General features: G+C 68.6%; 69 protein-coding genes (1 of these 69 only partly in view). 64 read left to right on the top strand and 5 right to left on the bottom strand.

Annotation, left to right across the window (positions count from 1 at the left end; genetic code table 11):
- The 11 genes from E6R18_RS25185 to E6R18_RS25135 all read left to right on the top strand — a co-directional run.
- Positions 1 to 140 carry the final stretch of a hypothetical protein gene (locus E6R18_RS25185; RefSeq protein ID WP_206308422.1) on the top strand. It extends 247 nt beyond the left edge of the window, so 140 of the gene's 387 nt are visible here — the last part of the coding sequence; its start codon lies beyond the left edge, outside the window; it ends in the stop codon at positions 138 to 140.
- A gap of 98 nt (positions 141 to 238) precedes the next feature.
- Complete coding sequence (locus tag E6R18_RS25180; protein WP_136319196.1) at positions 239 to 472, top strand: hypothetical protein; 234 nt, start codon at positions 239 to 241, stop codon at positions 470 to 472.
- Between the two features lie 24 nt (positions 473 to 496).
- The gene (locus E6R18_RS25175) at positions 497 to 1,399 is read left to right on the top strand and encodes a GIY-YIG nuclease family protein (RefSeq protein WP_136319195.1); all 903 of its coding nucleotides are present in this window, start codon (positions 497 to 499) and stop codon (positions 1,397 to 1,399) included.
- On the top strand, positions 1,396 to 2,301 hold the full coding sequence (locus tag E6R18_RS25170) for a hypothetical protein (protein ID WP_136319194.1): 906 nt from the start codon (positions 1,396 to 1,398) through the stop codon (positions 2,299 to 2,301). Before E6R18_RS25175 ends, E6R18_RS25170 begins: the two co-directional genes overlap by 4 nt.
- Entirely contained in the window at positions 2,298 to 2,573 is a 276-nt protein-coding gene (locus tag E6R18_RS25165; RefSeq protein WP_136319193.1) for a hypothetical protein, read from the top strand. The genes E6R18_RS25170 and E6R18_RS25165 overlap by 4 nt, the downstream gene beginning before the upstream one ends.
- Positions 2,574 to 2,697: 124 nt before the next feature.
- Positions 2,698 to 4,620 carry a hypothetical protein gene (locus tag E6R18_RS25160; protein ID WP_136319192.1) on the top strand — a complete coding sequence of 641 codons (1,923 nt, stop codon included), beginning with the start codon at positions 2,698 to 2,700 and terminating at the stop codon, positions 4,618 to 4,620.
- 95 nt (positions 4,621 to 4,715) lie between these two features.
- Positions 4,716 to 6,857, top strand: coding sequence for a hypothetical protein (locus E6R18_RS25155; RefSeq protein ID WP_136319191.1), 2,142 nt, complete (start codon positions 4,716 to 4,718; stop codon positions 6,855 to 6,857).
- A 51-nt stretch (positions 6,858 to 6,908) separates the two neighbouring features.
- Entirely contained in the window at positions 6,909 to 7,094 is a 186-nt protein-coding gene (locus E6R18_RS25150) for a hypothetical protein (RefSeq protein ID WP_136319190.1), read from the top strand.
- Positions 7,095 to 7,122: 28 nt separating this feature from the next.
- Entirely contained in the window at positions 7,123 to 7,620 is a 498-nt protein-coding gene (locus tag E6R18_RS25145) for a hypothetical protein (RefSeq protein ID WP_168712429.1), read from the top strand.
- A gap of 113 nt (positions 7,621 to 7,733) precedes the next feature.
- The gene (locus tag E6R18_RS25140) at positions 7,734 to 8,123 is read left to right on the top strand and encodes an HIT domain-containing protein (protein WP_136319189.1); all 390 of its coding nucleotides are present in this window, start codon (positions 7,734 to 7,736) and stop codon (positions 8,121 to 8,123) included.
- Positions 8,120 to 8,653, top strand: a complete 534-nt coding sequence (locus tag E6R18_RS25135) for a nucleoside 2-deoxyribosyltransferase domain-containing protein (protein ID WP_136319188.1) — start codon at positions 8,120 to 8,122, stop codon at positions 8,651 to 8,653. The genes E6R18_RS25140 and E6R18_RS25135 overlap by 4 nt, the downstream gene beginning before the upstream one ends.
- 155 nt (positions 8,654 to 8,808) lie before the next feature.
- Here E6R18_RS25135 and E6R18_RS25130 read toward each other — a convergent pair whose 3' ends face one another.
- Positions 8,809 to 9,246, bottom strand: a complete 438-nt coding sequence (locus E6R18_RS25130) for a hypothetical protein (RefSeq protein ID WP_168712426.1) — start codon at positions 9,244 to 9,246, stop codon at positions 8,809 to 8,811.
- Here E6R18_RS25130 and E6R18_RS25125 point away from each other — a divergent pair.
- From E6R18_RS25125 to E6R18_RS24960, 35 genes are all read left to right on the top strand, one after another.
- Entirely contained in the window at positions 9,245 to 9,904 is a 660-nt protein-coding gene (locus tag E6R18_RS25125) for a hypothetical protein (protein WP_168712425.1), read from the top strand. The two genes, E6R18_RS25130 and E6R18_RS25125, sit on opposite strands and share 2 nt — an antisense overlap.
- Positions 9,885 to 11,492, top strand: a complete 1,608-nt coding sequence (locus tag E6R18_RS25120; protein ID WP_240799845.1) for a terminase family protein — start codon at positions 9,885 to 9,887, stop codon at positions 11,490 to 11,492. The genes E6R18_RS25125 and E6R18_RS25120 overlap by 20 nt, the downstream gene beginning before the upstream one ends.
- Positions 11,493 to 11,570: 78 nt before the next feature.
- A complete protein-coding gene (locus E6R18_RS25115; RefSeq protein WP_136319184.1) occupies positions 11,571 to 13,457 on the top strand; it encodes a hypothetical protein in 1,887 nt (628 codons plus the stop codon).
- A 68-nt stretch (positions 13,458 to 13,525) separates the two neighbouring features.
- Positions 13,526 to 14,266: a hypothetical protein gene (locus tag E6R18_RS25110; RefSeq protein WP_136319183.1), complete on the top strand. Its 741-nt coding sequence runs from the start codon at positions 13,526 to 13,528 to the stop codon at positions 14,264 to 14,266.
- Between the two features lie 101 nt (positions 14,267 to 14,367).
- Positions 14,368 to 15,114 (top strand): hypothetical protein, encoded by a 747-nt coding sequence (locus tag E6R18_RS25105; protein WP_136319182.1) that lies wholly within the window; start codon positions 14,368 to 14,370, stop codon positions 15,112 to 15,114.
- A 15-nt stretch (positions 15,115 to 15,129) separates the two neighbouring features.
- Positions 15,130 to 16,197: a major capsid protein gene (locus E6R18_RS25100; protein ID WP_136319181.1), complete on the top strand. Its 1,068-nt coding sequence runs from the start codon at positions 15,130 to 15,132 to the stop codon at positions 16,195 to 16,197.
- 3 nt (positions 16,198 to 16,200) lie between these two features.
- Entirely contained in the window at positions 16,201 to 16,584 is a 384-nt protein-coding gene (locus E6R18_RS25095; RefSeq protein ID WP_136319180.1) for a hypothetical protein, read from the top strand.
- 86 nt (positions 16,585 to 16,670) lie between these two features.
- Positions 16,671 to 17,003: a hypothetical protein gene (locus tag E6R18_RS25090; RefSeq protein WP_136319179.1), complete on the top strand. Its 333-nt coding sequence runs from the start codon at positions 16,671 to 16,673 to the stop codon at positions 17,001 to 17,003.
- The gene (locus tag E6R18_RS25085; RefSeq protein WP_136319178.1) at positions 17,000 to 17,854 is read left to right on the top strand and encodes a hypothetical protein; all 855 of its coding nucleotides are present in this window, start codon (positions 17,000 to 17,002) and stop codon (positions 17,852 to 17,854) included. Before E6R18_RS25090 ends, E6R18_RS25085 begins: the two co-directional genes overlap by 4 nt.
- A 58-nt stretch (positions 17,855 to 17,912) precedes the next feature.
- Positions 17,913 to 18,095, top strand: coding sequence for a hypothetical protein (locus E6R18_RS25080; protein WP_136319177.1), 183 nt, complete (start codon positions 17,913 to 17,915; stop codon positions 18,093 to 18,095).
- Positions 18,092 to 18,475: a hypothetical protein gene (locus tag E6R18_RS25075; protein WP_136319176.1), complete on the top strand. Its 384-nt coding sequence runs from the start codon at positions 18,092 to 18,094 to the stop codon at positions 18,473 to 18,475. Before E6R18_RS25080 ends, E6R18_RS25075 begins: the two co-directional genes overlap by 4 nt.
- A complete protein-coding gene (locus E6R18_RS25070) occupies positions 18,475 to 18,927 on the top strand; it encodes a DUF6093 family protein (protein ID WP_136319175.1) in 453 nt (150 codons plus the stop codon). The genes E6R18_RS25075 and E6R18_RS25070 overlap by 1 nt, the downstream gene beginning before the upstream one ends.
- Positions 18,924 to 19,313 (top strand): HK97 gp10 family phage protein, encoded by a 390-nt coding sequence (locus E6R18_RS25065; RefSeq protein ID WP_136319174.1) that lies wholly within the window; start codon positions 18,924 to 18,926, stop codon positions 19,311 to 19,313. The genes E6R18_RS25070 and E6R18_RS25065 overlap by 4 nt, the downstream gene beginning before the upstream one ends.
- Before the next feature lie 169 nt (positions 19,314 to 19,482).
- A complete protein-coding gene (locus tag E6R18_RS25060) occupies positions 19,483 to 19,929 on the top strand; it encodes a hypothetical protein (RefSeq protein ID WP_136319173.1) in 447 nt (148 codons plus the stop codon).
- Positions 19,930 to 20,031: 102 nt separating this feature from the next.
- Positions 20,032 to 20,511, top strand: coding sequence for a hypothetical protein (locus E6R18_RS25055; protein ID WP_136319172.1), 480 nt, complete (start codon positions 20,032 to 20,034; stop codon positions 20,509 to 20,511).
- 100 nt (positions 20,512 to 20,611) lie between these two features.
- Positions 20,612 to 21,163 (top strand): hypothetical protein, encoded by a 552-nt coding sequence (locus tag E6R18_RS25050; protein WP_136319171.1) that lies wholly within the window; start codon positions 20,612 to 20,614, stop codon positions 21,161 to 21,163.
- Positions 21,118 to 21,555 carry a hypothetical protein gene (locus E6R18_RS25045; RefSeq protein ID WP_136319170.1) on the top strand — a complete coding sequence of 146 codons (438 nt, stop codon included), beginning with the start codon at positions 21,118 to 21,120 and terminating at the stop codon, positions 21,553 to 21,555. The genes E6R18_RS25050 and E6R18_RS25045 overlap by 46 nt, the downstream gene beginning before the upstream one ends.
- 28 nt (positions 21,556 to 21,583) lie before the next feature.
- Positions 21,584 to 27,016, top strand: coding sequence for a phage tail tape measure protein (locus tag E6R18_RS25040; RefSeq protein WP_136319169.1), 5,433 nt, complete (start codon positions 21,584 to 21,586; stop codon positions 27,014 to 27,016).
- A complete protein-coding gene (locus E6R18_RS25035) occupies positions 27,013 to 27,909 on the top strand; it encodes a phage tail family protein (RefSeq protein WP_136319168.1) in 897 nt (298 codons plus the stop codon). Before E6R18_RS25040 ends, E6R18_RS25035 begins: the two co-directional genes overlap by 4 nt.
- Before the next feature lie 10 nt (positions 27,910 to 27,919).
- Positions 27,920 to 28,870: a hypothetical protein gene (locus tag E6R18_RS25030; protein ID WP_136319167.1), complete on the top strand. Its 951-nt coding sequence runs from the start codon at positions 27,920 to 27,922 to the stop codon at positions 28,868 to 28,870.
- Positions 28,870 to 29,967 carry a hypothetical protein gene (locus tag E6R18_RS25025; protein ID WP_136319166.1) on the top strand — a complete coding sequence of 366 codons (1,098 nt, stop codon included), beginning with the start codon at positions 28,870 to 28,872 and terminating at the stop codon, positions 29,965 to 29,967. Before E6R18_RS25030 ends, E6R18_RS25025 begins: the two co-directional genes overlap by 1 nt.
- Positions 29,967 to 32,177 carry a hypothetical protein gene (locus tag E6R18_RS25020; RefSeq protein ID WP_136319165.1) on the top strand — a complete coding sequence of 737 codons (2,211 nt, stop codon included), beginning with the start codon at positions 29,967 to 29,969 and terminating at the stop codon, positions 32,175 to 32,177. The genes E6R18_RS25025 and E6R18_RS25020 overlap by 1 nt, the downstream gene beginning before the upstream one ends.
- On the top strand, positions 32,174 to 32,407 hold the full coding sequence (locus E6R18_RS25015) for a hypothetical protein (protein ID WP_136319164.1): 234 nt from the start codon (positions 32,174 to 32,176) through the stop codon (positions 32,405 to 32,407). Before E6R18_RS25020 ends, E6R18_RS25015 begins: the two co-directional genes overlap by 4 nt.
- A 152-nt stretch (positions 32,408 to 32,559) precedes the next feature.
- Entirely contained in the window at positions 32,560 to 32,946 is a 387-nt protein-coding gene (locus tag E6R18_RS25010; protein ID WP_136319163.1) for a peptidoglycan-binding protein, read from the top strand.
- A gap of 3 nt (positions 32,947 to 32,949) precedes the next feature.
- The gene (locus tag E6R18_RS25005; RefSeq protein ID WP_136319162.1) at positions 32,950 to 33,774 is read left to right on the top strand and encodes a peptidoglycan recognition family protein; all 825 of its coding nucleotides are present in this window, start codon (positions 32,950 to 32,952) and stop codon (positions 33,772 to 33,774) included.
- Positions 33,775 to 33,777: 3 nt separating this feature from the next.
- A complete protein-coding gene (locus E6R18_RS25000; protein ID WP_136319161.1) occupies positions 33,778 to 34,134 on the top strand; it encodes a hypothetical protein in 357 nt (118 codons plus the stop codon).
- 37 nt (positions 34,135 to 34,171) lie between these two features.
- Complete coding sequence (locus tag E6R18_RS24995) at positions 34,172 to 34,462, top strand: hypothetical protein (protein ID WP_136319160.1); 291 nt, start codon at positions 34,172 to 34,174, stop codon at positions 34,460 to 34,462.
- Positions 34,459 to 34,665, top strand: coding sequence for a hypothetical protein (locus E6R18_RS24990; protein ID WP_136319159.1), 207 nt, complete (start codon positions 34,459 to 34,461; stop codon positions 34,663 to 34,665). The genes E6R18_RS24995 and E6R18_RS24990 overlap by 4 nt, the downstream gene beginning before the upstream one ends.
- Positions 34,662 to 35,021 (top strand): hypothetical protein, encoded by a 360-nt coding sequence (locus E6R18_RS24985; protein WP_206308421.1) that lies wholly within the window; start codon positions 34,662 to 34,664, stop codon positions 35,019 to 35,021. Before E6R18_RS24990 ends, E6R18_RS24985 begins: the two co-directional genes overlap by 4 nt.
- A 410-nt stretch (positions 35,022 to 35,431) precedes the next feature.
- Positions 35,432 to 35,590 (top strand): hypothetical protein, encoded by a 159-nt coding sequence (locus E6R18_RS34155; RefSeq protein WP_168712428.1) that lies wholly within the window; start codon positions 35,432 to 35,434, stop codon positions 35,588 to 35,590.
- Between the two features lie 719 nt (positions 35,591 to 36,309).
- Positions 36,310 to 36,570 (top strand): hypothetical protein, encoded by a 261-nt coding sequence (locus tag E6R18_RS24980; RefSeq protein ID WP_136319158.1) that lies wholly within the window; start codon positions 36,310 to 36,312, stop codon positions 36,568 to 36,570.
- A gap of 171 nt (positions 36,571 to 36,741) precedes the next feature.
- Positions 36,742 to 37,002: a hypothetical protein gene (locus tag E6R18_RS24975; protein ID WP_136319157.1), complete on the top strand. Its 261-nt coding sequence runs from the start codon at positions 36,742 to 36,744 to the stop codon at positions 37,000 to 37,002.
- Positions 37,003 to 37,169: 167 nt separating this feature from the next.
- Positions 37,170 to 37,628: a DUF6221 family protein gene (locus tag E6R18_RS24970; protein ID WP_136319156.1), complete on the top strand. Its 459-nt coding sequence runs from the start codon at positions 37,170 to 37,172 to the stop codon at positions 37,626 to 37,628.
- Between the two features lie 184 nt (positions 37,629 to 37,812).
- Complete coding sequence (locus E6R18_RS24965; protein ID WP_136319155.1) at positions 37,813 to 38,961, top strand: integrase; 1,149 nt, start codon at positions 37,813 to 37,815, stop codon at positions 38,959 to 38,961.
- Positions 38,958 to 40,037: a LacI family DNA-binding transcriptional regulator gene (locus tag E6R18_RS24960; RefSeq protein ID WP_136319154.1), complete on the top strand. Its 1,080-nt coding sequence runs from the start codon at positions 38,958 to 38,960 to the stop codon at positions 40,035 to 40,037. The genes E6R18_RS24965 and E6R18_RS24960 overlap by 4 nt, the downstream gene beginning before the upstream one ends.
- 2 nt (positions 40,038 to 40,039) lie before the next feature.
- On the opposite strand, the gene E6R18_RS35025 is transcribed toward E6R18_RS24960, so the two are convergent.
- From E6R18_RS35025 to E6R18_RS24950, 3 genes are all read right to left on the bottom strand, one after another.
- Positions 40,040 to 40,246: a DUF6011 domain-containing protein gene (locus tag E6R18_RS35025; protein ID WP_240799844.1), complete on the bottom strand. Its 207-nt coding sequence runs from the start codon at positions 40,244 to 40,246 to the stop codon at positions 40,040 to 40,042.
- Positions 40,247 to 40,360: 114 nt separating this feature from the next.
- Positions 40,361 to 40,645 carry a hypothetical protein gene (locus E6R18_RS24955; RefSeq protein WP_136319153.1) on the bottom strand — a complete coding sequence of 95 codons (285 nt, stop codon included), beginning with the start codon at positions 40,643 to 40,645 and terminating at the stop codon, positions 40,361 to 40,363.
- A gap of 8 nt (positions 40,646 to 40,653) precedes the next feature.
- Complete coding sequence (locus tag E6R18_RS24950; protein ID WP_136319152.1) at positions 40,654 to 41,082, bottom strand: WYL domain-containing protein; 429 nt, start codon at positions 41,080 to 41,082, stop codon at positions 40,654 to 40,656.
- Between the two features lie 235 nt (positions 41,083 to 41,317).
- On the opposite strand from E6R18_RS24950, the gene E6R18_RS24945 reads away from it, so the two are divergent.
- The 18 genes from E6R18_RS24945 to E6R18_RS24860 all read left to right on the top strand — a co-directional run bounded on the left by E6R18_RS24945 (position 41,318) and on the right by E6R18_RS24860 (position 54,095).
- Positions 41,318 to 42,094: a hypothetical protein gene (locus E6R18_RS24945; RefSeq protein ID WP_136319151.1), complete on the top strand. Its 777-nt coding sequence runs from the start codon at positions 41,318 to 41,320 to the stop codon at positions 42,092 to 42,094.
- Positions 42,095 to 42,178: 84 nt separating this feature from the next.
- On the top strand, positions 42,179 to 43,051 hold the full coding sequence (locus E6R18_RS24940; RefSeq protein WP_136319150.1) for a hypothetical protein: 873 nt from the start codon (positions 42,179 to 42,181) through the stop codon (positions 43,049 to 43,051).
- The gene (locus E6R18_RS24935; protein WP_136319149.1) at positions 43,048 to 44,466 is read left to right on the top strand and encodes a DNA cytosine methyltransferase; all 1,419 of its coding nucleotides are present in this window, start codon (positions 43,048 to 43,050) and stop codon (positions 44,464 to 44,466) included. The genes E6R18_RS24940 and E6R18_RS24935 overlap by 4 nt, the downstream gene beginning before the upstream one ends.
- 73 nt (positions 44,467 to 44,539) lie before the next feature.
- Positions 44,540 to 44,758 carry a hypothetical protein gene (locus E6R18_RS24930; protein ID WP_136319148.1) on the top strand — a complete coding sequence of 73 codons (219 nt, stop codon included), beginning with the start codon at positions 44,540 to 44,542 and terminating at the stop codon, positions 44,756 to 44,758.
- A gap of 38 nt (positions 44,759 to 44,796) precedes the next feature.
- Positions 44,797 to 45,108, top strand: coding sequence for a hypothetical protein (locus E6R18_RS24925; RefSeq protein ID WP_168712427.1), 312 nt, complete (start codon positions 44,797 to 44,799; stop codon positions 45,106 to 45,108).
- Complete coding sequence (locus E6R18_RS24920) at positions 45,105 to 46,100, top strand: WhiB family transcriptional regulator (RefSeq protein ID WP_136319146.1); 996 nt, start codon at positions 45,105 to 45,107, stop codon at positions 46,098 to 46,100. Before E6R18_RS24925 ends, E6R18_RS24920 begins: the two co-directional genes overlap by 4 nt.
- The gene (locus E6R18_RS24915; protein WP_136319145.1) at positions 46,097 to 46,528 is read left to right on the top strand and encodes a hypothetical protein; all 432 of its coding nucleotides are present in this window, start codon (positions 46,097 to 46,099) and stop codon (positions 46,526 to 46,528) included. Before E6R18_RS24920 ends, E6R18_RS24915 begins: the two co-directional genes overlap by 4 nt.
- The gene (locus tag E6R18_RS24910) at positions 46,525 to 46,923 is read left to right on the top strand and encodes a hypothetical protein (protein ID WP_136319144.1); all 399 of its coding nucleotides are present in this window, start codon (positions 46,525 to 46,527) and stop codon (positions 46,921 to 46,923) included. Before E6R18_RS24915 ends, E6R18_RS24910 begins: the two co-directional genes overlap by 4 nt.
- Positions 46,924 to 47,373: 450 nt before the next feature.
- A complete protein-coding gene (locus tag E6R18_RS24905; protein ID WP_136319143.1) occupies positions 47,374 to 47,781 on the top strand; it encodes a hypothetical protein in 408 nt (135 codons plus the stop codon).
- Positions 47,778 to 48,041 (top strand): hypothetical protein, encoded by a 264-nt coding sequence (locus tag E6R18_RS24900; RefSeq protein ID WP_136319142.1) that lies wholly within the window; start codon positions 47,778 to 47,780, stop codon positions 48,039 to 48,041. The genes E6R18_RS24905 and E6R18_RS24900 overlap by 4 nt, the downstream gene beginning before the upstream one ends.
- Positions 48,038 to 48,460 carry a hypothetical protein gene (locus E6R18_RS24895; protein ID WP_136319141.1) on the top strand — a complete coding sequence of 141 codons (423 nt, stop codon included), beginning with the start codon at positions 48,038 to 48,040 and terminating at the stop codon, positions 48,458 to 48,460. The genes E6R18_RS24900 and E6R18_RS24895 overlap by 4 nt, the downstream gene beginning before the upstream one ends.
- Complete coding sequence (locus E6R18_RS24890; RefSeq protein ID WP_136319140.1) at positions 48,457 to 48,834, top strand: hypothetical protein; 378 nt, start codon at positions 48,457 to 48,459, stop codon at positions 48,832 to 48,834. The genes E6R18_RS24895 and E6R18_RS24890 overlap by 4 nt, the downstream gene beginning before the upstream one ends.
- Positions 48,835 to 49,083: 249 nt before the next feature.
- Positions 49,084 to 50,454 carry a helix-turn-helix domain-containing protein gene (locus tag E6R18_RS24885; protein WP_136319139.1) on the top strand — a complete coding sequence of 457 codons (1,371 nt, stop codon included), beginning with the start codon at positions 49,084 to 49,086 and terminating at the stop codon, positions 50,452 to 50,454.
- 10 nt (positions 50,455 to 50,464) lie between these two features.
- Entirely contained in the window at positions 50,465 to 50,779 is a 315-nt protein-coding gene (locus E6R18_RS24880; protein ID WP_136319138.1) for a hypothetical protein, read from the top strand.
- A gap of 12 nt (positions 50,780 to 50,791) precedes the next feature.
- A complete protein-coding gene (locus E6R18_RS24875; protein WP_136319137.1) occupies positions 50,792 to 51,148 on the top strand; it encodes a hypothetical protein in 357 nt (118 codons plus the stop codon).
- Between the two features lie 47 nt (positions 51,149 to 51,195).
- On the top strand, positions 51,196 to 51,987 hold the full coding sequence (locus tag E6R18_RS24870; RefSeq protein WP_136319136.1) for a DciA family protein: 792 nt from the start codon (positions 51,196 to 51,198) through the stop codon (positions 51,985 to 51,987).
- A gap of 222 nt (positions 51,988 to 52,209) precedes the next feature.
- Positions 52,210 to 53,199, top strand: coding sequence for a ParA family protein (locus E6R18_RS24865; protein WP_136319135.1), 990 nt, complete (start codon positions 52,210 to 52,212; stop codon positions 53,197 to 53,199).
- Positions 53,196 to 54,095, top strand: a complete 900-nt coding sequence (locus tag E6R18_RS24860; protein ID WP_136319134.1) for a hypothetical protein — start codon at positions 53,196 to 53,198, stop codon at positions 54,093 to 54,095. Before E6R18_RS24865 ends, E6R18_RS24860 begins: the two co-directional genes overlap by 4 nt.
- Positions 54,096 to 54,170: 75 nt before the next feature.
- Here E6R18_RS24860 and E6R18_RS24855 read toward each other — a convergent pair.
- The coding region (locus tag E6R18_RS24855) for a hypothetical protein (protein ID WP_206308420.1) at positions 54,171 to 54,567 on the bottom strand (397 nt) is incomplete at its 5' end.

Below are 54,567 nucleotides of genomic sequence, written 5' to 3'. Positions count from 1 at the left end.
ACTGGGCGCAGAAGCACGCGGATACCTGCCGGGCCCTTCCCCGGCCCCCCACCCCCGCCGCGCAGCCCAACGCCGAGCCCGGGCCGGAGCCGAAGCGCCGCTTCTGGCTTCCCGCCCGACGCACCACCCGGACCGTCTGAGCTGGCCCGCCCCATCGCCCCCAGCCCCGCCGGCTGGTGACGGTGGAGAGGACCGGACCACCCCGGACCCCATCCGCTAACGACGAGAGGACCACCCCATGAACGCCACCGAGTTCCGCAACCAGCACGGCGACCCCACCACCTGGACCACCACCGACCACGAGACGTACGACGTCCTCCGCCGCAACGAGCAGCACCTCGCCCACCCCAACCCCGAGCGCGACTTCGCCCGCTGCTCCCAGCGCTGGGCCTCCGGCACCAACTACCGCCGCCACGAGAAGGCGAAGGCCAGCGCCGACCGCCTCCGCCAGCTCCTCGCCCACGCCGCCTGACCCGCCGAAAGGACTCGCCCGCCCATGACCGCCATCCCGCGGCCGACCGGAAACGCCGCCCGAATCGTGGACCGCCTGCTCCTCGCGTACACCTGGTTCGCGCAGCTGGTCGCGCTCTTCGTCTACGCCGTCATCACGGCGGGGTCGCCGATATGGGCGCGGATGTGGTCCGACGAACCACTGAACACGACCTTCCTCGGCGTCTTCGCGGCCTCGATAGCGCCCCTGTGGCTGATCAGCCTTCGTGAGGAGCAGAAGAGCTTCTACGACCGCCGCGCCCACCGGGCGAACCAGAACATGAGCGTCTTCGCTCACCTCGCCGTGTTGTTCGTAGCGGCCCTTTCCGCTTCCACGTACCCCAACCGGATTGGCTACTGGTTCGCCCTGGCCCTCTTCGCCTTCAACGCCGCCGCCACTTGGAGGGCGTGGATGCGCAGCCGCTTCCTACCCGCCGAGGACCAGGCAGTCATCGACGCCCTTCAGGCGCGCGAAGACCAGAAGGCCGCCGCCATCCACGACGCCAGCCAGAAGGAACTGCGCCGACAACGTCTGAGTGCCGTCTTGGAAAGCCTCGGCTACCAGCTGACCGAGCCCGAGCCCTCCACCGCGCCGACCGTTCACGACGAGCCGGACGTGCGCTGGCAGATCCCGGCCCGCAAGCACGCACCGCTTGTCTACTTCATCCGCAACGGCAACCGCCTCAAGATCGGCACCACCACCGACCTGAAGCGCCGAATCCGCACCCTCGCTCTCCGCGCAGAGAACGTCGCTCTCCTCCTCGACGGCGGCCAACCCCGCGAACGTGAACTCCACAAGCAGTTCACCGACCTGCGCGTCGGCAACACCGAGTGGTTCGCCTACGAAGGCGCCCTCATCAACTTCATCGCTGACCAGAACCGAATCGCCCGAAAGGAAGAGGGCCAGTGAACACGACCACCAAGACGTCCCCCCTCATCAAGCTCGCCGCCCTCCTGTCCTTCGGTTCCCTCATCTGGACGACATGGAGCCTGTTCGACCTCCTCGGCGCCGGCCCCGCCGGAGTCACTGTCGCCGTCTGCGCCGACGCCGTCTGGGGATCCGTGATCTACGCCGAGTATCGCGGCGTCCGTCTCGCCGGTAGGCGCTGGCCCGTCGCCCTGTTCGGCTGGGCAGCCCTCCTTGCCGTCGCCACCTTCCTCGTCTGGCACGGCGTTGCCGACAACAACCTCGCCATGGCCTACGCCGGCCCGTTCCTGCCCCTCGGCTCGAAGGTCGTCTGGGCCCTGGCCCTCGCCGACATGCGCGACCCCGCCGCACTGACCGACGAGGAGAAGGCCACCCTCGCCGACATGGAACGCAGCCTCGTCTTCGAGGAGGCGCAGCACGCCGCAGAGATGAGGCGCCGCACGATGCGCGCTGAACTCCTCATCGCGGAAGTCTCCACGGACTTCGACATTGAAGTGACACGTCAGGACCGGACGCGGGAGCTTCAGAGGCGCCGCCCCATGGAGCTGACCGCCGCACCCGCCCTGATGATGCACACTGAAGCGGTCGGTGAAACCGCAGATGAGCAGCATGATGCGCCCGAGACGCGCGTGCCACTCGTCCCGGCCGAAGCGCCCCGCATCACCCGTGAAGCGCCCCTGATGCGCGACAGTGACGCGCTGCCGCTTCAGGGCGTATCGAAGGCCGAAGCGGTCCGTATCGTCCGTGCGGCGGAGCCCAACGCTTCAGCGCCGCAGATCGTGAAGCGCCTTGCGAGTCACGGCATCGAAGCGGACGCCGGATACGTGCGCACGGTCCTCTCCCGCATCAAGCAGCGCGACACCACTAACGGGGGCTACCTGTGACCCTTCACCTCACCCCCGAGACCCGCCGGCACGGCCTCCCGGCCACCGACGAGCAGTACCAGCTTCTCGACGTGCGGGAGGTCTGGGAGGAGCTGGCCGCGGCCCTCCACCACATCCAGGGCCTGCCCCACCGGTACCCGAACGACATGCCCGACCCGGTAGAGCCCCTCGCCCCGATGCTCACGGAACGTGACTTACGGGATGGCAAGGCCAACACCAACACCAAGGCCAACCTCAACCCCCACACCCCGATTTCCCCGCCCAGCACCTGAAAACAGGCCCCTGAACAGCGCCTATCAAGTTGGTTGGCGTTGGAGTTGGGATTGACGTTGGAAACCCGACCCACCACCCGCAAGCACAATCCGTAACCATGATTCGCCGGAAGGACCCCCGACCGTGAGCACCGACAGCTTCAACCTGGCACCCGCCCAGAGCCCGGCCGGTGCCACCACCACCGCCCCCGCACCCGCCCCGGCCACCCCCGAGCAAGCAGCGCCGAAGAAGACGAAAAAGACCGCCCCCACCCCGCCAGGCACCCCCGCGGACGGAACCCTCGCCGGCGTCGTCATCCCCGGCGCCGCACTCACCGCCCTCATCAGCCTGTGCTGGCTCACCCACCAGTACGGCCTGCCCGCCGTCATCGCCGGAGTCATCGCGTGCGCCTTGGCCGCGTCAGCCGCACTCGTCGCGAAGACCCGCCGCGGGACCCGTTCCGTGCGGAGCGCGAGGAAGAACGCCCTGCGGAACGTCAGCGGCGGGGGAGGAGGCCCGGGAAGTGGCGGCCGGCACCGCAGGAACGGGGCGGGCAGTTCCCTGTTCGGGGGGTCCAGCCGCACACCGAAGGCCGGCGGCGACATCGGGCCCGCACCCCGGAACGGGAAGGGCCCGTCCGCCAGGGCGGCGTTCCGCTCATCCGGTTGCGGTCGAGGAGGTTCCAGCACTGCGCTGAAGCCGGCCGGGCTCAACACACCGAAGCGCCCCACCCCCGGCCCGGCCAAGCCGAAGACGGCGAACCCGGTCCCCGCCGCCGGGGCAGGCCGCGACGGGGCGAAGAACCAGATGCCGAAGCAGACCCGCCGCGGCCCGGCCACCGGTCCCGGGTCGGCTGGTAACAAGCCCGGCAGCCGTCTCAACCGGCCCGGAACCGGCAACAGCCCGAAGACGTCAGCCGGTCACCTCGGACGCATCCGCGACCGCAAGACCACCACGCCCAGCTCGACGGCGGGAAGCGCGACAACGGGGCTGAAGGCGTTCAAGAACGGGCCCAAGCACGAAACCCCGACCCGGCCGCTCAGCAAGTCCGAGAAGAAGCAGAACCGGGCCCACGAACGCGCCGCGAAGCGCAACAGCCAGGCCGCCACCGACCTCGGCAAAACCGTCCGCACCACGGCGAAGCAGCGGAAAATGGAGGAAGGCCCCCGACACCACCGACGTACGAAGGACCGCCTCCACAAGGCCAGCACCAAGGTCGAGCAGATCAAGGAGCACCAGCAGAACAAGGCCGAACTCAAAGAGTCCCGGTCCGACCTGCGCCGGCTGCGAATGCTCCGCATCAAGAACGCGGCGAACCGCATCCGCACCACCACCCACCGGATCACCACCCCCGTCTCCCGGGCGGCAGCCCACACCTGGCGCATCGGCACCCAGATCTTCACCCGAGCCCACATGGTCCTCGGCAGCATCCGCTACACCGACCTCGGCCCGAACTGGGCCCGCCCCCTCCTCAAGCTCGCCCACGCCATCACCACTCCAGTCGCCCGACTCATCCACGCCACCGGGTCCTGGAACTGGCTGAACCTGTGGATGTACCGCAACACGACCCGGCAGGGCGAACCGAAACTCAAGCCCGTCTCACCCATGGCCGTCGCCACCGCCGTCGCCCGCAACAACCGCCGCGCCACCATCAACAGCCCGGCCAGCACAGCCTCGAAGGGAACCACCATGTCGTCCGACCTGTCCGGAGCGATGCCGCTCATGCACGCCGCCGACGCCGTCCGCGCCGCCGGGATCATGCTCCTCATCAACCCGTCCGACAACATGCACGGCTACGAAGCCACAATCCGGCAGCTGTCCGACATCCAGTCCGCAATCAGCCAGGTCATCCAGGCCGCCGCCGAATCCACCCGCGAGAACTTCGCCGTGAACCCCGTCATCAGCGACGCCTACGACGACACCGCCTCCTACGGATACAGCCTCGCCGAACGCCTCGACGCGATTCCTGTCCTGTTCCGCATGGTCCACGCCGACCAGCTCGAAAACCTGGAAAACCCCACCCCGCAAGCCGCGAAGTGGGACATCGGCCAGAACTTCCAGGACTGATCACCCCGCCCATGCACTACCGGCTGGCCCCACCCCCCCATGGGGTCAGCCGGCCAGACCAGCACCCCGACACCCAACACGAAGGAGCCCGACCCGTGTCCATGTTCGACCGCCCCCGCAACCACGAGCCGATCCCGTGGCGGCACGGCACCGTCAGCACGCCGCTCTACACCGCGGCCACCGTGTACGCCGGCGGCCTACTCATGGACCTCACCACCGACGGCACCGGCCTTCCCCTTACCCTCATGGGACTCGGCTCGGTCGCCGGCATCGTCACCGCCGCCGCATCCCGCTGGTTCCGCACCCGCCACCAGACCCGGCCCGCCCGCCTCTTCCACACCGCGTTCACCGCTACCTGGACCACCGCCACCTACGCCTGGCTCACCTGGACCGCCTACGACTCCCCCTGGACCATGGCCTCCGGCGCCACGATCGCCCTCGCCACCGCCGCGATCACCCCCGGCTACGCCATCGACCGCTACCTCCGCAACGAGATCATCGCCGCCCAGTGGGCCGAGGAAGCCAAGCAGGACCAGCCCGTCGACGGCATTGGCTGGGAAAACCTGTTCGAGAAGGTCGGCGCCCGCGGCGTCAAGGTCCACGACACCCGCACCACCCGCAGCGGCTACGCCATCGACCTCGAACTCACCAGCACCCCCTACGCGCAGCTCCTCGCCCTCCTCCCCATGATCGAAACGAGGAAGGGCGACCTGCGGGCAGGCGCCCTCGACCTGCGCCCCGCCGACAGCGGCCTCGCCTCCGAAGCCGTCCTTCACGTCTCCACCCGCGAAGTCCTTGCCGAAGCCGTGAATTTGCCCGCCGACGCCCACCCCCTCACCATCACCGAACCCCTCACCCTCGGCGTCCTCGAATCCGGCGAACCCTTCGAGATCAAATTCCGGCAGAACTCCGTGTTCATCGCCGGGAAAAAGGGCAGCGGCAAGTCAGTCCTCCTCCACTGCATCATCAGCGTCATCACCCGCTGCACCGACGCCGTCATCTGGATGATCGACATGGCCGAAGGGAACACGGCAAAGCGGTGGCTGCGCCCCTGGGCCGAGCAGTGGAAGGACCAGCACGGCCGGCTCATCGACCGCCCCATCCTCGACTGGGTCGCCACCTCCGTCGAAGAAGCCGTCCAGCTCCTCGGAGCATCCGTCGCCGTCGCCGACGGCCGGGCCCGCCGCATGCCCGGCGGGAAGATCCGCCCCACCGCCGACACCCCCGCCCTCATCGTCATCACCGACGAAAACCCCGAACTGATGTCCCGTGTCCCCGCCGCGATCCAGGAAAAGGTCCGCGGCATCAAGAAGGGCCGCAAAGCCGCCGTCGACTACATCGACGCAGCCCAGCGCGGCACCGGCCCCAACACCGGCGGCGGCGAAGTCATGTCCCAGTACGACACCGTCATCGGCGGCCGCTTCCCCAAGCGCGCCGAAGGCCAGTTCGTTTTCCCCGACTACTACCAGCGCGTCGACCTGTCGAAGCTCCCCGGCAACGGCGCCTTCTACGTCCTCGACGAGCAGCGCTCCAAGACCGGCATGGGCCCCGAAAAGCTCAAGGGCTACTTCATCTACGACGACGACGAACACCCCGACGGCACCGAAGCCCGCGTCATCGAGGAGAAAGCCGTCGAACGCTGGGACATCCGCCCCGACCTCGACAAGAAGTCCCAGGAAGACGCCACCCCCTTCGGTTATCACACCCGCTGGGAAGCCGACCGCACCGGCTGGCTCCTCGACGCCCTCGGCCTGCCCACCCCGAACAGCAACAACTCCGAACCGGCTCAGGCGCCCAACCAGCCCACTCGGCGCGCACCCTCCCCGTCCGCAGCCACCGGCACCATCGCCCCCCTGCCCTCCATCGACTCCTACCTCGAACGCGCCAAGCAGTACAACGCCCAGCCCAAGCAGCGCACCGAAGCCGACCTCGACCCGGCCGCCCTGGAACGGATGTTCGCCGAGGCCGAGAACCTGACCCGGCAGGCCGCCGTCAACCTGACCAAGCCCACCAAGAAGGACCGCCGCCACCCCCGCCGCGACGAAGTCACCACCTGGGTCAAGGACGCCGGCACCGACGGCATCACCATCGCCGACATCCGGGCCCGCCTCGAATCCCAGTACCCCGGCGAGCAGCCCCCCTCCGACACCGCCATGCAGAACTGGTTCACCACCCACCCCAACATCACCAAGCCCGGTCGCGGCACCTACATCTGGACTGAAACCCCCGACCAGTAACCACCCAGGCCGCCCGCATCCCGCGGGCGGCCCTCACCTGAAGGAATCCCGATGGGCCGCTACGCCTTCCTCCGCCAAGTGTTGATCATTGGCCCCGCCGTTCTGGGGCTGCTCGTGCTCACCCTCATCGCCATGCCGGGAGACCTCAACGCCACCCGCCTACTCGTTGCGCTGGCCGTCTACTCCACCGCCGTGACTGTCGGCACCGCCGCCCTGCTTCGACACCCCAACCGGTAATCCACACCCCCTTCGAAGGAAACCCACCATGCAGCTGCCCGAGCAGCAGCCCACCACCACGGCCGGGCAGCCCACCGACACCGCCCTCGACCTCATCAACGCCGTCGAGGACATCCTTGCCGCCCGGCAGGTCACCGCCTACCGCGACGACACCCCGCTCCCCGCCACCGGAACCACCCCACCCGTACCCCAGCCCGGCCGGCCCCCAATGTCTCAGCGCGCCACCGACGCCAGCGCCCTCATGCTTGCCGGGGGAGCAGCCACCGTCATGGTCGGCGGGGGGGCGTCCCTCGTCATGCTCGCCTCCGGATACGCCGACCCCACCGTCTGCGCCATCGCGTTCGGAGCCCCCACCGTCCTCGTCCTCGCGATCAGCCGCCTCGTCAGCCGGGCCAAGGCCGTCGTCGAAGCCGCACCCACCCCTGTTCACCACCACTACAACGGCACCGTCCACGTCGACCAACGCGCCATCCACGCCACCAACCGCGGCGTCATCGCCCACACCCGAAACGAACTCCCCAAGTGACCCAGCACCGCACGCCGGTCGCCGGCCGTCTCCCCGACGGCCGGCACCTCATCGCCTACCTCGACCCCGACCGAACCGACAGCCCGTTACGCCGAGCCCTGAACAGGAGAACCATGACCGAACACCCGCGCCGCCCCGACTGCGTGTTCTGCGACATCATCGCCGGAACCGCACCCGCCACCATCCTGCGGGAATGGGACGACACAATCGCCATCAAGCCCCGAGGCGGCGTCAACGACGGCCACGCCCTCGTCATCCCACGCACCCACGTAGCTGACTGGATCGAGAACCCGGCCATCACCGGGGCAACGGCAACACGGGCCTCGGAACTCGCCCAGGAACTGGGCCTCACCGTGGGCAACCTGATCACAAGCGCCGGCGAAGAAGCGACACAGACTGTTTTCCACCTTCATCTGCATCTGCTTCCGCGCCGCCAGGCCGACGGCCTGCCCCTCCCATGGACACCGCAGCAGGAAGCCGCGCGAAAGGCGGAAGCCCGATGACCGACAACCTGCGCATCGTGTGGGCGCGCGAAGACCTACCCGTGACAGGTCCGGCAGTGTTCCTTGCCGGCCCGACACCTCGACTCGGCGACGACACCGAATCCTGGCGCCCAGCCGCACTCAACCAGCTCGCCGAGCAATGGGCCGGCGAGGAGCCGCTCACCGTCTTCACACCGGAATCCCGGGGCGGCATCCGCGCCGAGCACTACGACGACCAAGTCGAGTGGGAAACCACCGCCCGGAATGCCGCCACCGCAATCCTCTTCTGGATTCCCCGGGACCTGGCGACGATGCCCGGGTTCACGACCAACGTCGAGTTCGGGCTCGACGTCGGCACAGGACGTGCTGTTCTCGGCTGCCCGCCCAACTGCCCGGCACCTGAACGAAACCGGTACCTGATCTACGTGGCCCACTGCCACAACGTACCCGTGCGCGAAACCCTTTCCGACACTGTGGCCGCCGCCCTCAACCTCGTCACCAAAGCCGGGGAAGGGCAGCCCGGACAAACCCCGATTCGTACGCCACGCTAGAAACACAGCCCGGTCGGGGAGCCCCGGTGTCCCCGCGCCCACTCCCCGACCAGGCCGTAACACAGACCCGCCCGGAAAAACCCGCCCCCCGGACTACCCCGGGCACAACGCAGCCCCCTACCAGAACCCGAAACCGGCAGGGGGCTGCGCCACGTCTACAACACCCCCGGATGCTCCCGGAACCACGCCACCATCTGCTGCAACGGCTCCGACACCGCGAACGAGTTCCCCTTCGCCCCCAGGTTGTCCCGCCCGTAATGGTCCGCCCGCTCCTCCGCCACGTTCACGAACCCGATCGGCTCCTCGAACCGGGCCGCATCCACCGCCCGCATCGCCTCACGAACCCCCACCGCGGCCCTCAGCTTCGCCGTCACCAAGTCCTGGCACTCCGGTGCCGTCTCGCACCCGGGGGCCGCAGCCGCCGTGTACGCGTCGTACGCCTCCCGCACCGACATGACCGACGGGGAAGGGGTGGCCGACGCTGACGCCCCCTTGCTCCCGCCGTCGTTGCCGCCGCTATCCGACCCGCAGCCAGCCACCCCCAACGCGAGCACCGCCACCGCCGCAACCCCCACCCCACGCATGCGTCTCATGCCGGGCAGCATCCCACCCAACAAGGGCAGGGGGAAGAAACCCCCCACCATCAGGGATCATCGAAAGCAGGCGCGGGGCCTGACCGACAACCACACAGCGGGAGCCCCGACCGCCATGACCATCTCCAAAGCAGACCAAGCCGCCATCGCCGTACGACGCGCCGGCCTCATCCGCCTCCGACGCGAAGGCGTCCGCTACGACGACCCCCGCATCACCGCCCTCGGCTACAGCAGCGTCCGCCACGCCTCCAAAGACCTCGTCCGCGCCCTCGAGGAAGCCCGCGACAACGAATCCGCCGAAGCGTCCGTGTACCGGCAGCAGGAGAACGAACGCCTCGACGCCCTCCTCGAAGCCGTCTGGGACAAGGCCACCACCCCCAGCCCCGTCTTCGACAAGGAACGGCAGATCATCGGCGAGGAGATCGACCTCAAGGCCGTTGACACCGTCCTCCGCCTCATGGACCGCCGAGCCAAACTCAACGGACTCGACGCACCGGTAAAGACCGAGATTTCCGGCCCCGACGGAGGTGCCGTTCCTCTCGGCTCGGGCACTCTCGCCGAACTCGACGCCCTTATCAACATTACCGGCCGGGCCCCTTCCGCTACCCCTGGGAGCGAGAGCCGAGACGAGGATGCCGGTGACAACAGCGATCAATGACGACCTTCTTGAGGACGCGCTGCTCACCCACTACCGGACGCTGCCCGCAGGAGAGCGGCGGCACATCGCCCGCCAGGCCAGCCCCGCGCTGCGCCTTCGCCTCTCCTGGGCGGAACGACAGATGGCCATGGATCGCTCGCCCGGAGCGCTAGCCGCAGTCCTCACGGAAGGGAGGGAGAAGCAGGCCCGTCACCTCGACATGATCGATGACGTGTTCATGCGTATTGCCGCAGGTGAACGGATGCAGGTAATGATCACCTGCCCTCCTCGCCACGGGAAATCGCAGCGCGCATCACGATGGGGACCCCTCTGGTACCTGCGCCGCCACCCCACCCACCGCGTCATGCTCGCCTCATACGGCGCCGACTTGGCAGACGACCACGGCCGATGGGTCCGCGACCAGCTCCGCGAGTACACCCACACCCTCGGAGTACGTCTCGACGACGGGTCACGCGCCGCCAACCGATTCGATCTCGAACAGCCCCGCGGGTCTTCCGTCCGAGGCGGAATGGTCACGGCCGGCGTCGGCGGTTCGTTGAATGGTAAAGGATTTAACCTCGGCGTGATCGATGATCCATTCAAGGGCAGCGAGGACGCCAACAGCCCCACCCAGCGCGAACGGAAGTGGGAGTGGTACCAGTCCGTCTTCTATACCCGCCGCGCCCCTGGTGCCTCCATTGTGTTGATCAACACTCGCTGGCATGAAGACGACCTGTCCGGACGCATCCTGGCCACCGAACCCGAAAACTGGACCCTCATCGACCTGCCGGCCACGGCCCTCTCAGGCGACGATCCACTCGGCCGGAAAGTCGGGGACGCCCTATGGCCCGAACAGTACGACGTCGATGAACTGGAACGAACCCGCCGAGCGGTGGGCGAGCGCGTCTGGTGGGCGCTGTACCAACAGCAGCCGCGCCCATTGGAAGGCGGAGTGTGGTCGCAAGCCTGGATCGACGACAACCGCATCAGCACGTCCGTTCTCCGGTCGATCGACCTGGACCGCATCGTGGTCGCCGTCGACCCGGCGGGCGGCAGCACGAACAGCAACGACGAGGTCGGAATCACCGCGGCAGGGTCCGCGTTCGTGGAGTCCCAGGGAGCCCACCACTCCCGGCCGGAGCGGCGGGACGAGTTCTATGTTCTCGACGACAAGTCCGCATCCCTCGGTGCGGACGAGTGGGGGATCGTCGCCTGCCAGCTTGCGATCGACTGGCAGGCCGACGCCATCGTCGTCGAGTCGAACTTTGGCGGCGATATGACCGCCCAGGTCATCAAGCAGGCGTGGCAGGAACTCACCCGTCGGGGCGTAACGGGCCGGATGCTGATGCCGCGCCTCATCCCTGTAAACGCAAAGAAGGGGAAGAGGCTCCGCGCGGAGCCCATTGCCCAGCTGTACGGGCAGGGCCGCGTCCACCACGTCGGCCAGTTCACGAAGCTCGAAGGCCAGATGGTCACATGGGTCCCCGGTATGGACTCCCCGGACCGCATGGACTCCTGCGTTCACGCCCTCACGGAGCTCGCCGAAGTCGACGGGCTGGAGACCACGATGGACACCTACGAGCGGGGTGATCCGCCCGGCCGTCGCTGACCGGGGGCAACGAATTGGGCCCCGCCCCCTACCCTGATCACAAGGCGCGGGGCCTGATCCGTCCAGAAGGGGCGACTGGTGGGCCTTGCCCGATTCATCGTCGACCGGTGGAGTGCGCTCAACTACAAGAGCGCCTTCGCCGACACGGCGTACAAGCAGCCCAACCGCAACGTCTTCCCCCATGCGATGCGGACCTGGGTCCCGAAGGAAGACCGGCGCCGGCTCGCTGCGTACACACTGTTCGCCGCCTACGCCCACAACCAGGCGTGGGAAGTCGCATCGATTCAGGACCACACGGACGCCTCCGCGCGGCGTGAGTTCGGTGATCCGGCGATGCTCGTCGCGTCGATCACCTCGCACATGCTCGGGCGGCAGCAGACCATCACCGTGCCAGGTGCGGAGGACGCAGAACCGTCCGACGGCACCCAGGCTACCCCGGAAGCCCGGCACGCCGCCGACGTGCAGGAGAAGCTACGGGCGTGGGCCAAGGCCGAACACTTCCCGCTGCGGCTTCAGCAGGCAGAACGCAAGGCCGTCCGCGAGGGCGACACCGTCTACCTGCTCGGCCTCGACGCCGCGAAGGGCCGGCCCCGCCTGTCCGTGATCGACCCCGGGCTGTACTTCCCGGACCTCCCCGACAATGCCGGCGACAGCGCCGACTACCCCGACCGCATCCACCTCGCATGGGAGATCGACGCCGACCCGCTGACCGGGGCCAAGGCGAAGATGCGGCGCGTCACCTACGAACTCGGCCCCATCGGCACCCGCACCGTGTCCAGCACGGACGGGCCCCGCCCCGGCCGCGTCCCCGCCTACGACGTGGACGGGGCGACCCCGCTCATGACCGGCGGCGACGTCTATGACCCTGCCGCGGGTACGATCAGCCGCCTGTACCCGTGGAACACCGAACCGTCCACTGTCACCTGCTACCTCACAGATGCCGAGTGGGACCTCGACGACATCAAGGCCGACCAGGACGTCCACAACCTCGACTACCGGTACGCCACGTTCCTCACCCGCCACGATGGCGAAATCCTCGACCACCTCGACCTTCAGATTGACTTCATCCCCGCCGTGCACGTCCCGAACACGATCCCGGAGGACGGGCACTGGGGCGAGTCGTCCCTGTCTCCGCTCCTCCAGCTGTTCGACGAGCTCCAGGGAACCGACACCGACTCCTCGCAGGCGTCCGCGACGACGGGGGCACCGATCCTCGGCATCGTGGCCCCCAAGGACAGGAGCAGCCGCCGCGGCGAGAACAAGAGGATACGGGTCCAGCCCGGCATGGTCATCGAACTGGGTGAGGGTGGGAAGCTCTTCACCGTCGACACGTCTCCGCAGCTCGCCGAGCTTCGCAACAAAACCACCGAGCTCCAGGACCGCCTGTCCCTGAACGCCCGCATGCCCGCCGTCGCCCTCGGCGCCCTCGACCCGACGAAAGCCCCGTCCGGGTTCGCGATCGACCTGTCGTACGGGCCGATGGAACCCCTCCTGGACTCCATGCACCTGGCCCGGGACGGCAAGTACAGCCTCCTGTTCAAGATGGTCCAGCGCCTGTACAAGGCGTTCCAGCACCCCGACTGGACCGGGCCCGTCGTAGACGTCGACCTTGCCTGGGGAACATACAAGCCCACCGATAAGGCCGCCGTCCTCGAACAGGTCAGGAACGGCGTCAAGGACGGCGTCATGTCCCTCGAAACCGGTATCCGGCTCCTCGTCGAAGCGGGCTACCCCGTCGATGACATCGGCGAAGAGATCGAGCGCATTCAGTCCCGCCAGTTCGAAGCCGCTCGCAACCTTGCCGACGCCACCGGGTCCACCGAAGCCGTCGGAGACTTCCTCGGCATTGACATCAACCCCGACCCGGCCGCACCCGAACCCAACCTGCCACCCGCCAACCCGGCCGACGGCACCGCCGATGACCAGGAAGAACCGCAGTCGGGGAAGACCGGGGGGAGCAAATGACGCAACCCGTGCTTACCTTGATCCCAGGCGCGGGGCCTGACAACAACTCCTTGGGAGGACGTACCCTCATGCGCCGCCCCACGCTCCACCGCCCCACCCCGCACAACACCGCCTGGGCGCACCCCTACACCGGCGCAGCCGCCATGTCCGTCTTCTACAACGACGGCGGAAACCCGCCGGCCGGTGGCACCCCCAACCCCCAGGACCCCCCGAAGCCCGGCCCACCCGCAACGCCCCGCACCTTCACCCAGGACGAACTCATCGCCCTGGCAGCCAAGGAGAAGGCCCAGGGCGAACGGGCCGGTGCGCGGGCCGCACTCGAAAAGGTCGCCGCCGACCTCGGCTTCTCGAACCTCGACGACGCCAAGACGTTCATCGAGGAAGGCCGCAAGGCCAAGGAAGCCCAGCTGAGCGAGCAGCAGAAGCGGGAACGCGAACTCGCCGACCGCGAAGCCCGAGCCGAAGCCCGCGAGAAGGCCGCCGAAGCCCGCGAGCGCACCGCGAACCGGCGCGCCCTCCTCGCAGGACTCGGCGCAACCGGCGACGACCTCGACGACGCCGCCGCACTCCTCCGAGTCGCCGACGACGCTGACGACGAGGACGTGCAGGCCGCCGCCGACGCCCTCAAGCAGCGCCGACCCGAACTCTTCGGAACAACGAGGCAGCCCAACCCCGCCGCCGTACCCCCGGCCCCCACCGGGCTCCCCGCCGCAGGCGTACCGCGCCCCGGCGCCAACCAGCCCAAGCCCGGCGAGCGCGGCCTCGCCATGCTCAAGCGCCGCGGGAAGCTCCCTGCCGACGCCGCCTAGACCGCACCACCCGCAAAACCCCGGGACCACGCCCCTCTCCTCGTGGACGCGCCACCAGCCGGCGCCGCCTGAAACACGCACACCACCCTGAGGAGAGGGCAGTGAACGACTTCCAGCCCATGCGCACGAGCGAGGAAGCCACCGCCGACCGGCCGTGGCTCGCCTCCCTCGTCGGCGTCCACGACGCCAACACCATCGCCCTGGACCTGACGAAGTTCGTCTCCGGGGTTCACTACGAGCCCGGCACCGCATTCCAGCCGCGGAACGTCATCAAGTCCGGACTTCCGCTCGGCAAGATCAAGGCGACTGGCCTGTACGCCCCTTACTCGGGGCCCACGTCCGAGGTCCAGACCGTCACCGTCACCGGCACCCCCACCGGCGGCACCTACACCCTGACCTGGTCCGGGCAGACCACCGCGGCGATCCCGTACAACGCGACCGCCGCCCAGGTGAAGACTGCCCTGGAAAACCTGTCGAACATCGACGCCGGAGACCTCACCGTCACCGGCGGCCCCCACCCGGGCACGGCCATGGCCGTGACGTTCGGCGGCCAGTTCATGGGCGACGACGTCGCCGCGATGACCGCGTCCGCGACGAACCTGACCGGCGGCACCAGCCCCGCCGTCACCATCGCCACCGCCACCGCCGGCGGGACCGCGACCGCGTCCGACGGTACCGAGGTCCTCGCCGGCTTCCTCGCCACCGAGTCCCTGTTCGCCCCCGGCTCCACCAAGACGTCCGGGGCGCTCCTGTGGCACGGCGAGGTCTTCGCCGACAAGTGCCCCATTCCCTTCGACCCGACCGACGTCACCAGCGTCGCGCCCGGCGTCAGCATCCACTACCGGTAAGCAAGGAGACCGACCATGAGCACCCTCGACCGTCTCCTGCGGAACGTCACGCCGGAAGACATCAACGCGTACATCAACGGGCTCCCCACCCCGAACAACTACGCCCTCACTCAGTCCGTCATCCCCGAGCGGAAGATCTACGGGCCGAAGTTCCGCATCGAGTCGAACAAGCGGCGCATCAACGCCGCGAAGTTCCGGGCCTTCGACACCCCGCACGCCCTCGCGAAGCGGCAGGCCGAGCGAGTCGTCAACGAGGGCATGCTGCCCCCGGTCGGCCAGACCCTGGAGATGGGGGAACTTTCCCTCATCCTGTTCAACGCCCGCCGCGGCGCGGACGATCAGGAGTTCATCGACCAGCTCTACGACGACCTGGAACGCCACTTCACCTCCATCAAGAGCGCCATGGAGATCGCAGCCGGCGAACTTCTCACCACCGGCGTCGTCAAGCTCCCCGGCATCGGAGGTATGGGCGACTGGCTCGACGTCGACTGGAACGTCCCCGACGAGAACAAGCCCGTCGCCGCAACCCCGTGGGACCAGGACGGCGCAACCCCGCTCACCGACGAGCAGGCATGGATCCGCTACCTCAAGTCCGTCGGAGCCCCCAAGCCCGCCCGGGTCATCACCTCCGAGCGCGCCGCGTCCGTCCTGGCGTCGAACCTGGAGTACCGGACCGCGTTCTGGAACTCCTCCAGCCCGGACACCACCCCCTCCACGACCCTGTCGCCGCCGGACGTCAACGCCGTCCGCGCCCGCTGGAACCTGCCGCCGATCGAGATCTACGACGAGCAGGTCTGGTCCGACGACCAGTACGTCCGCACCACCCCCGAGTCCCTGTGGGCCATGGTCCCCCCGAACCCGGAGCAGTGGGCGCAGACCCAGTACGGCGTCACCGCCGAGCAGGACAACCTCGACACGGACGAGAACCCGGGCCTGGAGGCGTCTCGCGAGCCGGGCATGTACGTCTCGTACGAGAAGAAGGAGAACCCGGTGCAGTTCTCCACCACGGCCAACGCGGTTGCGATGCCGGTCCTGTACGTCAACAACTTCCACATCAGCGCCACGGTGCTGTCGGAGGACTGACCCATGGCCAAGCTCGCACGAGCCGTGTTCGTGAGGGACCCGGCCAAGCACCAGGACATCCTCCTGCGCGCGGGAGAGACCCCGGCACCGCAGTACGCGGTGCTGGTGACGAACCCCGCGTGCTGGGAGGGCGGGAAGCTGCCCGCCGCCGTCAAGAAGCACCTCGCTGGCGACGGCGAGAAGGACGGCGGGGGAAACGGCGACGGCGCCACCGGCCAGGACGGCGCCAATGGCGGCGCCCCGGACGGTACCGCTGACCTCCAGTCCGACGACGAGCAGCCCGACCAGGGCGACGACTCCGACGACACCAAGCCGGCCGCCAAGCGCGCGGCCCGTAAGCCGGCCCGGGGCCGGACGGCCGCCGCTGAGGGCACCGACGGCCAATAAGCGGAGGCGGGCCCGGCCCCTGGTGGGGCGCCAGGCCGGGCCCGCACCTGCACCCCTTCCCCGCCCCAACCCGACCGGAGGACCTGGTGGACACAGCCGTACGAGCCTGGCTGCTCTCCGAGCTGGGCAAGGCCACCGATGCGGCCGACCTGGATCTGCGGTACGCGCGGCTTCGGTCCGGGCGCGCCGTAGCGATCGAGGTAACCCGGGAACGCCTTGCCGCACTACGCGGTCAGCCCGACAAGGTGACCGTGTCCGGCGTCGTGTCCGTGTCCTACACGGAGACCATCAAGGCGTACGAGCGGCAGTTGGCCGCGCTCATCGCCGGTGAACCCCCAGCCCCCGACGACCCCGCCGACGACGACACCAGCGCCGACGGGTTCGGGCTGATTCAGCTCGTCGAGCGGCCCCGCCGATGACCACCCCCACCCCGGTCGCCGAGCGAACCGACCAGCATCAGGAACTCCTCGCGCTCATCGCCGTGCTCCTGACCCGCCTCACCCGCACCTGGGCCACCCTGGCCATCGCCCAGGACGCCTTGCTCCGCACCCTGGAACGCATCCGCCCCGGCCTCGGCGCCACACCACGCATCCGGGCGGCAGTCGCCGACTTCAACCAGCAGGTCGCCAAATTCGACCGCGAACTCCGGGCCCTGATCGAGCGGTGGGCGGCCACCGATCTCCCGGTCGCGTACCGGGACGGCGCCTTGCATGCCCTGCGCCGCGCCCAGCGAGACGTGGCCCTGTTCCAGTGGACAGCAGACCACCAGGCAGCCCTGACCCCGATCACCGCCACGTTCTACGTCGACCTGATCCGCCGCGTCGAGGAAGCCGTCCGCCGCGCGCAGGCGTTCGCCCGCGCTGCGCGGGATGCCGCCCGCGAAGTCGCCGCCGGGCGCCAGCATGACGGGATCAACGCTCGCCGCCTCGCCGCCGAGCACCCCCTGGCCACGGTCATCTACGCCGACCAGTCCCGGCACCCCGTCGAGTCCTGGGCCCGGTCCGCCCTGATGTGGCAGGGCGTCACCGCCGCGAACGCTGGGGCGATCAACACCGCCCGGTGGGAGCTGGACGCCGAATGGATGCAGTGCGTAGACGGACCGGAGTGCGGATTCGTCTCACATCCGGATACGGACCACGCCGACGGAACGATCCGCAGCATCGACGAAGCATCCATGTACCCCATTGCCCACCACGGTTGCATACGGGCCTGGATTCCCCGCCCTGACCTCAACGGCCGCACCGACATTGAATCCGGAGACCCGGCATGACCGCCATCGATTCTGACGCTGCCTGCGCCTGTGATCAGTGCAGAGAAAGAAGTGCAGCGTGACTGCCGCCCGCTTCCACTACGTCATGGTTGCCGTCTGGGTGCTGCTCCTCATCCCGACCCTGTTGTGGTGGAAGGAGTCCGTGCTGTGGGTGGCTGCGATGAGCCTGTACGCCAACGGAGCGAGTCACCTGTCTGCCGCGAAGGCCAGCCGTGCCGAAGAGGAGGCGAAGAAGTCATGACCGAGCCCGCCGAGCCGTCCGCATACGGGGTGAGCATCGACGCCCAGCCCGGCCAGGCAGCGATCCGCCTGAACGGGGAGCTGATTCCGTCCGGCCAGGTCACCGGGTACGTCCTGGAACACGACGTCGCGGCCGCCCTGCCGACGCTGATCCTCCACACCCGGCAGCCCGACCACGTTCAGTGGCAGGGCCTTGCCCGCGTCGCCGTCGCCGACCCTGGCCAGGACGCTGGGCAGGCCGTGGCCGCATTCCTCCAAGGGATCGACCCGGGGGCCTTGGAACGGGTCGCGCTGGAGCGTGACGACCTCGACGGCAGCAGTCACGAACTCACCGTCGCGATGCTGCGGCAGCTCGCCGACTGGGCCCTGGGGAGGAACTGATGGCCGGGCTCGACGGGGCACTCGCCGGAGTCGTCGCCTGGGTCGAGGACAACATCTGCATCGACACCGTCCGCATCAGCGTCCCCTCCACCGCAGACCCGGTCCTCAACGAGGACACCGGGCAGCTCGAATACCCGCCCGACGAGGTCCTGTACGACGGCCCGGGTGCGGTGCAGGGCAGCAGCGCGCAGGAACTCTCCGCGACCCCCGGAGCCCTCACGCCGTGGACGCAGGAGACAACGTCCCGGTACCGGCTCCTCACCCCCCTCGCCGCCCCCATCGCCCCTAAGGACGCCATCGTCACTGTCGTCGCCGTGCACGACACCGCCCGGACCGCGCTCCTCGGACGGTCCTGGACGTGCCAGGACCCCGGACGCGCCGGAACCGTCGAAGTCGTACGCATCACCCCCCTCGACCAGAACCAGGAACCGGCAGGGGGTGCAGCGGCATGACACCGGAACAGCTCGCCGACCGCCTCGACCACGCCGCGAAACAGGTCGGGCCCGCCATCCACCGGGCCGTCCAGCACACCGGGGAAGTCGGCCGGGCCAGAATCAGGGGCAACGCGTCCGGCCGGCCGGGCCCGAACGTCATCACCGGCGCCTACCGCAACTCGTGGGAGACGAAGACGCGGCGCCTGCCGCACGGGGCCATGTGCACCATCGGCACCAACGCCCCCCAAGGGCGCCGCCTGGAGTTCGGGTTCATGGGCATGACGGACAGCCTCGGACGCCTCTACCACCAGCCCCCGTTCCCGCATGTCGGCCCGGCGATCGACTTCATCGGGGCGACGCTGCTGATGGAGATGCGGTACGCGGTCGCGGAGGTGCTCCGGTGAGCAGCTACCACGTAGAGCCCATCGGTGACCTGATCGAACATGACGCCACCGGGCAAGCCGATTGCGTGTGCGGCCCACAGACCCGGCCTGAGAAGGGGGACGACGGGTCAGTGAACTGGATCGTCGTGCACAACTCGCTCGATGGCCGCGAACTACACGAGGGGGGCCGATGATCGAGCGCCGCCCCTTCACGAAGGCCCTCGCCGCCGCTCTGGCGGTCGGGACCGGCATGCCCGTCGGTATCGGGCGAATGCCGGAGGCGAAGGCCCCGTACTACGTGCTGTACAGCCTCGACGGCACGGTCAGCGGGGCACCGCTCGCCGACGAGAACGAAGACGCGAGCTTCGTGTACCAGGTGACGTGCGTGTCCGGGCCCGACCCGGCCCGACCCGGCTCCACCGGCAGCGTCGACCAGGCCGAGTGGCTCGTCGACAAGGCGAAGAAGGCCATCCTCGGCCGCGACGTAATGACCGGGCAGTGGACCAGCCCCATCACGGTGCCCGGCGTTTCCATCATGTGCCGGTCCGTGGACGTCGAACCGGGGGGAACAAACGACCCCACGGATGGCATCATCAATTACGTGATCAGGTTCAAGTTCGACCTGACCCCTGCCTGACCCTGTCAGGCCGCACGACCGCACCGCGGCGGGACCCCACGCGGACGCCACCACGCAGGTGGCCGCACCCACACCACATGTGAGGACGAGGGGTCCACCACCATGGCCAGGTTCCAGCGCAAGGGCGTCACGAAGATCCTCTTCGTGGAGACGATCGCCGACGCCGGGTACATGCCGACGTCCGTCGAGCTGACCGGCGGCACCGACTACAGCCGCCAGATCGCCGCCGTCGACGGGTTCTCTCTGGAGAACCAGATGATTGAGACACCCGATATGGCGTCCACGTTCGTGTCGAAGATCTCCGGCGACGACTCCGCGGCCGACTCCAGCATCACGTTCTACGAGGACCTCACCCTCGACGACATCGAGAGTGACCTCGCGAAGGGCACCACCGGGTTCATCGTGATCTGCCGGAAGGGCATGAACCCGGCGTCGCCCGGCATGGACGTGTTCCCGGTGGCGGTCTCGTCGAACTCGGCGGCGATCACCCTCGACAACGAGGCCGCGAAGATTGTCGTCGCGTTCGCCATCACCGACAGGCCCCTGTTCAACGCCGCCATTCCCGCGGCCGGCGGCGGCTGATCCACCCCCTCCCTACTCCCGGCCGGGCCCGACGACGTTCGGGAAGGGGCGCCCGTTGGCGCCCGGCCGGGTCCCCTTCCCCTTTTGACGGAGGACCACCATGCCCACCAAGACCACCCCCGCCCCGCCGGCCGCCGCCGTTGCCGCCGACGCCCACTGGGCCGCCACCCAGGAACGCCTCCGGGCCCGCACCCGCCCCACAGCCAAGCTGACGATCTGCGACGACCTCGACGTCAAGAAGGGCCTGGAGGTCGCCCGGTACACGCTCCGCCGGCTTGAGGACCAGGCCAAGGAGTCCCCGGACGACAAGGCGGCGCAGGCTGCGGTTGTGTCCGCGCGGGCCGACCTGGAAGCGGCGCAGGCCGCGTTCGACGAGGTGGCGATCGTCCTCACGTTCCGGGCCCTGCCACGCAAGGCGTTCGAGGCACTGAAGAGAGCGCACCCGGCGACGGAGGAGCAGGCCGAGGACGACCTGGAGTTCGACGTCGACTCCCTCGGGCCCGAGCTGGTGTCCGCCTCTTCGGTCGACGGGATCACGGTGGAGGACGCCCGGGACTACCTCGACACCTGGGGTGAGGCCGAGGCCGCCGAGCTCTTCGGCACGGCATGGGGTGTGCAGCAGACGACCCGCATGGACCTGGGAAAAGGCTGATCCGGGATGAGCGTCTACGCGGTGAGCTCGCCCTGTGCGACAGGTGGGGTATCCCGCACAGCCAGTTCCGGGGCATCGGTGACGGGACCTGGACGGCCCGGGACCGGGCGAAGGCGCTTGCCTTCCTGGAGTACCAGCGGACCGTGTGCCCGCAGTGCAACACCCGGTACGACGACTGGGATCACGGCGGCCCCGACGAGGAAGACGCGTACGCGGTCACTGTCCAGCGGTGCGTCGGCTGCCAGGTCATCGCGGACAAGCAGGACGAGCTCGCCCGGGACAAGGACGTCGACAACCACGGCATCAAGGTCGCACTGATCCCCGCCGCGACGGCGGCCGCGATTGAAGCACAGCGCGAAGCCGCCCGGCGACGCCAGCACAACGACAACTGAGCAGTACTGAGAGGGAGGGGCGGAACCGGTGGCGAACTGGAACCTCTCGGTCGACCTGCGCGGCCACGGCAATGACCTCGCCCAGTCCCTCAAAGCAGCGTCGAAGCACGCCCGCACCCTGGGCGCGAACGCCCGCACTGCCCGCACCGGGGTACGGGAGCTCGGGCAGGCGTCACAGACCGCGAACCGGCACATCCGCACCCTCGGCACTACCGCCCGCACCAGCGCCCGCCACCTCCGCACCCTCGGGAACGATGCCCAGCGCGCCGGGGTCCGCCTCGGCCGGTACGGCGACGCCGCCCGCACCGCGAACCGGCACGTCAACACCCTCGGAGACCACTCCCGCACCACCGGGCAGCAACTCCGCCGCATGTCCGGGCAGATCGACTCAGCTGTCCGCGACCTGCTGCGCCTTGCCGACGCCGCCCGGCGCGCGTCCACCCACATGCGGGGCATCAACGACCGCGGCGCCCTTCGCCGCATGGCCGCCGACACTGGCCGGCTCCGCTCCCAACTGCGCGGCGCCGCAGCCCTCCTGTCCGGTGGGGCTCTCGTCATGGGTGTCGGGGAGCTCATTAAGCACGGCAACGAGTACCAGCAGTCCATGAACACATTCGGGGCGGTCACGTCCGCGACCCGGATGCAGATGCAGCGGGCCGCAGCGACCGCCGCCCAACTCGGTAACGACCTGTCGCTGCCGGGGGCAACTGCAGGCGACGCCGCTGAGGCCATGGTCGAACTCGCGAAGGCCGGGTTCAGGACCGATCAGGCAATCTCCGCGACCCGGGCATCCCTGGTCCTTGCCTCGGCCGCCCAGGTCAACGCCGCCGACAGCGCGAAGTACATGGGCGACATCATGGACCAATTCGGTCTCGGTGCCGAATCAGCTTCCAGGGCCGCCGACACCCTGGCCGCGACGGCGAACAACGCGTCCGGTGACATCACCGACATCTACTACGCGATGAAGTACGCCGGCCCGGTCGCCCACGGTCTCGGCGTCAGCCTCAATGAGACCGCGGCCGCGGTCGGCATGCTCGGCAAGGCCGGCATCCTCGGCCAGACCGCCGGCACCACCTTGCGCGGCATGTTTGCGAACCTCGCCGCACCCACCAAGCAGATGACATCCGGCCTCAAGGCCATGGGCATCCAGGCATGGGACGCGAACGGCAGCTTCAAGGGCCTGCGGTACGTCATCGACGGCCTCGCGAAGGCCGAGCACAAAATGTCGCAGAAGGACTTCGCGGCCGCGGTGAAAAAGTCCATGGGCAAGCCGGCCATGTCCGGGGCCATCGCACTCGCCCACCAGGGCGTCGACAGCTTCGACAACCTGATGAACGCGGTGCAACAGACCGGTGCCGCGTCCCAAATCGCTGCGGCGAAGGGCAAGGGCCTCGCCGGGTCCATGGTCCAGTTGAAGACCCAGGCCCGCCAGACCGGGCTTGCCATCTACGACGGCATGTCGCCCGGGCTGGAGTTCCTGACCCGCGGCATGACGTCCGCCATGTCGCAGGCCACCCCGAAGATCACGAAGTTCTTCGACTACTTCAACGACTCAGCCACCCTTTTCGGGCCTGAACTTGCTGCGGCGGCCCGCCGGGAATTCGGGAGCATCGGTGATGCCGCGTCCGGGATGGGCGACTCCTTCAAGGAATTCGGGGCCGACGCCGCCGCGTCCGCCCTCCACGTCCTGATCAACGTCGCGAAGGCGGCTGCCGACGTCTTCCACAACCTGATCAATGGTGTCGAGCCGGTCGTGTCCGCGTTCGGTGACATCACCTCCGACACCAACGGGGCCGCTACCGCCCTCGACACCCTAACCTTCGCCCTCGATACCGCCCTGACCGCTATCTCGGCTGTATCCCAGGTCCTCGGGCCGATCGGGAACACGGTCGGCGACCTCGTTCACGCGTTCGGGCAACTGCCCGCCCCCATCCAGGCCGCCGTCTTCGCGATGCTCCTGATGCGCCGCGTCGGACCCATGATTCAGACCCAGGCCAACGCCGTCGGCGGACGACTCACCGGCGCCTACCGGTCCCTGAACACGCAGATGGCCGTCCAGCGCTCCCTCGCCGCCGCGTCCGGGGCGTCCCTGTCCCGCTTCGGCGCTGGCCTCGCCGTCCTCCAGACCCGGGTACCCGCCATCGGGGCGATGGGGGCAAGCTTCCGCACCGCATCCGCCGGTGCCACCGGGTTCGGCGGGGCGCTTCGCGGGGTGACCGCAGCCGCTGGCACGGGGCTGCGCCGGTCCCTGAGCGGCCTGGTGGGTGTGATGGGCGGGCCGTGGGGTGTTGCCATGGTCGCGGCCACCGTCGGGCTGGGCATTCTCGCGAAGCGGCAGCAGAAGGCCGCGGCAGCGGCGGCCGAGCACCAGCAGCAGATCTCGTCCTTGGCGCAGGCCCTGCGTGAGTCCAACGGGGCCGTCGACGAGAACGTTCGTGCCATCGCGACCGAGAACCTCATGTCGCAGAAGATCAAAACCCGGCTGGATGGTGAGCAGCGCCTCGTCGACATTGCCCGCAAGGCCAAGGTGCCGATGTCGCAGCTCGTCGACGCGTACACCAACCAGGGCACGTCGCTGAAGCAATTGGAGAAGCAGCTCGCCGCGACGGCTGCCACGCAAAAGGAGTACTACACCGAAACCGACCCTCTCAGTGGCAACCAGACCAAGCTGGTCATGAACGAGCAGGGGCGAGCAGCAGATGACCTCCGCAAGTCCCTAGGTCCTCTCGGCGGGGACTTCAAGAAGGCCGCCGCCGACGCCAAGAGCTTCAACGAGGGCGTGAAGGGTGCCGGGTCCACGACCGCGTACGACAAGCTCAAGGACGCTGTCGGGGCGCTCGCGGACAAGACCGCGGACGCCGACTCCCGTACCCGCGCCCTGCGTGACGCCCTCGACCTCCTGTCCGGCGGCAGCGTCTCTCTTCAGGCGGCGCAGGCCCGGGTAAATGAGGCCATCACCAACGCGAACGAGTCCCTGGCCGCCGGCGTCGATAAGGCCAACGGGTGGGGGAAAGCGCTGGTCGGGGTGAACGGCGCCCTGGACACGACGACGAAGAACGGGCAGCAGCTGTTCTCGACGCTGGACACGATCGCGGACAGCTCCTCGTCTGCCGCGGTCGCCGCGTACGACTTTGCGCAGCAGCAGGGCAAGACTGTTCCGGAGTCCATCAAGGCTGCGACAAAGGAAATGCAGACCGCCCGCGACTCCGCGATCAAGCTTGCTCAGGGATACGGGCTGTCGGAGAAGCAGGCCGCCGGGGTTGCGGACGCCATGGGGTTGATCCCGGGCCGGGTCAGCATCCTGTTGCAGACCGAGGGTGTCGACACCGCACTCGCGGAGCTGCTCGGTGTGCAGGCGGAGTTCGAGCGGTTCCCGAAGAAGAAGACCATCAAGGTCGACGCGCTGGGGACGGAGGCGAAGAAGGAACTCGAAGACATCGGGTACAAGATCAAGCTGATTCCGGGCACCCGCGAGTACAAGATCACCGCCCCGACGAAGGCCGCCCGCGAAGACCTCGACCTGCTCATCAAGAAGCTTGGCGAGACCAACGGCAAGACCGTCCTCATCGATGTGCCGACGGGCAAGGCCAAGGCGCAGCTGGAGACCATCGCGGGCAAGGTGCGTTCGCTGAAGGGCCGCACGCTCACGATCAAGACGCCGACCGCTGCGGCGCAGAAGAACCTGCGCGACCTCGGATTCAAGATCAAGAACACCAAGGGCAAGACCATCACCATCACCGTCCCCACCGGTGACGCCACATACAACGCGCGCATCATCCAGAACGCCATCGATAACATCCACGGCAAGACCGTCGGCGTCTACCTCTCCTACAAGGCCACCAAGGCCGACAAGGACGCCAATGGGATCCCGGACCACATCCAAGCCCCTCAGGCCCGCGGTAGCGTCCTCGACTTCTACGCCGACGGCGGTACGAACCGGTCCGGGGTCCGGGAGAACCACACCGCGCAGATCGCCCCGGCCGGCGCGTGGCGGGTGTGGGCGGAAGAGGAGACCGGCGGGGAGGCGTACATTCCTCTCGCCCCGTCGAAGCGCGGCCGCAGCAGGGCGATCGCGGAGGAGACGATCCGCCGGCTCGGAGGCGACCCCAAGAGCGTCCAGTGGCATGCCGACGGAGCCGTGGTGGCATTCGACAGCGGCGGGTTCTCGTACACGCCGACCGGGGTCCGCCGCGACACCTCGTACGTGCAGTCGTCGTACACGGACTCCCACCAGCCGATCGACAAGGACGAGTACAACAAAAAGATCAGGGCCCGGAAGAACGCGGTCGACAGCCTGCGGTCGGCGGAGGCCGCCCTGGCCGCGCTGCGTCGCAGGAAGCACACGGGCGCGCAGATGGTCGCGGCGGAGAACCGGGTCGCGAAGGCTCGCCGTACCGTCGCTACCGCCACCGAGGCCGCCCGCAAGGCGGAGGCCAGGTACAAGAAGCAGTTCTCCCTGTCCGACTGGGCGAAGACGCTCAAGTCCGCCGTCTCGGCGAACGCGTCGTGGGAAGCGAACCTGAACAAGATCGCCTCCCGTGGCGGGTCGGCGGTCGTGGACCAGCTCCGCGACATGGGCGAGGAGGGCGCGGCGATGGTCGCCGCCCTTGCCAAGGCCAGCAAGAAGCAGTTCACGGAGATCGTCAACAACCTGAAGAAGCTGGGCCCGCTCGCCAAGGCGTCCCTCGCCGACTACACCAAGCAGCTCAACGCCTCCACCAAGGGCGACGCCACCTTCCAGTCGAATCTGACGAAGCTCGCCGGCATGGGGTACGGGGCTCTGGCCACGCAACTGGCCGGGCAGGGTGACGAGGCCGCGCAGAAGCTCGCCGCAGAGGCAGTCAAGAACAAGTCGAAGGCGTCCGCGGCGAACACCGCAGCAAAGAAAGCTGCCACGCAGCTCACGGACGACGAGCTCGGGCAGCTTATCCAGATCATCGCCGCAATCAAGACGTCCAAGACGGGCATCCACGACGTCGCCGGGTCCACCGGGCTTGGTGAGGACGAGATCATCGCCGCCGCCACGAAGGGCACTTCACAGATCGAGATGTCGCTCGGAGGTCGGGCCTCCCGGTTCCTCGCCGACCTCAACAAGGCCAACAAGGGCTTGGCGTACGCCAACGGCGGCATCCGGTCCGGTATCTACGCCACCAAGGGCGGTGCCGTCACGTTCGCAGAGCCTGCCACGGGCGGCGAGGCGTACATCCCGCTCGGGGCGTCGAAGCGCGGCCCCGCCACCGACGTCCTCAGGGATGTGGCTGGCCGGTTCGGTGTCGGTCTCACTGACGCCGCCGGCGGGGGTGGGCGGGTCGTCATCATCCGGGAGCAGGCCCCTCTCATCGGCTCCCAGACCTGGCAGGTCACCACCGGCGGCAACGCGGCGGACACCGCCCGAAAGATCGACGCCGACAACGGCTACCAGCTACGGCGCCTCGCGCGCGGAGGGGTCGCGAACCGATGACCACACCCATCGACCTCGTGGACGGGCAGCACCAGCTCGGTGACGTCCTCATCGGCAAGGGCACCCCCGTCACGATCCGCACCATCGAGGGCCTGGGCCTGCCCGGGATGCGGACCGCGGATGTGGAGCCGCCGGGGGAGGACGGGCTGTGGCTGGGCCGCGACTACTACAGCGGCCGCACCATCCGTATCGACGCCGCGGTGAAGCTGGCCGGCGACCAGGCGGGCGCCCTCAATGTGGCGGCAGCGATCCAGGAAGCCGCGGACAACGCCGCAGTGCGCGGTTACGGCGGGACCACGATGGACCTGCGGCTGAAGTTCCCCGGCCGGCCGACCCGCGTCGTTCGCGGCCGTGTCCGCAAAGCCGACGTCGACCCGGAGAAAGCCATCCACGGCCTGATCCCGGTCGATATCGAGTTCCAGGCCGCCGACTACCTGTACTACGACGACGACCCGGGCAGCACCGGCATCCCCCTGGCCATGCTCAGCACGGGCGGGCTGACGTTCCCGCTCATGTTCCCGTTCGTCATTGAGGGTGACCCAGCCGCGGTCGGCCGGCCTGGCTACATCGATGTTGCCGGGACCGCCCCGACGTGGCCGGTGCTGCGGGTGAACGGTCCGTGCGCGAATCCGGTCATCACGCACGTGACGACGGGCCGTGCCCTGGCGGTGCAGGTGACGCTGGAGGCGGGGCAGTGGGTGGAGATCGATACCCGGCCCGGGTGGCGAACCGTCCTGCGGAACAACGGCGGCGGTGTCCCCCTCACCCCCCAGTCCCGCATTGACCTGTTCCGGCTGTCCAAGGGCCTCAACGAGATCCGGTGGACGGCGACCGACCCCACGCTCACGAGCACGCTGGCCGTCACCTGGTGGCCCGCCTACAAGGCCCTCTGAGGAGACGACCATGACACTGAACCCTGTCCCGATCGCCACCACAGGGGCGACGCACACCGCCCAGCAGTTCCGCATGATGGTCAAGGATCTGGCGCGGAACAACCAGGGGATCACCACCGGCCTCGACCTCAAGGTCAGCGCCCTGGGAACCCCCGGCGCTGGCGTCCAGATCTCCGCCGGGTCCGCGGTCATCGCCGGGGTCGTGTCTCCGGTGCAGGGCCACTACAGCGCCTACAACATTGGCGCCGACACCGTCAGTATTGCCGCCGCCGGGGGCACCCCTCGCTCCGACATGCTCGTCCTCCGGGTAGAGGACCCCGACTATGAGGGCACCCGCGACCCGGCCGTGGATCCGATTGTGTTCTGGGAGGTCATCCCGAACGTAGGCTCGACGGCGACGGCAGTCCCGTCCGGCTACAGCGCGATTCCGCTTGCCCGGATCGACATCCCCGCGTCCACGGCCACGATCACCAACGCCATGATCAAAGACCTGCGGAAGGTCGCGAACCCGCGCCGGGAACGCGTCCTGTACCCGTACTACTACACGGGGTCCCTCAACGAGATCTCCGGCACGATCGCGATCTGGAAATTCTTTCCCGAGGTCACCATGGCCACCGTCCCCGTCCCGGAATGGGCTGCGCGGGCACAGGTCGTGTTCTCCGTGGACGGTCTCCGCCTCAACACCGGAAACGTGTTCGGGGCATTCCGTTTCGCACTGGGCCCGATTGAGGCGGTGCAGGGAGTGTACATCGACGACAACGGCGGCACCGGAGTCCGCCGCATCCCCGTCAGGATGGCCGAGACGATCGATCTGACGACCACCGCCGGTGCCGCAATCCGAGGCACGAACCAGCCTGTTCAGGCCCGTATGCGAACTGACCCTCTCAACAGCGGCGCGATCGGCGTCGATGGCTCCACGACGTTCATCATCGACATCGAGTTCCTTGAGGGTGCGCTCTGATGGGCCGGTGGCGGTACTTCACCGCGCACCCCCTGACGGGGCAGATCCTCCACCCGGCCCTGCCCTTGTCCGGTGTGGAGTTCGGGTCCGAGGTCAACGGGCCCGGCTCGCTCACGGGAACGGTTGCGCCGCGGTGGCTGCGCGCGAACGTGACCGTGCTGATGCCGCACGCCGCCGAGATTTACGCTGAGGCGGACGGGTTCCTGCGGTGGGGTGGTCTCGTCTGGGCTGTCGAAGCGGAGGGCGACCAGTACCGGGTTGAGGCCGCGTCCTGGTCCAGCTACCTGACCCGCCGGCACGACACCCACGGCGAGCTACGGGCCCGGGGCCCGTACGTCAACCAGGACCCTTGCAAGATCATCCGGGATGTCTGGGCGTACGCGCAGGAGCAGCCCGACGGTAACCTCGGCGTCACGGTCGACACCACAACGTCGTCCGCGAAGGCCGGAACACCGGCCGAACCCTGGCACTCGTACTGGTACGAGACCCCGGTGCTCGGTGACCTGGTCGACGGCCTCGTCTCCGAGGACGGCGCCCCCCAGTACACGAACACGTGCAGCTTCCAGACCAACGGGTCGATCCGTAAGCGCCTCGTCCTCGGCTACCCGCGGCTCGGGGCCCGCCGCACCGACATCAGCTTCCGAACCGGCGTCAACGTCATCACCGCCCCGCCCGTGAAGTACGCCGGTGACGACTTCGCGAACGTCGTCATCGGCACCGGCTCCGGGGAGGGCACCGCCACCCGGTACGCCGTCGACCCTGTCCGCGACGGAGGGCTGCGCATGGAGTCCGTGCTCGCCCTGCCCACCGTCAACGGGGTCGACGTCCTCGGCCGGCGGATCGCCGCCGAGCGGAAACGCCGCCAGGTCATGGGTGAGGTCGAGGAGATCACTATCCGGGACCACCCGAACGCCCCGCTCGGGTCGTGGCAGATCGGTGACGACGTGCAGGTCGCCGTCCACAACGACTGGGTGTCCTGGTCGGGCTGGTCGCGGATCGTCGCCGACTCGTACAAGCCCGGTGAGAACGAGGACACGGCAACGCTCACCCTTCAGCGCGCCGACAGCTTCCACTACGGATCACCGGAGACAGTCTGATGACGAACCTGGTCACAGAGGTGGCCCGCCTCAAGCAGGAGCTTGCGCAGGTCAAGAAGGGGCAGCGCCTCTCCCACGGTGCGTCCGTCGAGAACGCGGCGATCGAGGTCCGGGATGAGGACGGGTCGCTTCGGGCGATCGTCGGTCAGCAGGGCGACGGCACGACCGGTGCCGTCATCGTGAACGGGCCCCCGCCCCCGCAACCGTCCGCACCAATCGTCGCACCCGTCATCGGCGGGGTCACCGCATCCTGGGACGCTCTGTTCGACGGCGGGGCAGTCATGCCGCTGGACTGGGCGCGCATCGAAGTCCACGCCTCCACTGCCGCTGACTTCACCCCCGACCCGGTCACCTTGCAGTCCACGATCGAAACCGCGCAGGGCGCCACCGTCGTCATCCCCTGCGAGACCGACGTCTACGTGCGGTTCCTCGCCCGATCCACGTCCGGAACCGCCTCACCCGCATCCGTCGTCGCCGGTCCCGTTGGTCCCGCACCCGTTGTTGCTGGGGAGATCCTCGACGGGATCGTCACCACGGTGAAGCTCGCCGACGACGCGGTCACCGCAGCGAAGGTTGCCGCCGGGGCGGTTGGCTCCACCGCAATCCAGGCTGGTGCCGTCCTCGAAGAGGCCCTTCATGATGCCGCCGTGTCCACGGGGAAGCTCGCAACAGATGCGGTGACCGCCCCGAAGCTTGCCGCGAACTCCGTTATCGCGGGGAAGATCGCCGCCAACGCGGTCACTGCGGCCACTGTGGCAGCCGGGGCTATCACCACCGACAAAATCACTGTCTCGGGTGGTGGGAACATGCTCGCCGACCCCGGGTTCGAAGGCCCGTATACCGACGCACTCGTTTCCGGAGACGCTTACTGGTCCGTTGACGCGACGAAGGGTAACGGCTCCAACAAGAGTCTCCGAGTCAGCGCAGTCGCAGCCACCCCCACCAACCGCGATCTCACCCTGTTCGATATGCCCATCCAGCCCGGCGATCAGTTGTACTTGGCCATCGACTACCAGGCATCCACCGACTACGCGGGCACGCCCCGTATCTATGCCCGATGGGAGAATTCCAGCGGCGGGTTCCTGTCGACAGCGGCGGCGCAGGCCAGCCCTCCGGTGCTCGGGGCGACGTGGCAGCGGATCTCTGCCACGGTAACCGCTCCCGCGAACGCGGCCCGTGTCAAACTGAACATCGCATCCACAAGTGGTACGGCCGGAACGATTTGGTTCGACAATGCCAGCGTGCGGCCAGTAGCCGGTGGGACACAAATCGCTGACGGTGCCATTACCACGGCGAAGATCGTGGCGGGGGCGGTACAGACCCTTCAGCTGGACGCCGGAGCCGTCAACGCAGCGAAAATTGCGTCCGGGGCAGTGACCACGGCAAAGCTCGACGCGCTCGCCGTGACCGCCGACAAGATCGCCGCTAACAGCATTACTACCGGAAAGCTCGCTGCCGGGTCAGTCGACGCCACGGCGCTGAAGGCTGACGCGATCACTGGCAAAACTATTACGGGTGGCACGGTCACCGGCGCCACCATTCGGACCGCTGCCACTGGAAGCCGCATCGTCCTCGATACCAATCATCTTGCCGCCCTCGACTCCGGTAATAACATCATTGCTGAATTCGTTCCCGAGGACGACATCGGTCGGAGCGCGTTCAAAACGTATGACACCCGGCTCGGGCTTGAGTACTACGGGGCGCTCACGGCGGGAGACCTCCGGTTCGGAGTTGTTGGTGTGACCAGCGAGGCGTCCGAGGGGTTCGTGTCCTACAGCTCCCTCGGCAGTAACCGCTACGAGCTGCTGCTGAGCAGTGGACGGCAGGCCATCAACTACCAGCCGGGGCAAATCAACCTGTACGCCTCGAATTCGAGCACCACGGACAGCAGTCACATCGACCTGAACGCGGCCTCGACCACCGTTACCGGAAAGCTGACCGCAGGCAATCATGCGTTCGGTCAGACGTCGATTACCCCGTCGGCCGCGCACACCCCGACCAGCTCAACGGTTCTGTACAACATCACGGGCGCCAACTTTTACGGGCAGGCGACCGCGAACACGACAGTGCCCGGTGTACGAACTCCCGTCGGAGCGCAGGGCGTTACCGGCGTCGGAGTCTCCAATGCCACCTCGACCAGCATGATGGTCTGGGTCAACAGGGAAAACGCGACAGCAACGAACGTCAACTGGGAGGTATGGGGATCATGAGCACAGAGAACCCGGAAATACCGGTCATCGAGTACGAACCGGCCACGTACTACAACGTGACCGCGGTCTGCCGCACCGAGGGCTGCGCCAACTACGACAAGATCGCAGCCGCCCCGGTCTACTCCAACAACGGGAACCCGGACTACGTCAACGTCATCGACTCGACATGCCGGAGCAGGATGGTCATCCTGACTGCGACGAAGATGGACCCTCAGCCCCCCGAGGAGTAAACCGACCGGGGGGAGCGAGGGCTCCCCCCGGTCGTACGCTGATCCATAGGGCGACCCTCCGCCCCGCACCACCCCCGAGGGACTGCCACCCGGCCCCGGCCGGAGCAGCACACGCCAACGGCTCTGGGCGCGGGGAAGTGCAAGGAGTCCTGATGGATCGCCCCAAGGCTGGCGACGACACCGCCGCCAAGACCACCACCAACCCGACCCCGAAGGTCGAGCCGGACACAGCGCCGGCTGTGCCGGTGCCCACTGGTATCGGCCTGTACGAGCCGTACCCCGGCGCGCACTTCTTCCACGGCGGCCGGAACAGCCCCCTCATCCAGACCCTCGCTGTCCGGCTCCAGCAGGAAGGGCACTGGAAGACCGCCCAGGCCCCGGGCCCGGACTGGACGAACGCCCACAAGCGCGCGTTCGCGTCGTATCAGCGAGACCTCCGACCCAAGGGCGGCGGTGACACCAGCGGCATCCCCGACGAGGTCGCGTGGGACAAGCTCGGCGTCCCGCGGGTGAGCCCCCTCTACCGCAAGGAGGGCTGACCCGTGGCCACACCACTGTCTGCCGCTGCTGTTCTCACCGCCCTGCGCGCCGAGGGCGTCCGCGTCGTCGAGGTCGGCTCGTGGCGCACCCACAACCGCAACCAGAAGGGCGCCTGGGGCCCGGTCAACGGATCGATCGTGCACCACACCGTCACCAAGGGCACCGCGAACACGGTCGCCATGGTCCGCGACGGGTACGCCGACCTGCCCGGGCCGCTCTGTCACGGAATGATCGCGAAGGACGGCCAGGTCCACTTGGTCGGTTGGGGGCGTGCGAACCATGCCGGCGGCGGTGACCCGGTCGTCCTCAAGCAGGTAACCAACGAGTCTTACGGCAGCCGACCCACCCCGCCCACCAAGGGCAACCTGAACGGTGTCGACGGCAACGCGCACTTCTACGGGTGGGAGTGCGAAAACCTCGGCGACGGCAAGGACCCATGGCCCACCGCCCAGTACGACGCGATCGTCCGCGTCCAAGCCGCCCTATGTCGGGCCCACGACTGGACCGCGAAGTCCGTCATCGGCCACCTGGAGTGGTCGTCGGACAAGGTCGACCCGCGCGGCTTCACCATGGCGCAGCTCCGTACCGACGTCGCCGAACGCCTCACCCACCCCGCGAACTGGACCCCCGGCTCCAGCACTCCGACCGCACCCAAGAAGGACACCATGGAACCGATCGACGTCTGGCTCTACAAGGGCAAAGACGAGACCAGCGACGCCTACGCCTACCTGCGGAACACGAAGATCAAGCTCGACGCGCAGGACAAGAAGATCGACGCACTGACCAAGGCTGTGGCCGAGCTCACCGACCTCGTCAAGAAGGGCTGACCCATGCGCATCTTCGGTCGGGAGCCTGCCGCGCTCCTTGGTCTCATCGCCGTCATCGTGAAGCTGGTCGCCGCGTTCGGTGTCGACGTGTCCGGTGAGCAGCAGGCCGTCATCAACGCAGTCGCCGCCGCGGCGGTCGGTGTCACCCTCGCCGTGATGGCGTCCGACGGTGTCGGTGCCGCCCTGATCGGCCTCGTCCAGGCGGTCGTCGCGTTGGCGGTCGGGTTCGGGTTGGACTGGTCCGCCGAACGGCAGGCCGTCGTCCTGTCCGTCGCCACGGCCGTTGTCGCGATGTGGGACCGCACCCAGGTCACCGCCCCCGTGCCGGCCAGCTCCCCGAAGGCTGCGCTTCCGCGCTGACGGGCCCGCACGTGCACATACGCAGAGGAGATGACCTGTGGCCGCCGAGTTGATGGGCGTAGACATTGCCCAAGGCGGTGCTGTCGCCCTCCTCGCCCTGGTCGTCCTGATGGTCCTTACCGGGCGCCTTGTGCCCCGCAGGACGTACGACGACCTACTGAAAGAGCGCGACACCTGGCGGGCGGCCCACACCAAGTCCGAGGCTGCGCGGACAAAGGAGCGAGCCCAGACCCAGGAGCTGTTGGAGTTGTCCCGCACGTCCGCGCACGCGTTGCAGGCGCTGCCGAGGATGGCCGTGGAAGATGACGAGGAGGTGGACGTTCGGTGAGGCTGCTGAAGTGGTGGCGCCGACCGTCCGCCGATGGTCAGAAGTCTGCTGAGTCCGCGCTGCGACGGGCCCAGCAGGCGCTCCAAGAAGCTGAGGAGCGGCAGCCGGCCGTCACCGAGGCGGCGGGACGGCTTCGCCAGTTCCGCGACGAGAACCATTTCGCAGCGCGATTTCGCGCCACCATTGAGGGGAGGTCGGCGTGAGTGTCGCGCAGATCGTGAACCTGGCAGTAAGCGCCCTGGTCTTCCTGTGCTCGGTCGTGTTCGTCATCACGTACCACGTGCTGGCCCCGTGGCGGTCCACCCCGATGGGATGGCACGTCATGTTCTTCACCGGGTCGATCGGCGGGCTGAGCCTGTACACCGTCATCGTCACGATCACTGGTCTCGACGGCACGCCGGCCACGGTTCTGCGGATCGTTCGGGCGGCCCTGCTGCTGCTCGTCGCGGCGCTGATCTGCCAGCGGACCCGCATGGTGTGGGTCGCGCAGCGAGGCACCAGTACCCGGCCCGTGGCCCTCCCGGGAACCCAACTGCCCCGCAGGGAAGAGACGCCGTGACCGCGATCACAGTCCAGCTGGTCGGCGGCGGCCCGTCTTGGCGCGATCCGGTGGTTACGCAGCTTTGACCTGCCGTTGTGTCCTATAAAAATTCACACCGAGTAACGTGATCTTGCTCCTCGCGCTGCTTCGCGTCACCCCGGCCTCCCGAACCCTCCGCCCGGTGGCCACGAAGAACCGCAGCAGCACAGGCCGACACCCTGACACAACGGTGCCCCCGACACTTCGACTGTCGGGGGCACAGCTTCGTGCGGATCAGGGTGAGTCAGTCCGGGCACCAGGACTCGTCCTGCTTGTCACCCTGCACCACGATGGCTCCCAGCGAAGAAACGGGGAACAACTCCCCGCTACACATCCTGTGGCGGACCAGCAGGGGCAATACCCCGCCCACGCGGTGGGACCGTGGAGCCATGAGCGCGAACCAAGCCGAGCCGGCCACGGAACCCGCCAGCCCGGACCCGCACCACCAGGCCCCCGCCAAGACGCCGACGGCCGAGCCCGAACCGCCGGACCGTCCGCACGAATCCGGCGCCCGCCCCACGCCACTGTCCCGGCTCCTGTACCCGTGACCCGGTAGGCTCGGTACGTGGTCCCGCCCGTGGTGCCCGTACTGCCGGGGCCCGGCCGGGGAGGACTGCCGTCGCACAGCTGGTCAAAGAAGACATAGCGGGCGCGCGAGAAACGGAGCTGGCGGCGGGATGTTCGCACCGTTTCGTCGCTACGCTCGGAGCGACGCCCACCAGGAGGTTGCGATGAGCCACCGCCCATTCCCCCACGTTGACCGCGCACTACGGCAGGTAACCCTTCGGCACGGCAGTGACTGCCCGCGCTGTGGCCACCGCGCCTATGCCCACCCCCGCAGCGGCGGCCAGTACGTGTGTGCCCGCGAGTTGAACGGTCTGCCGTCCTGTCGTGAGTGTGCCGCACGTCTGCTGCGTCTGAAGGTCAGCCCGCTTGGCGGCATGGTTGAGGGACTGTCGCGAATCAACATCCAGTTGTCCCACATGTCGATCGCGCCGGGGCGAGCGGCCTTGCCGGGCGGGGTCAACGTGGCTGTTCGTGACGCAAGCATGGACGCCATGGAAGCGCACCGGCGCGGGGTTATACGGATCGCCCGATGAAGACCGTACGACAGTGTTCATCGCCGTAGGCTCGCGGTGCGGGTGGGAACCCTCCTTGCTGGGGGCGGGCTCCGTCAGTGGATGCCGTAGAGCCAATCGCTGAGCCCCGGGGTTCGAGGCCCGGCACCCGCACCTCCCGCCGAGCGCGCGAGCGGTACCGTGGGCCCATGAGATTCCTGCGCCGCAGCGCCCCTCCTGCGCCTGAACCCGCCAGGGCCCGCTGCCGCCACCTCACCGATGACGTTGAACCCGTACACGACGTCGACGGTCGCCTGGTCGCCGCCCTGTGCACCGCGTGCGACCAAGACCTCCCGGCCTGGCAGGCGTGCAACGACTGCGGCTACATCACAGTGGGGTCCTTCGGCGAGCGCGGCGAGTGGCGCAACCTGACGTCGCCCTGCCAGCAGCACGCCGCCGACACCCGCTGACCGCTGAAGTTCGAGGCCCGGCACCCGCACCCCATTGAGCGGGGGCAGCAGCGAGTCAGCCCCATGCCAAGCTGAAGGCATGAGCCCCTTCCCTATCCTGAGGAGCGATAAGCTCACATGTGACCCCCTGGCGCCGTACGGCTGTCATTGCAGTGTGGGAATGTGGAGGGCATGACGAACTCCTCCTACTCCGCCGTGGATTACACCGGCGCCCCTCTTCGCATCGGCCAGGATGTCGCCTTCATCGCTGCGCGAGATGGCCAAGCAGGTCGGCCGCGCCTGTACACCGGAGAGATCAAGCTGATCGGCGAGTATCAGATCGTCGTGGCGTCCGGGGAACGGTTCTTCACGCTGGAGGGCGAGGACATGAGGACCAAGGTTGAGGAGAACGTCGTCATCTACTGGGAAGTCATGGGGCACCCCGCCGCTTAGGATCGCGCACAGCGAAGATTCGTACTGTTCGACTGATGCCCCTGCCGACTGTCGCGGCGGGGGCATCAGTGCCTATCACTAGAGTTAATGTTCCTTCTATGGAGCTACAGAGCGAAGCGGCATGGAGGGCGTGGAGAGCGTCCGCACAGAGCGGTGTGGCGGCGTTCTTGTCGGCCAGACTGGACGAGGATGAGAAGCGGGCCCGGGGCGGCTACTACAGCGACACCCACTGGGAGCTGTTCACCACCGACGCTCACCTCGGAGCGTGGCTGGCATGGCGTCAGCACTTCCCGCAGGAGTGTTGGGACGTGAAGGCGAGTGACGCAGTGTCCGAAGCCACCAGGGACGCGATCCGCCAACGCATCTCCGCGCACGAGGAGAACCGTACGGCGCGCGCCCTTGCTGAGGTCGCGGCGAAGCGCCGCATCGTTGTCCTGCACCGCGCGGTACGGACAACGACTCTGGTTCACCAGGACGGTTCCCCCGCCAATCCGGCGGAGGTCTGCCATGCATGCGACGCAAACACGACGGACGCCGACTGGCCGGAAATGCCGTGCCCGACCCTGTGCGCCCTCGCCGAACCGTACGCCGACCACCCGGACTACCAGGAAGGATGGCGGCCGTGAGCCTGTCTTGGGAGTTGCACAAGTGTGCCAAGCCTGACTGCTTCCGCCAGGTGAAGGCCATCGCCAAGTTCTGCTGTGCAGACTGCGCCGTGGCCGCTGAGAGATCGCATGAGGTGCACGAGCACAGCAGCGGGTGCGAACTTCGGCACGCCGAGCGTGGCGAGCACGGCGCATTGGAGAAGCCGTGACCGAGCACGACGACGTGGTGGACGGGGAGCTGGTCGAGGAGGTCCGGCTTCCCGCCATCTCCGAGGATCGAACTCCCGCTGTCCGGCAGGAGGATGAGGACCCCGACGCGTGGCTGCCGCCCGAGGCCGAGGAAGACGTCCGGGCGGGCATCCCCAGGGACACCAGCCGGGCGTACGACGGTGACATGAAGCAGTTCGCTGCCTGGTGCGGCACCGTCGGTCGCCGGGTCCTGCCCGCCGCGCCGCAGACCGTCACCGCGTACCTGTCGTACCTCAAGCGCACCCCCCGGAAGCGGACCGGGCGCCCGTACGGTCCGGCGACGATGGACCGCATCATCGCGTCGATCCGCTCCTCCCACCGGGCCGCTGGGTTCAAGCCGCCGGACACCATGGGAGCGCGCAAGGTCGTCGCCGGGTACCGAGCCGAACTGTCCGAGGCCCAGGACCCGGCCGCCACCCCCCGCAAGGCGTCGGCCGCCGACCGAACCGTCCTGCGCCAGGCCCTGTCCCACCTGGACCGGTCCACGCTCGTCGGCAAACGAGACGCCGCCCTCATGCTCCTGGGGCACGCCATCGCATCCCGTGGCAGTGAGCTCGCCCCACTGAACTGGCCGGGCAGCTTCACCGACCTCCCGAACGGCGGCTTCACCGTCAAGGTGTACCGGAAGAAGCGGAAGAAGTGGCAGGACGTCGAAGTGCTGCCCGACCCCGAACCGGAGCTGTGTACCGTCACCGCTGTACGCACCCTCGTGGCAGCCCTCGCAGACGAAGGGCACACGGAGGGGCCGTTGTTCATGCGGATCGACCAGTGGGGATACATGGGCGCCGAGATGACACGCAAGGGGAAGCCGATCGGTGACCCCACCGGGCGGATCAGCATCAACGGCGCCTCCGACATCGTCAGCCGCTCCATCCACCGCACCGGCCTGCCCGGCAAGTGGACGTCGCACTCGCTGCGGCGGGGGCTCGTAAAGTCGTCCCGGGCCGCCGGTGCCGACATCGTGGACATCGGCCGGCACGGCGGATGGGATGACCGCTCCAAGGCGCTGATCGGGTACATCGACGCCGAGGACAGCACGGGCGAACGGAACCCGCTGTCGCGGATCGCGAAGAATGCCGCTACCCCGTCAGAGGAGCAGGCGTGACCCCGAGGACGTACAGCGCTCCGTCAGTACGGCAGCTCGCCGCGGTGGTGGACGGCATGGCCAGCGAGGTGTCGGAGGGCCGGTTGCGGCAGCTGCGGATGGTGGTCGGCATGTTCGACCGTGCGGTCGGCCGGGACGAGCTGCCGGCCCGGGTGTCGAGGATGGCCCGGCAGCTGTTCGCGCAGGAGTCTATGGACGCGTTCTGGGACTTGGCCGTGGCCGGGGAGTTGCGGCACTGGGAGAAGGACGTCGGGAAGCCGCTGCCAGACTGGTCGCAGCGGATCGTGCGGGACTGTTTGAAGATCCTCGCTGGGAAGGTTCTGCCGCCAGGGAAAACAGTGTTGCTGCCGTCGGTGACGAACCCGGACCGGAAGCCGGCCGCGTCGGGCAGGTCGCTGGAGGCCCTGTACCGGGGGATGGTCGATCTGGCGGGGCAGGGCCCACTGGAGCGGGACGGCACGACCCTGTCGTATGAGGACCGGTCCCGTCTGTTGGCGATGGTCGCGGTGTTGCTGGACGCGGGCCCTAGGTCGGGGGAGTTGGCGGCGCAGTCGTTGTCGGATCTGTCCCCGGGTGAGGTGGCGGTGGCGGTGCGGCGGCGGCAGCAGAAGGCGGCCCCGAACCGGGCGGAGGAGATCGCCGCGTTGGCGGAGGTTGGGGTGGAGGCTGCCCGGTCGGTGTTGGGGGGCTGGTTGGAGCGGGTGTCGGAGGAGACCCGGCAGCGTGTTCTGGCGGCGGTGGCGGAGTTGGGGCCGTTGCCGGAGGTGGAGTGGTATCGGCTGCGGGAGGGGTCGCAGGTCGCGGTGCGGCGCTGGCTGAAGGTGCGCGAGGGCTTGGTGGATTCGTTGCCGTTGGAGGGGGCACGGACGGCGTTGTGGGTGTCTCTGGTGCCATCGAAGGCGGGGCCGCCGGGGGTGCCGCTCAGGGCGCAGGGGTTGCGGCAGGCGTATGCGCGGGGGGTGACGGCGTTGAACTGGGTGATGGCCGGCTCGCACGGGTGGGAGCCATTGCCGACGACGATGGAGCAGGTGCGGCGGGCGGTTGAAGCGGTGCCGCTGGAAGGGCCGCCGAGCTGATGTCAGGTGCCGGGCAGGGCGTCTTGGTCGATGTCCCGGGCGGGCGCTGGTGCGGGGTGCCGGGTCGGATCACAGTCGGGCCCCCATCCGCGCCGACGTGACTGCTCGGCGGTGAGGGGCTTGCCGCAGCGTCGGCAGTACCGGTGCCGGTAGGTGGGCTCTGGGGGCCCGGTGAGGGCTTGTTGCTGGGGTGGGGCGTCTTGTGTCATGGGGTCAGTTTCTGGCTGGTCTAGCGGTCGGTCAAAGGGTTGATCTACAATCACCGTCATCTGACGGGCATGCCCGCAGGAAAGGCCACCAGCCCCGTAGGGTGGTGGCCTTCGTTATGCCCCGGCTTCTATCTGTGCCGCCGTGACGACCGGGTGCGGGACGAGGGAGATCCAGTCGCAGCCGCCCTCGACGTGAATGGAGCCGTCGTCGTTCTGGCGGGCGTCGCTGATCTCGAACCGGTCGTGGAGTTCCTGCGCCAGGGTGACGAGGGCCCCCCGGGCGAGGTCGCGGTCGAGGTAGACGCCGACGATCCACCCGCCCTCGTACCTCTCGCCCTTGGAGAGAATCCAGACGACCGGACCAGTGCTGTTGTCTGCTGGGACGTCAGGCAGGTTCATGGCTGCTCCTAAGCGGCGAGTGTGGCGTCTGTGCGGTCGATGCGGCGGGTGGGCAGGTAGTCGCGGCCGAGTTCGCGGGCGATGACCTGTGCGGTGCTACGAACCACGATGACCGCTCCGGCCAGGGTTGTTGCCTCCGGGCGGTCGAGGACGAACGCGATCCGGTGGCAGGTGTAGCTGAGGACTCTGTCGAGGCGAACGGTACGGGCTTCGCCGGTCTCCCGGTCCATGGCCTTGAGGACGATACGGCCGTCGCGGGTGGTGCGGATATCGAAGGGCTCAAGGCTACGGACGGTCTCGACGAGGCGGCCGGTCTTCTTGCCGGCGTCGTCCTTCTCTTCCTTGAGGAACGAGACGGTGACGACGTGCTGGCGGTCGATGCTGCGGTAGAGGTCGGCGAGGGTCTTGATGGTGGTCTGGGTTTTCGTGTGCTTCATCGTGGCCCTCGCGGTGTGTTGTCGGCGTGAGCTCACACTACCTGAATAGCCATTGTGCAAGCAATGCTTATTCGGGTAGTGTTCTGGTTGTCGGGATAGCCCCGGCACGGGCACTACCCAAACGGACATGGTGCCCGCACCAGAAATGGAGGAAACTGGCGTGGCCAACGCCCCCAAGACGCGCCCGCCGAACCAACGGTCCGACCGGCGCTCGTCGCCGAGAGGACCCCGCCCCGTGCCCACCAACCGCGACCTGCGAGCCCAGCTCGCTGCCGCATCCACCCGACTCCGCGAAGTCGACTCGCCGGACCTTGCCGATGCAGTCGACGAAGTCCTCACACCTCGGGGATGGGCAGCGCTCCGGGCCACCGAATCCATCCGCGCGAACAATCTGTCGATCTTTCTCACGGCAATCGACCGGGATCGAATCACCAGCGGGGCAAAGAGCGCGCGCACAACGATTTCCGACGCAGTCAACGCCGGGTTCCGGAAGGTCATCGCGGGCGAGTACACACCCCAGCAGCCGGAGACGGCCCGCAAGGGCACCGCCAAGAACAAGGTCAACTTGAATGTGACCCCAAGTCTGGCGCTGCGTGAGCGAGTGGAAGCCAAGACGGGCATGCTCGCTGCGCATGTGGCGGCGGACTATCTGATGCACGAGTTCAAGGCCGGCCGGTACGCCGACGACTACGAGGGGGCCCCGCTCGCCCCGGGCGCCGAACGCAATCCGCAGGTTCCCCGTGCGATCCGTCAGCTGATCCGCGACCGGGCCAAGGCGGCCGGTCGGAAGGTCAGCGACGACGTCAACGAGGGGTACCGAAAGTACCTCGCCGGCGAGTTCGTTCCGGGCGATGTGGTCTGGGTGGACGAGTCGGACCTGGTGAACCTGCGGATCACGCCGAACGACGACCTGCACGCCCAGGTTCGGGAAGCGACCGGCCGGGGCGTACTCAAGGTTGCCATCGCGTACCTGCTGGCCAAGTACGGCATCGACCCGGCCAAGGTCCGGTAGCGCCTCTGCGGGTGCGCGGCCCGGACGCCGACAACTAGCCGCGCACCGCCCAGCACACCATCACAACCTCACAGGAGAGACCTCGTGGCTAACCCCACCGAGGCCCCCGCCACCAGCACGACGGCGGAGGGCCCCAACCAGCACACCCTGAACCAGGCCGTGACACGCCCGTCGAACACCTTCGGGTACACCCGGGCCGAGCAGGTCGAAGCCCTTCACAAGCTCCGTGAGCCGTTCCTGCCCAAGGAGATCCGGTACCTGCCGCGCGTGTGGTGCAAGGCGTGCAAGAGCGCCGGGTGGGACGGCTGCAAGCAGCACCCCGTAACCAAGTGCGAGAAGTGCACGCAGAAGATGCCGAAGGGCGGGCACATCGACCTGGCTTTCGTCGGGCACGCCGAGGCCACGAACCGGCTCCTGAACGTGGACCCGTTCTGGGACTGGGAGCCACTGACCGTTGACGAGCGGGGCCTGCCGCAGGTCGACGGCTATCGCGGGCTGTGGATCCGCCTCACGGTGTGCGGCATGACCCGCCTCGGGTACGGGCACGCCGGCGACAAGACGGGCGGCGACGCCATCAAGGAGGTCATCGGCGACGCAATCCGGAACGCGGGGATGCGGTTCGGGATGGCGCTGGACCTGTGGACGCCGTCCGACTTGCAGATCATCGAGTCCGGAAGCGACGGCACGGACGACGCTTCGAAGCCGACCGCGGGATCTCAGCAGAAGCCCGCTGCGGCGGCCGGCGCCGACCCCTGGCACCTCGACCGCCTGGTCGGGCAGGCGCAGGACTGCTGGGGCAACGCCATCGCCCTGACGCAGATCCTCGCCGACGCGCAGAAGCACAAGGTCGACCACATCGAGGTCGACGGCCCGAACGGGCTCCAGGTCTTCTCCGACCTCCTGAACGACCGCATCAGCTTCCTGAACCAGCCCACCGCAGACAGGAGCGCAGCATGAGCGTGATCAATCTCCGCACCCTGGCCGGTGACACGACGGACGGGTTCGCCGGCGCGGGCGGTTCCTCGGAAGGCGCCCGCCAGGCCGGGGTCACCGTCCGGACCGCGCTGAACCACTGGCGGCTCGCCGTCGACGTGCACCAGGCCAACCACCCCGACACCGCGCACGACTGCGCGGACATCTCCCAGGTCGATCCGCGGCGTTACCCGACGACGACGTTCGCGTGGTTCTCCCCGTCCTGCACGAACCACTCCATCGCCCAGGGCAAGAAGCGGCACCAGGACGCCACCCCTGACCTGTTCGGCGAGATCCTCCCGGACGACGCCGCGGAACGCTCCCGGGCGACCATGTGGGACGTCATCCGCTTCGCGGAGTTCCACGAGTACCGGGCGATCATCGTCGAGAACGTCGTCGACGCCCGCGAGTGGATTCTCTGGCCGGCCTGGATCGCCGCGTTCCAGGCCCTCCGCTACCGGTTCAAGCTGGTCTGCCTGAACTCCATGCACGCCACCGCCCTCGGGGACGGTGCGCCGCAGTCCCGCGACCGCATGTACGTCGTGCTGTGGCGTGAGGGCGAGAAGGCCCCAGACTTCGACAAGTGGCTGCGCCCCACCGCCCACTGCGCGGGCTGTGACCGCGTGGTGCGGGCCGTGCAGGCGTGGAAGAACCCGCGCCGCACCTACGGCAAGTACAAGACCCAGTACGTGTGGCGGTGCCCCACCGTTCGGTGCCACGCCGAGGTGTTCCCCGCGGTCCGGCCCGCGTCCGACGCCATCGACTGGTCGCTGCCCGCGCAGCGGATCGGGGACCGGGATCGGCCGCTCGCCGACAAGACGATGAAGCGCATCAGGGACGGCTACGCTGCCTACTCTCGCCCGCTCCTCGTTCCGGTGGAGGGTCGCGAGGGGAAGGTGGCCCGGCCGGCGGACCAGCCGATGCGGACGTGCACGGCGAGGAACGAGACCGGGGTGACGGTTCCGCCGTACATGGTGGAGCTCCGCGGCGGGTCGTCGTCGCACCGGGCCGTGTCCGAACCGCTCGCCACCGTCTGCGCGTCCGGTAACCACCACGGGCTCGCCGTCCCCGACATGGTCGTCCCCTACTACGGCAACGCGAATGCCCGCCCCACCACGGAGCCCATCCCGACCGTGACGACCGTCGACCGGCACGGCCTCCTCGCCGGGGGCGTCGTCACCGCGGTTGAGGACCTCGGGTTTCGGATGCTGGAGCCCGCCGAGTACGCCGCGGCCATGGAGTTCCCCAACTCGTACATTTGGCTCGGCAACAAGCGGGAGAGGGTCCGCATGGCGGGAAACGCTGTTACGCCGCCCGCAGCCCGTGACCTGTTCGCCATGATCGGCGAGGCCATCCTCGGCAACGAGTACGACCAGTTGCGACTTGCGATCGCCGCCTGAACCAGCTCCGCTCCGCCGGCCGGTCCCGTCATGGGGCCGGCCGTTCCGTTCCCGTACCCAAAGGAGGCCCGCCATGGGCACCGTTGCCCTGCTGTTCCTCATTCCGAGTTTCGTTGTCCTGGCGGTCGGGATCTGGCGGTGCCGTCCGCGGCCCCTGCCCGAGCCGTACGTGCGGTACCGCCCGCACCTGCACCCCGCAGTCGTCCTTGCCGAGCTCGAAGTCCGGCAGACGTACCGCGATCTGGCCCCGCTGTACGACACCCCACCCCTGTCCGGGCCGCCCCGCCCGTGACCGATCCCGTCCAGCAGTTCCGGCGCCCCGAGGAGGCGATGACTGTGTACCCGATAGCTGTGACCGTGCTCGCCGCCCTGGCGGTGGCCGCGGTGGGCTTGTCGTGGCGGATGCTGCACCGCCTGCGCCGCGACATCCGCCGTGAGCGTGCAACAGCCCGCCTGATGGGGGCCGCACACCACCGCGACATGGAAGCCTGCCGGGCCCGTATCCGGGCGGCGCTCGCCGACCAGCGGGCCGCGGCCGCCATGCGTGACGAGCTCGCCGTCCTCGAAGCCGCTGACGCAATCGTCACGGCCGAACTCGCCCGCACCACGTTCCAGCACCCGCAGGAGGGAGACACCCCATGACGAGCCGACTTGCCGCGCACGCGGACCTGGTGGACCACCGCTTCTACAAGTACAGGGGGTGCGCCCCCGACCCCGAAGAGCCGGGCATGGCACTCGCCGGGGGTCTGGGCGGGGTGCCGTTGGACGTGTGGGGTCCGTACACGGATGACGGTGCGGAGCCGCAGAAGGTCCGCCTGGACCGGGAGCGCCTCGCGAAGGCGGTGTGTGCCCGGTGCCCGGTGCTCGCCGCGTGCCGGGTCTACGCGAACACGACGGTGGTTGATGAGGACGGGGTGGAGCACCTGGTCGAGCCGGAGGGGGTGATGGGCGGGGAGCTGGCGTTGACCCGGCACCGGGCGCTGATTGCCCGCCGGCACGCCGCCACCACCGGATCCCTGACCAACACCCCGGCCGCCGAACCGAAGCCCGCGGCCGGCAACCCCGGCACGGCCACCCCTGCGGCCCCGACCGCGCGGGGCCTGACCGAGGACCTGTCGGACCAGAAGAAGGCCCTCCTCAAGGCGTTGGCACGGGAGACGGATCCGGAGGCGGTCGCCTACCGGGCGGGCATGGACGTCCGCACCGCGAACTGGCAACGCTCCTACCTCGTGACGCTGCTGGGGCTCGACAAGGAGCACGCAACCAGGGACCAGCTCCTCGCCGCGGCCGTCGACCAGGGCCTGCTGCCGAAGTCGACCAGGGTCCGCCCGGACGGGCGTTGGCCAGTTGCGGCGGCACCGACGACGGACGGGGTCCGGCAGCGCCGCATAGCCCCCGGCAGGCCCGTACAGCCTGCCCTGCCCGGCATGGAGGACATGCCCCGCCACCCCCGGGCCTTGGCTGGCTCGCCCCTCCCGGACCCGTTGCCGGTTCGGCGCCCCCGGCCGGTGGTGGTGGTGCAGCTGCCGCTCTTCACCCTCCCTGCCCCCGCCACCCGGGCCGTGCCGCCGCTCGCACCCGCCCGCGGTACCGCCCCAGCCGCCCTCCTTCCCGTTCTGGAGACCGCCTCATGACCACCCCCACCCCCGCCCCAGCCTCCGGCACGGACACCGCGGCCGCCGCCACCATCCACGTCGATCAGGTCCTCGCCGAGCGCTGCCAGTCCGGCGGCGACTACCTCGCCGGCCTCATCGCCCACGGCCACCTCGACACCGCTGGCACCCCCCGCAAGCTCCCCGAGGCCCTGTTCCCCAACGCCGACCCCGGCGTGGTGCGGGCTGTGTGGGATGCGGCCCTTGCTGTCGGGTACCGGGCCGGCCAGTTGTCCCTGCGCCCCGCCTGGGCTGCCGCCGAACTTCACCGCACTCAAGACACCCTCAACGCCGCCGGGTACGCGACCATGGCCCGCCTTGCCGCCCGGTCCGGGACTCTGCACCCGCCACGGCACCCCGCCGACGACGACACCCCCACCATCCCGGCCGCGCGGGGAGGCCACTGGTGACCGGGCGCGTGTTCGACGACGCGGCCCGTGCCCGGTACCTGGCGCACGTCGCCGCCGGCCACACCCTCGCCCAGGCCGCCACCGCCACACCCATCCACCCCAACGTCCCCGCCCGGCACGCCCGCACCGACCCCGCCTTCGGGCAGGCCCTCGCCGACGCACGAGCCGTGGGGAAGAAGGCGCGACGGGAAGGGGTGCCGCACGGGGAGTACCGGTACAACTGCCTGCAATGCCGGTGCGGGGTGTGCCGCGCTGCGGCGAGGAAGGGGCGCGCGGGACGGCGTGCCGTCGAGGCCGACGCTGATGGTGCGGACGGGGGCGCGGTGGTGCCGCCGGGGCAGGTCCGGGAACTTCGGGCGGGGCCTGAGTTCCCCTCATCTCCTATTGCTGCCTAGCTCGTTCTGAGCGGTGACCAGGCAGGTGGGCAAGATCACGTTACTCGGTGTGAATTTTTATAGGACACAACCGCAGGTCAGAAGAATATGGCGTACGAACCGACCATGTGACGACATGCCGGATCGCGAACACGGTCACCGAGAAGGGGGACAAGCGATGAGGTCAACGAGTAGGCTGGGCCTTGCGCCAGACGTCCAATCAGGGCACTGGGGCACAACAGCAAACAGAACGGCTCCGCTCCCCCGGCTGGTAACCGGGATCGACGCGGAGCCGGTGCCGCAGACAGTCAGCAGAGACTTCTACGGCCGGCCAACACCCCTCAGAGAAGGTGTCGACGTGCAGAAGAGTACCCGGGGCCCAGCCCCCGTAGACAGTAGGCCCGGCGTTTCCGGCGTGATCACCACATCGCCGACGTACGCAGGCTCTGTCCCCACTACCCACACCAGCGCGTGACCGCCGAGGTGCTGCGCACGTACCGCTTCCGGTGCGACGCAGCCCGCTGCACGGTGGTATCCGACCTCTCTGAGACCAACGAGGCCCCTTACGGTTGGACCACGGTCGACAGCATCGCCCACCAGTCCCACCCCCCGCTGCCGTCCGTGAAGGCGGGCCGTCGACGCCTCCGCGAGATCGACGTCCAGTCCCGTCGGTCGTTCGGCCGCTTCCGACTCCACCTTTGCCCCACCCACGTAGGTGCCCTGCAGAACCACTCGCCGCAGACCGACAACGAGGGCGAGCGCGGGTCCTCCGTGGCTTGCTCCTGCGGTGCACGCCTGGCGTGGTCGACGGAGGACACCAAGGCGGTCTGGGTCCAGCACTACGAGGACGTGTCCAGCCGGACGGAGGGCGAACGATGAGCGCCCACCACCCCCTGATCGCCGACCACTGGTTCCGCGAAGGCCCCGTCCAGCCCGACGGCTCGGACGGCTACTGGATCTGCAATCGCTGCGGCCAGCACCGAGGCGACCACCTGCAGGCCGAAGGCGACTGGCTTAAGCCGCTGCACGCGGTCGTTCCGATGCGGGTCCGCCCGTCGCACTGCAAGGCATGCGGCCGACATCAGCGCCACACCGCGCACGTCCCCTGGCTCTGGGAGCAATTGGAGGAGCAGCGATGAGCGACAACCTCTACGGCGATGTTCTCGCCGCCGCCCCGCCCGTTCTTGCCGAAGCGGCGATCCGCCGGATTCATGAACTCCTCGAAGCCGGAGCCGACTCGGTCGAGGTTCACGAGGTCGCCACCACCTCGGTCGCGCTGCTGAACATGCACCAGCGGAACCGGCCCGGCCGGAAGCGCGTCTGGCTGGCGAAAGTCACCAGCTTCGCGTTCCCCCGCACCTTCGCAACCGCGTGGGGCAACGCCGGCGAGCACTACGTGTGCTTCACCGGCTCGATCACGAAGGGCGGCAAGCAGGCCGTCGGCCGCGAGATCGAGGTGCAAGTAACTGTCGATGACGCGGAGCGGCTCGGACAGCAGATGCTTCGCATGGTCGAGTTCCAGCGCGGCCAGGCCAACCAGGCGGGAGGCCAGCGATGACCTCCGACGACCAGAGCACCTGGGACCGCTACGGCACCCCGTGCACCAACGAGCAGTACATGGCGAGCTTCGGCCTCCAGGTTGACCCGTGGAATCTCGACGAGTGCGAAGAGTGCGAGCTGTGTGCGGGCTGCCTCACGCACCTCTGCTACCGCGACGAAGCCAGTTCGCTGCTCCACATGGACTGGTTCCGCGACTTCGCTTCCCCCAGCGAGACCGAGTGCGACCACATCGGTGGTCCCGCCAATCTCGTCCCCTTCACGTACCGACCCCGCAAGTGCAACCTCGTCGCTGGCCACACAGGCAAGCACAGGGCACGCATGGGTTGGTCCTGGCCCCAAACCCGTTCGGACAAGGGAGTTGAAGTGACGTAGCGACTTCCTGAGCGGGAGGTCCTGAGCCCCTTGGCGGGGGCGCTTCCTCTACCGCTGGCCGCTGATGTTGGCGCATCGTGCGCGGCCACTTCCTACGGCTCGGTTTGGCGACCGAGCTAAGGCCCGACTTCCGACTTCCGGTTTGGCGACCGGGGTCGAGCAGGTCGAGCGACTTCAGGTTCGTGGAGAACCAAGACCCACTACCGGGGGCCTTTGTGCATCCCGGATGAGACCGGAACGAGGTCCATAGTGCAGCACGCCGCACCTGCTTGTCAGCTTGAGCACGCCCGAACGACCGATTCGCGGCAAAAGTCCGCCCCCAAGGTCGGCACCCAGTGCCAGTGGATCAGCACCACCACCGGGCGCATCGCCACCGACCCCCACTCCTGGATGACCGCCGTCCACTGGGTCAACGAACTCGCCACCAAGGGCCTGTACATTCCCGCCCGCACCCACGGCCCCAAGTGGGGCCCCACGACCGTCGCCCTCGCGCAGGAACTCTCCGCGCTCAAGGAGTGCCGGCCGGGCGTCGCCTACCTCACCCGCAAACTCCGCGTGTCCGAGCGGACCGTGCAGTACCACGTCGGTCTTCTCCGCGACGCCGGGCTCCTCGTGTACCGGTCCAAGGGCACCCGCGTCCGGGGCGGCCGTAACGAGGCGTCCGCGTACGAGCGGACGATCCCCGCCAGCTTCGACGAGGCACACGGCATCCGCACCGTTGGCGAAGGGGTGCAAAGGCGTCCTGTCGGGGCTGCTGACACCGCCCGCAAGGCCCTCGGGAAGCTCGCCCGCAAGGCTGCCCGGAAGGTGCGCCGCCCCCGCCGCCGAACCCCCGTTTCAGGCCGGGGGCGTTGCACCCCAATGGAGGGTGGTTCTACTCGCACGTCTTCTGCGGCTTGTTCTATCCCCCCCTCTGAGACAAAGCTCGCCAGCGGGAGCCACACCCACACCACCCCGAAAACCACCACCCACAAGCCCCGCACCCTGAACAAGGTCGGACGCCGCTACCAGCTCGCCCGCCAGCTCATCGAGAACGTGCCCTGGCTACACAACGCCAACGTCGACCGCATCGCCTGGATCGCCCGCCACTGCGCCGACGCCAGCTGGACCTGGCAGGAAGTCCAGGCCGCCGCCGAGGAACACAGCCCCATCGACCCCGCCGACACCCGCCGCCCCTCCGGGCTCCTCGCCTACCGCCTCAAGGGCGCCCACCTGCTCTACGCCGACCCCGCCGCCCGCCGCCTGATGGTCACCGCGTGGGAGGACTCCCGGAAACAGGAGCGCTTCCGGCACGACGGCTACGACCAGGCTCCCGTCCCGCAGGAATCCTCCCCCGCCGCCCTGGTAGCCCGGGAAGCCATCGGCGCCATGTTCCAACCTGCTATCGCCGACGACGAGGAAGGCGACGTCTACGTCGAAGGCGCCGTCGACATCACCGCCCTCACCCGCGACGAAGTCCTCGCCCACCGCGAGCTGGCCGCCGCCGACCCGGGCTATGTCACCGGCTTCCTTGCCGTCCTCGGCGACCACGACACCCGCCGCCTGCTCACCAACCGCCTCGTCGACAGCGCCCTCGCCCTGCTCCGCCTCAACATCCCCACTACCGCCAACGCCTTCTGAGGAGACCGCCATGGTCGCCAGCACCGTCATCCACCAGTTCGCCGACAGCGGCATCCGCCTCCGCATCGACGACGAGACCGCCACCCTCGACATCAGCGGAGACCCGAACCACCCGAACCCGATCAAGGTCAAAGAACTCGCCATCAGCTACAAGACGACCAGTTGCGGGTCCGAGATCACGAACCTCGTCTATGTGCTGGACGACGCCGACCGCCCCGTGGCGTACGTACACCCCGACCACCTGAACCGACCGGAGGAATGGCCGACCTGGGCCCGCGAACTCGTGGACCAGCACCGGCCGAACAACACCAGCAGCAACCTCTGATCGGAGACCGCCATGAGTAGCAAGAAGCGCACCAGCAGCCGGGCTGCGAAACTCCGGCAGCAGACCCAGGCCCGGACGACACGTACCCCCGCACCCAAGACCGCCCCGTTCCAAGACGCCCTCGAAGCCCTCACGCGTGATCTCGCCGCCGGCCACCTCCAGGTGCTCTGCCCGGACGGCCAGGTCCGACAGCTGACCTACGACCGGCTGCGGGAACAGCGCACCGCTGACCTGGCCCGTCTCAACGAACGCTTCGGTCTCGACTTCAGCCTCCCCCAGCAGCCAGCTGCCGCCGCTCAGCAGATCGCCCAGTACCTCGCCGACGACCTGCTGCTCGGCGCAATGTCGATGCGCAACAACGGCGTCTAGCTCATGCCCGAGAACTACTTCGCCGACGAGAGCAGGAAGGGCGCGGCATGACCGAGCAGTCCGTAGCGTCCGGTCGGGACCTCGCCCGCCAGGCTCTTGCCGCGTACAAGGCGACCGCGAAGACCGCGCCCGCTCCGCAGCCGAAGCGCCGCCGCACCCGTCGTGCCGACCGCGGTACCGGCCGCGACCCCCTCCTGCTCGGCGCCGCCCTCGGCACCATCAACGCCGAGCAAGGCTGGGGCATCGGCCTCGGCGGCGGAACCATCCTCGACCAGTGGGCCACCCTGTGCCCCCAGTACGCCGACCACGTCCAGCCCGCCGCGTACGACCAAGACCGCGGCCGGCTCGACCTCCGCCCCTCATCCCACGCCTACGCCGCACAGCTCCGGCTCCTCGGCGGACAGCTCTGCAAGCAGATCAACACCAAGCTCGGCCGGGACGTGGTCCGCTCGATTCGGGTCCTGCCCGTCGGCGGCGCCCCGGCAGCCCCTGCACCCGTCGCGACTGCGGACGCCCCGGCACCCGCCCCAGCCGGCCCGGTCCGCACCCGGGAGACTGCCTCCCCGGGGTACCGCAAAGCCCTCAAGTCCGCGCTCGCCCACCGGCCAGGCGCTGGCGCCACGAACCCCCACATCGTCGCTGCGGTCCGCCGGCAGGACCAGTGCCTTGCCGACCCCGCACGCCGTGAACCCCCTGAGGCATTTACCGACGCCGTCGCCGCCCACGAAGCCCTTACCGTCAAGGGGCCCGTCGACAGCCTCGACGCCAGCATCCGGGCTGCCCTCGCCCGCAAGCACCTCGGCGACCAGCCCGTGCGGCGGGCCTTCGACGTCGCGTGACCGGATGCCGATGCCCTATAAGCCGTGCTAGGTAAAAGGCTAGCAATGGTGCTATGAGGTGTCCTATATAGCGTGCTAGCCGTCACGCGTTTTCCCGCACCTTCCGCTACCGCCATCGTCACCCGCACGGTGCCTCTTCAGGGGGTCTTAACGGACGAAACATGATCACTGTGTAGGGTCTTGCGCCGAGACCCACACAGCAGCCCAGCAGAAGAGGCGTCCATGCCACCACTCACCGTCCCACTCACCCTTGCCGACATCAGCCCAGTGAAAGCCGCCCTCAACCGGCGACTCGACGCCATCGACGAAGGACTGATGGACCGCAAGGTCATTGCCATCGTCAACGGCAAGGGCGGCGTCGGAAAGAGCAGCCTCTCCTCCGCGCTCGCCGTCGCCTGGGCCAAAATCGGGCAGCGCGTCCTCCTCATCGAGATGGACGAGCAGGGCAACAACTGTGAAGACCTCGGCACCAGCAACACCGACCTCAACGACAGAGGGCAAGCCCAAGCCGCCGCGATCCTCGACGGGAAACCCCTCGCCCCGACAGGGCAGGCACGTCCCAACCTGTTCGTAGTCCCTGGCGGCGACGAACTCGAAGAAGTCGTCGAGGAGCTGTACTGCCAGCGACGCATCGCCAAGACCGCAGACAACCTCGAAGACCAGACCGCATGGATGGGGATGTACGCCGCCGCGATCGACTCCGTCCGCGACGACTACGACGTCATCATCCTCGACATCGCCCCCGGCTCCGAAGTCCTCCAACTGGCCGCACTCACCGCCGCGGACAATATCCTCATCCCGTCCAAGTCCGACCCCTCGTCCCGCAAGGGGCTCCGCACCGTCGCCAAACGCTTCGGTATCGCCGCGCAGAACAACCCGATGCTGCGACTCCTCGGCGTGGTCCTCTTCGCGACGAACAGCTCGGCAACGAAGGTCCAGAAGAACATCAAGGACGCCCTCGCCTCCGACCTTCGCGGCGCCGCCCCCGTCTTCGAACAGAACGTCCGCCACGTCGAGGCCGCCGCCGTCGAAGCCCGCCTCCGCGGGAAGGTTCCCCAGGAACTCCGCTCGTCGGCCGAGCTGAACACCGGCCTGCGCAAGTCTATGAAGGACCTTGCAGGCGACTACCAGTCGCTGGCCATAGAGGTCATGCAGGGCATGGCCGCGCTCCGGCAGGCCGACGAGGACGAGGCGGAGAGTGAGGAGCAGTGAGCAAGGACAGCAGCACCACGAAGGTCAACAGCGAACTCCCCGACGAAGACGCACTCGGAGCCTTCGCCGCCAACGCTTTCGGACCCACCCGCCGCAGCCGGCGGGCCAAGCACATCAGCGAGGACGACGGCGGCACCAGGCAGGCCCCACAGGTCGTTGCCCCCACACCATCCGTGGAAGCCGCGCCCGAAGTCACTGCGGAAGCGGCACCGGACACAACACCGGCACCCGTCGAACCGGACAGCTTCACCGAGACCGGCCCGGAAACCATGCTCCCAGAGGCGCAACCCACCCCCGCCCAGCATGCCGTCTCCGCAGCAATTCCTGCCCCCGCCCTGCCCGAACTGGCCGACACGGCGCGGACCCAGATCAAAGTCCGCACCCTTGCTCCCCCGCCTCCGGCCCGCATCCCGACACGAGCCGAGACCGGGCAGGTACAGATCCCCAACCTCGGCCCTGAAGGCTCCCGGGCCACGCAGTGCACCATCATGGTGTCGGGCAGCGTCCGGGACCGCATCGCCCAGTACCAGCTGTCGAAGAAGACGGAGACCGGCAAGGAGCCCACGAACTCCGTCGTAGTGCGCCGGGCATTCCTCAACGCCCGGCGCCACAACCTGTTCCGAACCCTGCTGGCCGCCGTCCACCACCGACAGAACCCCGTAGAGGAAGAGGACTACGACGACGACGGCCTGCTCGGCGAAGTTGTCGGCCGGCGCGTGGAACGCGGGCGGATGAAGGACTCACAACAGCAGTCGTTCCGCCCCTCCTACCAGGAGCTCGCCACGTACGACGCGTTCTCCACCGCCTACGGCTTCCCCAGCAGGTCCGACTTCCTGGACGCCTGCCTGGACGAGTTCCTGCCCTCCAAGGCAACCCCGGCCCGCCGCAACAGGTAGCCGAACACCGCGGCCCCGCCCTCCCAGCGATGGGGGAGCGGGGCCGCTGCTGTCTGCTAGGCCCGGTTGGTCGGGTCACTCGTAGTCCGAGTCGAGGTAGCGGTCGTCCTGGGCGGCGACCTCGGCGTCGATTTGGTCGGCACGAGCCTGCTCGCTGGCAATGATGGCGGCGAGCTGCGGCGCTTCGGCGAGGCGCTGGGTGTCGATCAGGTACGAGGCATCCTCCCCAAGGTGGGCGTCCAGGCCCAGCGTTTCCATCGTGACGCCCATGTCGCCGTAGGTCTGGCGGGTGACTCCGAGGTAGACGCGGTCGCCGGTGCAGTCCTCCCCGGTGAGGGTGACGGGGGTGCCCGACGAGAAGGCGTTTTGGAGCTGGGTGGCGGGGCCGACGACGGTGAAGCGGTGGCGGTTCGTCCAGGTGTGGCCGAGGCTGAGCTGCATGGGGGCCTGCTTCTTGGCGGGGCGCTTCATC

Origin of the sequence: Streptomyces sp. A1277, from assembly GCF_004795015.1 — a bacterium.
GTDB lineage: Bacteria > Actinomycetota > Actinomycetes > Streptomycetales > Streptomycetaceae > Streptomyces.
The sequence above is the reverse complement of the archived record's forward strand: the minus strand, read 5'-3'. Positions and strand labels throughout refer to the sequence as shown.

What these genes read in the sequence shown, in the direction of transcription:
- E6R18_RS25100 (WP_136319181.1), top strand. Translation starts at nt 15,130, where the DNA reads ATGAGCACCCTCGACCGTCTCCTGCGGAACGTCACGCCGGAAGACATC.
- E6R18_RS24895 (WP_136319141.1), top strand. Translation starts at nt 48,038, where the DNA reads ATGAGCGACAACCTCTACGGCGATGTTCTCGCCGCCGCCCCGCCCGTT.
- E6R18_RS25065 (WP_136319174.1), top strand. Translation starts at nt 18,924, where the DNA reads ATGACACCGGAACAGCTCGCCGACCGCCTCGACCACGCCGCGAAACAG.
- E6R18_RS25085 (WP_136319178.1), top strand. Translation starts at nt 17,000, where the DNA reads ATGACCACCCCCACCCCGGTCGCCGAGCGAACCGACCAGCATCAGGAA.
- E6R18_RS25025 (WP_136319166.1), top strand. Translation starts at nt 28,870, where the DNA reads ATGGGCCGGTGGCGGTACTTCACCGCGCACCCCCTGACGGGGCAGATC.
- E6R18_RS25130 (WP_168712426.1), bottom strand. Translation starts at nt 9,246, where the DNA reads ATGAGACGCATGCGTGGGGTGGGGGTTGCGGCGGTGGCGGTGCTCGCG.
- E6R18_RS24890 (WP_136319140.1), top strand. Translation starts at nt 48,457, where the DNA reads ATGACCTCCGACGACCAGAGCACCTGGGACCGCTACGGCACCCCGTGC.
- E6R18_RS24875 (WP_136319137.1), top strand. Translation starts at nt 50,792, where the DNA reads ATGAGTAGCAAGAAGCGCACCAGCAGCCGGGCTGCGAAACTCCGGCAG.
- E6R18_RS24865 (WP_136319135.1), top strand. Translation starts at nt 52,210, where the DNA reads ATGCCACCACTCACCGTCCCACTCACCCTTGCCGACATCAGCCCAGTG.
- E6R18_RS24955 (WP_136319153.1), bottom strand. Translation starts at nt 40,645, where the DNA reads ATGAACCTGCCTGACGTCCCAGCAGACAACAGCACTGGTCCGGTCGTC.
- E6R18_RS25135 (WP_136319188.1), top strand. Translation starts at nt 8,120, where the DNA reads ATGACCGACAACCTGCGCATCGTGTGGGCGCGCGAAGACCTACCCGTG.
- E6R18_RS25035 (WP_136319168.1), top strand. Translation starts at nt 27,013, where the DNA reads ATGACCACACCCATCGACCTCGTGGACGGGCAGCACCAGCTCGGTGAC.
- E6R18_RS25075 (WP_136319176.1), top strand. Translation starts at nt 18,092, where the DNA reads ATGACCGAGCCCGCCGAGCCGTCCGCATACGGGGTGAGCATCGACGCC.
- E6R18_RS25015 (WP_136319164.1), top strand. Translation starts at nt 32,174, where the DNA reads ATGAGCACAGAGAACCCGGAAATACCGGTCATCGAGTACGAACCGGCC.
- E6R18_RS24950 (WP_136319152.1), bottom strand. Translation starts at nt 41,082, where the DNA reads ATGAAGCACACGAAAACCCAGACCACCATCAAGACCCTCGCCGACCTC.
- E6R18_RS25145 (WP_168712429.1), top strand. Translation starts at nt 7,123, where the DNA reads ATGCAGCTGCCCGAGCAGCAGCCCACCACCACGGCCGGGCAGCCCACC.
- E6R18_RS25045 (WP_136319170.1), top strand. Translation starts at nt 21,118, where the DNA reads ATGGGGTGTGCAGCAGACGACCCGCATGGACCTGGGAAAAGGCTGATC.
- E6R18_RS25175 (WP_136319195.1), top strand. Translation starts at nt 497, where the DNA reads ATGACCGCCATCCCGCGGCCGACCGGAAACGCCGCCCGAATCGTGGAC.
- E6R18_RS24980 (WP_136319158.1), top strand. Translation starts at nt 36,310, where the DNA reads ATGAGATTCCTGCGCCGCAGCGCCCCTCCTGCGCCTGAACCCGCCAGG.
- E6R18_RS25030 (WP_136319167.1), top strand. Translation starts at nt 27,920, where the DNA reads ATGACACTGAACCCTGTCCCGATCGCCACCACAGGGGCGACGCACACC.
- E6R18_RS25020 (WP_136319165.1), top strand. Translation starts at nt 29,967, where the DNA reads ATGACGAACCTGGTCACAGAGGTGGCCCGCCTCAAGCAGGAGCTTGCG.
- E6R18_RS25140 (WP_136319189.1), top strand. Translation starts at nt 7,734, where the DNA reads ATGACCGAACACCCGCGCCGCCCCGACTGCGTGTTCTGCGACATCATC.
- E6R18_RS25010 (WP_136319163.1), top strand. Translation starts at nt 32,560, where the DNA reads ATGGATCGCCCCAAGGCTGGCGACGACACCGCCGCCAAGACCACCACC.
- E6R18_RS24975 (WP_136319157.1), top strand. Translation starts at nt 36,742, where the DNA reads ATGACGAACTCCTCCTACTCCGCCGTGGATTACACCGGCGCCCCTCTT.
- E6R18_RS25060 (WP_136319173.1), top strand. Translation starts at nt 19,483, where the DNA reads ATGATCGAGCGCCGCCCCTTCACGAAGGCCCTCGCCGCCGCTCTGGCG.
- E6R18_RS25110 (WP_136319183.1), top strand. Translation starts at nt 13,526, where the DNA reads ATGCGCCGCCCCACGCTCCACCGCCCCACCCCGCACAACACCGCCTGG.
- E6R18_RS24925 (WP_168712427.1), top strand. Translation starts at nt 44,797, where the DNA reads ATGACTGTGTACCCGATAGCTGTGACCGTGCTCGCCGCCCTGGCGGTG.
- E6R18_RS24920 (WP_136319146.1), top strand. Translation starts at nt 45,105, where the DNA reads ATGACGAGCCGACTTGCCGCGCACGCGGACCTGGTGGACCACCGCTTC.
- E6R18_RS24915 (WP_136319145.1), top strand. Translation starts at nt 46,097, where the DNA reads ATGACCACCCCCACCCCCGCCCCAGCCTCCGGCACGGACACCGCGGCC.
- E6R18_RS25150 (WP_136319190.1), top strand. Translation starts at nt 6,909, where the DNA reads ATGGGCCGCTACGCCTTCCTCCGCCAAGTGTTGATCATTGGCCCCGCC.
- E6R18_RS25180 (WP_136319196.1), top strand. Translation starts at nt 239, where the DNA reads ATGAACGCCACCGAGTTCCGCAACCAGCACGGCGACCCCACCACCTGG.
- E6R18_RS25125 (WP_168712425.1), top strand. Translation starts at nt 9,245, where the DNA reads ATGCCGGGCAGCATCCCACCCAACAAGGGCAGGGGGAAGAAACCCCCC.
- E6R18_RS25050 (WP_136319171.1), top strand. Translation starts at nt 20,612, where the DNA reads ATGCCCACCAAGACCACCCCCGCCCCGCCGGCCGCCGCCGTTGCCGCC.
- E6R18_RS34155 (WP_168712428.1), top strand. Translation starts at nt 35,432, where the DNA reads ATGAGCGCGAACCAAGCCGAGCCGGCCACGGAACCCGCCAGCCCGGAC.
- E6R18_RS25055 (WP_136319172.1), top strand. Translation starts at nt 20,032, where the DNA reads ATGGCCAGGTTCCAGCGCAAGGGCGTCACGAAGATCCTCTTCGTGGAG.
- E6R18_RS24900 (WP_136319142.1), top strand. Translation starts at nt 47,778, where the DNA reads ATGAGCGCCCACCACCCCCTGATCGCCGACCACTGGTTCCGCGAAGGC.
- E6R18_RS24870 (WP_136319136.1), top strand. Translation starts at nt 51,196, where the DNA reads ATGACCGAGCAGTCCGTAGCGTCCGGTCGGGACCTCGCCCGCCAGGCT.
- E6R18_RS25070 (WP_136319175.1), top strand. Translation starts at nt 18,475, where the DNA reads ATGGCCGGGCTCGACGGGGCACTCGCCGGAGTCGTCGCCTGGGTCGAG.
- E6R18_RS35025 (WP_240799844.1), bottom strand. Translation starts at nt 40,246, where the DNA reads ATGACACAAGACGCCCCACCCCAGCAACAAGCCCTCACCGGGCCCCCA.
- E6R18_RS24935 (WP_136319149.1), top strand. Translation starts at nt 43,048, where the DNA reads ATGAGCGTGATCAATCTCCGCACCCTGGCCGGTGACACGACGGACGGG.
- E6R18_RS24880 (WP_136319138.1), top strand. Translation starts at nt 50,465, where the DNA reads ATGGTCGCCAGCACCGTCATCCACCAGTTCGCCGACAGCGGCATCCGC.
- E6R18_RS24930 (WP_136319148.1), top strand. Translation starts at nt 44,540, where the DNA reads ATGGGCACCGTTGCCCTGCTGTTCCTCATTCCGAGTTTCGTTGTCCTG.
- E6R18_RS25000 (WP_136319161.1), top strand. Translation starts at nt 33,778, where the DNA reads ATGCGCATCTTCGGTCGGGAGCCTGCCGCGCTCCTTGGTCTCATCGCC.
- E6R18_RS25095 (WP_136319180.1), top strand. Translation starts at nt 16,201, where the DNA reads ATGGCCAAGCTCGCACGAGCCGTGTTCGTGAGGGACCCGGCCAAGCAC.